Annotated in this window: 45 protein-coding genes, 2 pseudogenes and 1 riboswitch (1 of these 48 cut by a window edge); of the genes and pseudogenes, 31 read left to right on the top strand and 16 right to left on the bottom strand. The window is 67.5% G+C overall.

The window, feature by feature from the left end; all coding sequences use genetic code 11:
• The 13 genes and pseudogenes from ftsL to lpxC form a co-directional block, all read left to right on the top strand.
• Positions 1-28: the final stretch of a cell division protein FtsL gene (gene ftsL, locus AC5P60_RS15670; protein ID WP_005412242.1), read on the top strand. 236 nt of this gene lie to the left of the window's left edge; 28 of the gene's 264 nt are visible here — the last part of the coding sequence; its start codon lies beyond the left edge, outside the window; it ends in the stop codon at positions 26-28.
• Positions 25-1,869: a peptidoglycan D,D-transpeptidase FtsI family protein gene (locus AC5P60_RS15675; protein WP_005412243.1), complete on the top strand. Its 1,845-nt coding sequence runs from the start codon at positions 25-27 to the stop codon at positions 1,867-1,869. Before ftsL ends, AC5P60_RS15675 begins: the two co-directional genes overlap by 4 nt.
• Complete coding sequence (locus tag AC5P60_RS15680) at positions 1,866-3,374, top strand: UDP-N-acetylmuramoyl-L-alanyl-D-glutamate--2,6-diaminopimelate ligase (protein ID WP_033834433.1); 1,509 nt, start codon at positions 1,866-1,868, stop codon at positions 3,372-3,374. The genes AC5P60_RS15675 and AC5P60_RS15680 overlap by 4 nt, the downstream gene beginning before the upstream one ends.
• Positions 3,371-4,765: a UDP-N-acetylmuramoyl-tripeptide--D-alanyl-D-alanine ligase gene (locus AC5P60_RS15685; protein WP_483693491.1), complete on the top strand. Its 1,395-nt coding sequence runs from the start codon at positions 3,371-3,373 to the stop codon at positions 4,763-4,765. Before AC5P60_RS15680 ends, AC5P60_RS15685 begins: the two co-directional genes overlap by 4 nt.
• Positions 4,755-5,840, top strand: a complete 1,086-nt coding sequence (mraY, locus tag AC5P60_RS15690; RefSeq protein WP_033834434.1) for a phospho-N-acetylmuramoyl-pentapeptide-transferase — start codon at positions 4,755-4,757, stop codon at positions 5,838-5,840. Before AC5P60_RS15685 ends, mraY begins: the two co-directional genes overlap by 11 nt.
• A gap of 1 nt (position 5,841) precedes the next feature.
• The gene (gene ftsW, locus AC5P60_RS15695) at positions 5,842-7,161 is read left to right on the top strand and encodes a putative lipid II flippase FtsW (RefSeq protein ID WP_495201771.1); all 1,320 of its coding nucleotides are present in this window, start codon (positions 5,842-5,844) and stop codon (positions 7,159-7,161) included.
• Positions 7,158-8,246 (top strand): undecaprenyldiphospho-muramoylpentapeptide beta-N-acetylglucosaminyltransferase, encoded by a 1,089-nt coding sequence (murG, locus tag AC5P60_RS15700; RefSeq protein ID WP_033834435.1) that lies wholly within the window; start codon positions 7,158-7,160, stop codon positions 8,244-8,246. Before ftsW ends, murG begins: the two co-directional genes overlap by 4 nt.
• 40 nt (positions 8,247-8,286) lie before the next feature.
• Positions 8,287-9,723 carry a UDP-N-acetylmuramate--L-alanine ligase gene (gene murC / locus AC5P60_RS15705; RefSeq protein ID WP_049402366.1) on the top strand — a complete coding sequence of 479 codons (1,437 nt, stop codon included), beginning with the start codon at positions 8,287-8,289 and terminating at the stop codon, positions 9,721-9,723.
• Complete coding sequence (locus AC5P60_RS15710; RefSeq protein ID WP_164208139.1) at positions 9,720-10,682, top strand: D-alanine--D-alanine ligase; 963 nt, start codon at positions 9,720-9,722, stop codon at positions 10,680-10,682. The genes murC and AC5P60_RS15710 overlap by 4 nt, the downstream gene beginning before the upstream one ends.
• Positions 10,679-11,356 (top strand): annotated as a pseudogene (locus tag AC5P60_RS15715) (cell division protein FtsQ/DivIB); the annotation flags it as partial. The gene AC5P60_RS15710 and the pseudogene AC5P60_RS15715, both read left to right, overlap by 4 nt.
• Before the next feature lie 68 nt (positions 11,357-11,424).
• Entirely contained in the window at positions 11,425-12,660 is a 1,236-nt protein-coding gene (gene ftsA / locus AC5P60_RS15720; RefSeq protein ID WP_005408083.1) for a cell division protein FtsA, read from the top strand.
• Between the two features lie 169 nt (positions 12,661-12,829).
• Entirely contained in the window at positions 12,830-14,065 is a 1,236-nt protein-coding gene (ftsZ, locus tag AC5P60_RS15725) for a cell division protein FtsZ (protein WP_005408084.1), read from the top strand.
• A 192-nt stretch (positions 14,066-14,257) separates the two neighbouring features.
• Positions 14,258-15,169 (top strand): UDP-3-O-acyl-N-acetylglucosamine deacetylase, encoded by a 912-nt coding sequence (gene lpxC / locus AC5P60_RS15730; protein WP_005408085.1) that lies wholly within the window; start codon positions 14,258-14,260, stop codon positions 15,167-15,169.
• A 282-nt stretch (positions 15,170-15,451) separates the two neighbouring features.
• Here lpxC and AC5P60_RS15735 read toward each other — a convergent pair whose 3' ends face one another.
• A complete protein-coding gene (locus AC5P60_RS15735) occupies positions 15,452-15,901 on the bottom strand; it encodes a DciA family protein (protein ID WP_005408086.1) in 450 nt (149 codons plus the stop codon).
• A gap of 12 nt (positions 15,902-15,913) precedes the next feature.
• Here AC5P60_RS15735 and AC5P60_RS15740 point away from each other — a divergent pair, with 12 nt between their 5' ends.
• The 3 genes from AC5P60_RS15740 to AC5P60_RS15750 all read left to right on the top strand — a co-directional run bounded on the left by AC5P60_RS15740 (position 15,914) and on the right by AC5P60_RS15750 (position 20,940).
• Positions 15,914-16,870 carry a M23 family metallopeptidase gene (locus AC5P60_RS15740; protein ID WP_033834438.1) on the top strand — a complete coding sequence of 319 codons (957 nt, stop codon included), beginning with the start codon at positions 15,914-15,916 and terminating at the stop codon, positions 16,868-16,870.
• Positions 16,871-17,148: 278 nt separating this feature from the next.
• The gene (gene secA, locus AC5P60_RS15745) at positions 17,149-19,881 is read left to right on the top strand and encodes a preprotein translocase subunit SecA (protein WP_033834439.1); all 2,733 of its coding nucleotides are present in this window, start codon (positions 17,149-17,151) and stop codon (positions 19,879-19,881) included.
• A gap of 102 nt (positions 19,882-19,983) precedes the next feature.
• On the top strand, positions 19,984-20,940 hold the full coding sequence (locus AC5P60_RS15750) for a Nudix family hydrolase (RefSeq protein ID WP_059036320.1): 957 nt from the start codon (positions 19,984-19,986) through the stop codon (positions 20,938-20,940).
• Positions 20,941-20,991: 51 nt separating this feature from the next.
• Here AC5P60_RS15750 and AC5P60_RS15755 read toward each other — a convergent pair whose 3' ends face one another.
• Both AC5P60_RS15755 and metF read right to left on the bottom strand, forming a co-directional pair.
• Complete coding sequence (locus AC5P60_RS15755) at positions 20,992-21,576, bottom strand: DUF4124 domain-containing protein (protein WP_049397434.1); 585 nt, start codon at positions 21,574-21,576, stop codon at positions 20,992-20,994.
• A 40-nt stretch (positions 21,577-21,616) separates the two neighbouring features.
• Positions 21,617-22,444 carry a methylenetetrahydrofolate reductase [NAD(P)H] gene (gene metF, locus AC5P60_RS15760; RefSeq protein WP_012479162.1) on the bottom strand — a complete coding sequence of 276 codons (828 nt, stop codon included), beginning with the start codon at positions 22,442-22,444 and terminating at the stop codon, positions 21,617-21,619.
• 203 nt (positions 22,445-22,647) lie between these two features.
• Here metF and AC5P60_RS15765 point away from each other — a divergent pair, with 203 nt between their 5' ends.
• The 3 genes from AC5P60_RS15765 to AC5P60_RS15775 are packed head-to-tail and all read left to right on the top strand — an operon-like array spanning position 22,648 to position 25,373.
• A complete protein-coding gene (locus tag AC5P60_RS15765) occupies positions 22,648-23,574 on the top strand; it encodes an alpha/beta fold hydrolase (protein ID WP_483693492.1) in 927 nt (308 codons plus the stop codon).
• A gap of 24 nt (positions 23,575-23,598) precedes the next feature.
• Positions 23,599-24,645, top strand: a complete 1,047-nt coding sequence (locus AC5P60_RS15770) for a sensor histidine kinase (protein ID WP_262247472.1) — start codon at positions 23,599-23,601, stop codon at positions 24,643-24,645.
• Positions 24,642-25,373 carry a LytR/AlgR family response regulator transcription factor gene (locus AC5P60_RS15775; protein WP_111173357.1) on the top strand — a complete coding sequence of 244 codons (732 nt, stop codon included), beginning with the start codon at positions 24,642-24,644 and terminating at the stop codon, positions 25,371-25,373. Before AC5P60_RS15770 ends, AC5P60_RS15775 begins: the two co-directional genes overlap by 4 nt.
• A gap of 6 nt (positions 25,374-25,379) precedes the next feature.
• Here AC5P60_RS15775 and AC5P60_RS15780 read toward each other — a convergent pair whose 3' ends face one another.
• The gene (locus AC5P60_RS15780; RefSeq protein ID WP_483693493.1) at positions 25,380-26,897 is read right to left on the bottom strand and encodes an amidohydrolase family protein; all 1,518 of its coding nucleotides are present in this window, start codon (positions 26,895-26,897) and stop codon (positions 25,380-25,382) included.
• 137 nt (positions 26,898-27,034) lie between these two features.
• On the opposite strand from AC5P60_RS15780, the gene AC5P60_RS15785 reads away from it, so the two are divergent.
• The gene (locus AC5P60_RS15785) at positions 27,035-27,592 is read left to right on the top strand and encodes a DUF3228 family protein (protein ID WP_049433190.1); all 558 of its coding nucleotides are present in this window, start codon (positions 27,035-27,037) and stop codon (positions 27,590-27,592) included.
• 75 nt (positions 27,593-27,667) lie between these two features.
• Here AC5P60_RS15785 and AC5P60_RS15790 read toward each other — a convergent pair whose 3' ends face one another.
• The 3 genes from AC5P60_RS15790 to ahcY all read right to left on the bottom strand — a co-directional run bounded on the left by AC5P60_RS15790 (position 27,668) and on the right by ahcY (position 30,319).
• Positions 27,668-28,153: a hypothetical protein gene (locus AC5P60_RS15790; protein WP_353949677.1), complete on the bottom strand. Its 486-nt coding sequence runs from the start codon at positions 28,151-28,153 to the stop codon at positions 27,668-27,670.
• Positions 28,153-28,626 (bottom strand): Cys-tRNA(Pro) deacylase, encoded by a 474-nt coding sequence (gene ybaK / locus AC5P60_RS15795; protein WP_049433188.1) that lies wholly within the window; start codon positions 28,624-28,626, stop codon positions 28,153-28,155. The genes AC5P60_RS15790 and ybaK overlap by 1 nt, the downstream gene beginning before the upstream one ends.
• A gap of 247 nt (positions 28,627-28,873) precedes the next feature.
• Complete coding sequence (ahcY, locus tag AC5P60_RS15800; RefSeq protein WP_004154241.1) at positions 28,874-30,319, bottom strand: adenosylhomocysteinase; 1,446 nt, start codon at positions 30,317-30,319, stop codon at positions 28,874-28,876.
• A gap of 36 nt (positions 30,320-30,355) precedes the next feature.
• Positions 30,356-30,439, bottom strand: a riboswitch (S-adenosyl-L-homocysteine riboswitch).
• A gap of 120 nt (positions 30,440-30,559) precedes the next feature.
• Between ahcY and AC5P60_RS15805 the strand changes: the two genes are divergently transcribed.
• Complete coding sequence (locus AC5P60_RS15805; protein WP_483693494.1) at positions 30,560-33,076, top strand: S9 family peptidase; 2,517 nt, start codon at positions 30,560-30,562, stop codon at positions 33,074-33,076.
• Between the two features lie 172 nt (positions 33,077-33,248).
• Entirely contained in the window at positions 33,249-35,960 is a 2,712-nt protein-coding gene (gene ppc, locus AC5P60_RS15810; RefSeq protein ID WP_483693495.1) for a phosphoenolpyruvate carboxylase, read from the top strand.
• An 87-nt stretch (positions 35,961-36,047) separates the two neighbouring features.
• Here ppc and AC5P60_RS15815 read toward each other — a convergent pair whose 3' ends face one another.
• The gene (locus AC5P60_RS15815) at positions 36,048-36,554 is read right to left on the bottom strand and encodes an acyl-CoA thioesterase (RefSeq protein ID WP_005412266.1); all 507 of its coding nucleotides are present in this window, start codon (positions 36,552-36,554) and stop codon (positions 36,048-36,050) included.
• A gap of 160 nt (positions 36,555-36,714) precedes the next feature.
• Positions 36,715-37,926, bottom strand: a complete 1,212-nt coding sequence (gene metK / locus AC5P60_RS15820; protein WP_005408103.1) for a methionine adenosyltransferase — start codon at positions 37,924-37,926, stop codon at positions 36,715-36,717.
• 324 nt (positions 37,927-38,250) lie between these two features.
• Between metK and olsF the strand changes: the two genes are divergently transcribed.
• The 3 genes from olsF (at position 38,251) to AC5P60_RS15835 (ending at position 41,960) form a co-directional block, all read left to right on the top strand.
• Complete coding sequence (olsF, locus tag AC5P60_RS15825) at positions 38,251-39,966, top strand: bifunctional ornithine lipid synthase OlsF (RefSeq protein ID WP_033834452.1); 1,716 nt, start codon at positions 38,251-38,253, stop codon at positions 39,964-39,966.
• Positions 39,963-40,763 (top strand): UDP-2,3-diacylglucosamine diphosphatase, encoded by an 801-nt coding sequence (locus tag AC5P60_RS15830; protein ID WP_059036347.1) that lies wholly within the window; start codon positions 39,963-39,965, stop codon positions 40,761-40,763. Before olsF ends, AC5P60_RS15830 begins: the two co-directional genes overlap by 4 nt.
• Before the next feature lie 138 nt (positions 40,764-40,901).
• A complete protein-coding gene (locus AC5P60_RS15835; RefSeq protein ID WP_483693496.1) occupies positions 40,902-41,960 on the top strand; it encodes a metal-dependent hydrolase in 1,059 nt (352 codons plus the stop codon).
• 48 nt (positions 41,961-42,008) lie between these two features.
• Here AC5P60_RS15835 and AC5P60_RS15840 read toward each other — a convergent pair whose 3' ends face one another.
• The 4 genes from AC5P60_RS15840 to AC5P60_RS15855 all read right to left on the bottom strand — a co-directional run bounded on the left by AC5P60_RS15840 (position 42,009) and on the right by AC5P60_RS15855 (position 45,495).
• Positions 42,009-42,836: a class I SAM-dependent methyltransferase gene (locus tag AC5P60_RS15840; RefSeq protein WP_005408109.1), complete on the bottom strand. Its 828-nt coding sequence runs from the start codon at positions 42,834-42,836 to the stop codon at positions 42,009-42,011.
• A gap of 57 nt (positions 42,837-42,893) precedes the next feature.
• Entirely contained in the window at positions 42,894-43,889 is a 996-nt protein-coding gene (gene dusB, locus AC5P60_RS15845) for a tRNA dihydrouridine synthase DusB (protein WP_483693497.1), read from the bottom strand.
• Between the two features lie 147 nt (positions 43,890-44,036).
• Positions 44,037-44,468, bottom strand: a complete 432-nt coding sequence (locus tag AC5P60_RS15850; protein WP_483693498.1) for a hypothetical protein — start codon at positions 44,466-44,468, stop codon at positions 44,037-44,039.
• A gap of 109 nt (positions 44,469-44,577) precedes the next feature.
• Complete coding sequence (locus tag AC5P60_RS15855; RefSeq protein WP_005408112.1) at positions 44,578-45,495, bottom strand: LysR family transcriptional regulator; 918 nt, start codon at positions 45,493-45,495, stop codon at positions 44,578-44,580.
• Between the two features lie 92 nt (positions 45,496-45,587).
• On the opposite strand from AC5P60_RS15855, the gene AC5P60_RS15860 reads away from it, so the two are divergent.
• Positions 45,588-46,808, top strand: coding sequence for an MFS transporter (locus tag AC5P60_RS15860; protein ID WP_483693499.1), 1,221 nt, complete (start codon positions 45,588-45,590; stop codon positions 46,806-46,808).
• Positions 46,809-46,872: 64 nt separating this feature from the next.
• Here the strand turns inward: AC5P60_RS15860 and AC5P60_RS15865 are convergent, their stop codons facing one another.
• Complete coding sequence (locus AC5P60_RS15865; protein WP_005408114.1) at positions 46,873-47,838, bottom strand: ribokinase; 966 nt, start codon at positions 47,836-47,838, stop codon at positions 46,873-46,875.
• 25 nt (positions 47,839-47,863) lie between these two features.
• Positions 47,864-49,162, bottom strand: coding sequence for a NupC/NupG family nucleoside CNT transporter (locus AC5P60_RS15870; protein ID WP_005408115.1), 1,299 nt, complete (start codon positions 49,160-49,162; stop codon positions 47,864-47,866).
• Between the two features lie 192 nt (positions 49,163-49,354).
• Between AC5P60_RS15870 and AC5P60_RS15875 the strand changes: the two genes are divergently transcribed.
• The 5 genes from AC5P60_RS15875 to AC5P60_RS15895 all read left to right on the top strand — a co-directional run bounded on the left by AC5P60_RS15875 (position 49,355) and on the right by AC5P60_RS15895 (position 54,826).
• Positions 49,355-50,326, top strand: a complete 972-nt coding sequence (locus AC5P60_RS15875) for an aldo/keto reductase (protein WP_483693500.1) — start codon at positions 49,355-49,357, stop codon at positions 50,324-50,326.
• A gap of 304 nt (positions 50,327-50,630) precedes the next feature.
• The gene (hemP, locus tag AC5P60_RS15880) at positions 50,631-50,825 is read left to right on the top strand and encodes a hemin uptake protein HemP (RefSeq protein ID WP_005412278.1); all 195 of its coding nucleotides are present in this window, start codon (positions 50,631-50,633) and stop codon (positions 50,823-50,825) included.
• 153 nt (positions 50,826-50,978) lie between these two features.
• Positions 50,979-53,222, top strand: a complete 2,244-nt coding sequence (locus AC5P60_RS15885) for a TonB-dependent hemoglobin/transferrin/lactoferrin family receptor (RefSeq protein ID WP_483693501.1) — start codon at positions 50,979-50,981, stop codon at positions 53,220-53,222.
• A 4-nt stretch (positions 53,223-53,226) separates the two neighbouring features.
• On the top strand, positions 53,227-53,826 hold the full coding sequence (locus tag AC5P60_RS15890; RefSeq protein WP_483693502.1) for a Hemin transport protein: 600 nt from the start codon (positions 53,227-53,229) through the stop codon (positions 53,824-53,826).
• Between the two features lie 73 nt (positions 53,827-53,899).
• Complete coding sequence (locus AC5P60_RS15895) at positions 53,900-54,826, top strand: DUF6607 family protein (RefSeq protein ID WP_049402348.1); 927 nt, start codon at positions 53,900-53,902, stop codon at positions 54,824-54,826.
• A gap of 11 nt (positions 54,827-54,837) precedes the next feature.
• Here the strand turns inward: AC5P60_RS15895 and AC5P60_RS15900 are convergent.
• Positions 54,838-54,957: pseudogene (locus tag AC5P60_RS15900) on the bottom strand (IS110 family transposase); the annotation flags it as partial.

Genomic DNA, 54,957 nt, shown 5'->3' on the forward strand with positions numbered 1-54,957 from the left:
CGCCGACATCGTGGTGGTGCGCCCATGAGCAAGGCCGGCCGCAACCGCCCGCGCAATGCCTTCAACCTGCGCCAGCGCCTGCGCTGGGTCGCGCTGGCGCTCGGCCTGTGCTCGGTGTCGCTGGTCGGCCGCGCGGCCTACGTGCAGATCATCAACAGCGACTTCTACCAGCGCCAGGGCGAGGCCCGCTACCTGCGCGAGCTGCCGATCAAGACCTCGCGCGGCATGATCACCGACCGCAACGGCGAGCCGCTGGCGGTGTCCACCCCGGTCGCCTCGATCTGGGTCAATCCGCAGGACCTGCTGCGTTCGCCCGAGCGCATCCCGGAGCTGGCCCAGGCGGTCGGCATGTCGGTGGATGAGCTGAGCAGCCGCCTGTCGCAGAAGTCGGACAAGGAATTCATGTACCTGCGCCGCCGGATCAATCCGGACGAGGCAGAGAAGGTGGTCGCGCTGAAGATTCCGGGCGTGGCCGCGCAACGCGAGTTCCGCCGCTTCTACCCGCAGGGTGAAGCGATGGCGCACGTGCTGGGCTTCACCAACATCGACGACCGCGGCCAGGAAGGCCTGGAGCTGGCGTTCGACGAATGGTTGCGCGGCAAGGCCGGTGCGAAGCGGGTGATCCGCAACCGCAAGGGCGAGACCGTCGAGAGCGATCTGCTGCGCGCCGCTGAGCCGGGCAAGGACCTGACCCTCAGCATCGACCGCCGCATCCAGTACCTGGCGTTCAAGGAACTGCGCAACGCGCTGGTGGCCAACAAGGCAGCGGGCGGTTCGATGGTGATCATGGACGTGACCACCGGCGAGATCCTGGCCATGGTCAACCTGCCGACCTACAACCCGAATTCGCTGACCGGCGCGCTGCCCGATGCGCGCCGCAACCGTGCGGTGACCGATCTGGTCGAGCCGGGTTCGACGATGAAGCCGTTGACCATCGCTACCGCGCTGCAGGCCGGTGCGGTGACCAAGGACACCATCATCGATACCAATCCGGGTTACATGACCCTGGGCCGCTTCACCATCCGTGACGTGCCGCGCAACAACGGCGTGCTGAACGTGACCGGCGTGATCACCCGCAGTTCGAACGTGGGTGCGGCCAAGGTCGCGGCGAAGATGCCGGACCAGGTGTTCTACGACGGCGTGCGCCGCTTTGGTTATGGCTCGGTACCGCACAGCGGTTTCCCCGGTGAATCCGGCGGCGTGGTGCTGCGCCCGGCGCGCTGGTCGGGTACCACCAAGACCACGATGTCCTACGGCTACGGCCTGAACGTGACGCCGCTGCAGATCGCTACCGCCTATTCGGCACTGGCCAACGGCGGTCGTCTGATCGCGCCGACCTTCGTCAAGGGCCAGCGCAATGAAGGCCAGCAGATCATCGACGAAAACGTCGCCAGGCAGGTGGTGGCGATGATGGAAACCGTGGTCACCCAGGGCGGCGCCAAGCAGGCGGCGGTGCTCGGCTATCGCGTGGCCGGCAAGACCGGTACTGCGCGCAAGGCCGGCCCGGGTGGTTACGAGCGTGGCCATTACAACGCGCTGTTCGCTGGCGTGGTACCGGCCACCAACCCGCGCTTCGCCACCGTCATCGTCATCAACGATCCGCAGGCCGGCAAGTTCTACGGCGGCCTGGTGTCGGCGCCGGTCTACCACAACGTGATGGAAGGCACCCTGCGCCTGATGGACGTGCCACTGGACGACCTGCAGTCGTGGCTGGCCGCACAGCAGTCCGGCAAGGTCGGCCACTCGGCCTCGATCCTGCCTGCGCCGCCGGCCGAGACCGCGCTGCCAGTGGATGCCGCCGCTGAATTCGATGCTGCGCTGCCGAGCGCGCACGCCCAGACGCCGCCCACTACGGGAGGCACGCAATGAGTCCTTCGATGTTGCTTTCGCAGTTGCTTCCGGACGTTGCCCTTGCAGGGCACGACCCCGTTCTGACCGGCCTGGTGCTGGACAGCCGCGCCGTGCGTCCCGGCAATGCCTTCGTCGCCATCGCCGGTTTCGGCGCGCATGGCCTGGGCTTCGTCGAGCAGGCCCGCGCCGCCGGTGCCAGCGTCATCCTGTTTGAACCGCCGGCGCCCGCCGAACTGCCGGCACCGGCCGATGCGATCGCCGTGCCGGGCCTGCGCGCACGCATGGGTGCGATGGCCGACCAGTTCCATGGCGCGCCGTCGCGGGCGATGGCGATGGTCGGTGTCACCGGCACCAACGGCAAGACCTCCACCGTGCAGCTGCTGGCCCAGGCCTGGCACCTGCTCGGTACGCCCAGTGGCAGTATCGGCACGCTGGGTGCCGGACTTTATGGCGCGGTCGAGCCGACCGGCTTCACCACGCCGCTGGTGCTGCAGATGCATGCGCTGCTGGCGCAGCTGCGCGACGCCGGTGCGCGCGCGGTGGCGATGGAAGTCAGCTCGCATGCGCTGGACCAGGGGCGCGTGGATGCCGTGCACTACGACGTGGCGGTGTTCACCAATCTCACCCGCGACCATCTGGACTACCACGGCGACATGGCCAGCTACGGCGCGGCCAAGGCGCGGCTGTTCCACCGTCCGGGCCTGAAGGCCGCGGTGATCAATCTGGACGACGCGTTCGGCCGCCAGCTGTTCGCCGGCCTGCCTGCGGGCGTGCAGCCGATCGGCCTGAGCTCGCGCGGTGCCACCGACGCCAGCGTGCGCGCCGAGGCGCTGCAGCTGGATGGCCGTGGCATTGCCTTCGAACTGGTCATCGACGGCCAGCGCGCGGCGGTGCAGTCGCCGCTGCTGGGCCGCTTCAACGTGGACAACCTGCTGGCCGTGGCCGGCACCCTGCACGCGCAGGGCCAGCCGCTGCCGCGCATCGCCGAAGTACTGTCGGCGCTGCAGCCGATCCGTGGCCGCATGAACCGCCTGGGCGGCGAAGGTGGCCTGCCGACCGTGGTGGTCGACTACGCACACACCCCGGACGCGCTGGAACAGGCGCTGGACAGCCTGCATGGCCACCTGCAGGGCACGCTGTTCTGCGTGTTCGGCTGCGGCGGCGAGCGTGATACCGGCAAGCGCCCGCAGATGGCGGCCATTGCCGAGCGTCTGGCCAACCAGGTCATCGTCACCGACGACAACCCGCGTGGCGAGGATGGCGACGTGATCGTGGCCGACATCCTGGCCGGCTTCACCGATGCCTCCGCCGTGACCGTGCAGCGCAGCCGCGCGCGTGCGATCGGCCTGGCGGTGAAGCGTGCCGGTGCCGGTGACATCATCCTGATCGCTGGCAAGGGCCACGAGCCGTACCAGGAAGTGAATGGCGTGCGCCATGACTTCGACGACACCGAAGTGGCCGCCGCTGCACTGGCGGCCAAGGCCGGTGTACTAGAGGCGCAGGCCGGGGAGGGCACCGCATGAAGCGCACCCTGCTTTCGCTGATCGCACACTGGGCCGGCGGCGAGATCCACGGCGACGACGTGGCCATCGATGCGGTCAGCAATGACACCCGCAGCCTCGGCCCGGGCAGCCTGTATGTGGCGCTGCGCGGCGAGCGGTTCGACGGCCATGACTTTGCCGCCGACGCGCAGGCGCGCGGTGCCAGTGCGCTGCTGGTCGAGCGCCTGCTGCCGATCGAACTGCCACAGGTGCTGGTGGCCGACAGCGAACTGGCACTGGCGAAGATCGCCACCGGCATGCAGCGCGACCGCGGCACCGAGGTGTTCGCGATCACCGGCAGCAACGGCAAGACCAGCGTGAAGAGCCTGCTGCTGTCGATCCTGCAGCAGGTGGCACAGCACGCCCACAAGGTGGTCTACGCCAACCCGGGCAACCGCAACAACGAGATCGGCCTGCCGCTGGCGGTGATCGATGCGCCGGAAGATGCCGACTACGCCGTCTACGAGATGGGCGCCGGCAAGCCGGGCGATATCGCCTACCTGACCGACATCGCCCGCCCGCGCTATGCGCTGGTCAACAACATTGCCCCGGCGCACCTGGAACGCATGGGCAGCCTGCTCGGCGTGGCGGTGACCAAGGGTGCGATCTATGCCGCGCTGCCGGCCGATGGCGTGGCGGTGATCAATGTGGACGATGCCTACGGCCGCTGGTTCGAACAGCACTTCGTCGGCACCCCGCCGCGTTGCCGCGTGCTGCGCTACGGCCTGGAACATACCGCCGAGGTGACCGCGCGCGACATCCGCGCCGGCGCGCAGGGCAGCCAGTTCACCCTGGTCGCACCGAGCGGCGAAGCCCGCGTGGTGCTCGGCCTGCCCGGTCGCCACAACGTCAGCAATGCGCTGGCCGCCGCCAGCCTGGCGCTGGCCGCCGGTGTCGACCTGGCGCTGATCGCGACCGGCCTGGCCGAAGCGCAGCCGGTGCCGGGCCGCCAGATTGCCCATCAGCTGCGCAATGGCGCGGTGCTGGTGGACGACAGCTACAACGCCAACCCCGGTTCGCTGGCTGCGGCCATCGACGCCCTGGCCGCCGCGCCGGAAGAGGGCTGGCTGGTGCTGGGCGACATGCGTGAGCTGGGTCCGGACAGCGAGGCGCTGCATGCGCAGGCCGGCATCCGTGCACGCGCCGCCGGCCTGAAGCGGTTGTATGCACTGGGTCCGCTCAGTGCCGCCGCTGCGGCCGCCTTCGGTGAAGGCGGACGCCATTTCGATACCCATGGTGCGCTGTCACAGGCGCTGCAGGACGAGTTGCACGCTGGTGTGCGCTGCCTGGTCAAGGGTTCCCGTGGCAGTGCCATGGACCTGATCGTCAAAGCGCTGCTGGCGCAAGGAGAGGAATCCCCGCATGTTGTATGAACTGGCTCGATGGTTGCAGCAGTTGGAGAGCCTGTTCGGGCTGTTCAACTACCAGACGTTCCGCGCCATCCTTGCCGCGCTGACGGCCCTGTTCCTGTCGCTGTGGCTTGGCCCGGCGATGATCCGCAAGCTTGCCCAGTTCAAGGGCGGCCAGCCGATCCGCAAGGACGGTCCGCAGACCCATTTCTCCAAGGCCGGCACGCCGACCATGGGCGGTTCGCTGATCCTGCTCACCGTCACCCTGTCGGTGCTGATGTGGGCCGACCTGCGCAACCGCTACGTGTGGCTGGTGCTGGCGGTGATGCTGTGCTTCGGCGCCATCGGCTGGTATGACGACTGGATCAAGATCGTCCGCCGCGACCCGAACGGCCTGAAGTCGCGCTGGAAATACCTGCTGCAGTCGATCTTCGGGCTGGCCGCGGGCCTGTTCCTGTTCTATACGGCCGACGTGCCGGCGGCGCTGACCTTCTACATCCCGATGTTCAAGTCGGTGGCGCTGCCGTTGGCCGGCATCGGCTTCGTGGCCATCGCCTACTTCTGGATCGTCGGCTTCTCCAACGCGGTGAACCTGACCGACGGCCTGGACGGCCTGGCGATCATGCCAACCGTGCTGGTGGCCTGCGCGCTGGGCGTGTTCGCGTATGCCTCGGGCAACGTGGTATTCGCCAACTACCTGCAGATTCCGCAGATTCCAGGCGCCGGCGAGCTGGTCATCATCTGCGCGGCCATCGCCGGTGCGGGCCTCGGCTTCCTGTGGTTCAACACCTATCCGGCCATGGTCTTCATGGGCGACATCGGCGCGCTGGCGCTGGGCGCGGTGCTGGGCACGATCGCGGTGATCACCCGCCAGGAACTGGTGCTGGTGATCATGGGCGGCGTGTTCGTCATCGAAACACTGTCGGTGATGATCCAGGTGGCCTCGTTCAAGCTGACCGGCAAGCGCGTGTTCCGCATGGCTCCGATCCACCACCATTTCGAACTGAAGGGCTGGCCCGAGCCGCGCGTGATCGTGCGCTTCTGGATCATCTCCGTCGTGCTCGTGCTGATCGGCCTGGCCACGTTGAAGGTGCGCTGAGATGAACGACCTGTCCCGCCAGGCAACACGCCTTGAAGCCATCGAAGGCAGCTACGACAAGTGGCTGCTGGGCGCGATCATCGCGCTCACCGGCGTGGGCGTGGTGATGGTGGCGTCCAGCTCGATCGCCTTGATGAGCAGTCCGTTCTACTACCTCAACCGCCACCTGATCTTCCTGGCGGTGGGTATCGTGCTGGCGGTCATCGCCGCCCGCACTGAACTGAAGTCCATCGAGCAGTACAACCAGATGCTGCTGCTGGGCTGCTTCGTGCTGCTGCTGGCGGTGTTCGCACCGGGCCTGGGCAGCACCGTCAACGGTGCGCGCCGCTGGATCAACCTGGGCATCTCCAAGTTCCAGACGGTCGAAGCAGTGAAAGTGCTCTACATCGTCTGGCTGTCCAGCTACCTGGTGCGTTTCCGCGACGAGGTCAACGCGACCTGGCCGGCGATGCTCAAGCCGCTGGGCGTGGCCGGGACGCTGGTGGTGCTGCTGCTGCTGCAGCCGGACTTCGGCTCGTCCACCCTGCTGCTGGCGATCACCGCCGGCATGCTGGTGCTGGGCGGGGTGAACATGCCGCGCATGTCGATGCCGGTGATCATCGGCCTGGTCGGCATGAGCGCACTGGCGATCATCGAGCCGTACCGCATGCGCCGCATCACGTCCTTCCTGGACCCATGGGCCGACCAGCAGGGCGACGGCTACCAGCTGTCCAACGCGCTGATGGCGGTGGGCCGTGGCGAGTGGACCGGCGTCGGCCTGGGCAACTCGGTGCAGAAGCTGTACTACCTGCCCGAAGCGCATACCGACTTCATTTTCTCGGTCACTGCCGAGGAATTCGGCTTCCTGGGCACCTGCGTGATCGTGGCCCTGTACGCGCTGCTGGTCGGCCGGACCTTCTGGCTGGGCATGCGCTGCGTGGAGATGAAGCGGCACTTCTCCGGCTACATCGCCTTCGGCATCGGCCTGTGGATCAGCATGCAGACCTTCGTTTCGATCGGCGTGAACCTGGGCATCCTGCCGACCAAGGGCCTGACCCTGCCGCTGATCTCTTCCGGCGGCTCGTCGGTGCTGATGACCTGCGTGGCGATGGGCCTGCTGCTGCGCGTGTCCTATGAACTCAAGCGCGCCGAGCGCCGCCAGGCCGTGCGCATCGGCGGCAGCGAAGACGCCGCTGCCGAGCCGAGCGACGAGCCGGCCGCGCCGGTGGCCGCCAGCGTACCGATGAGCTCCGAGCCGGTGGCTGCCGCTGCAGCGAACGCTGCGCGTGGCACCAGCCGCCTGCAGTCGCGCATCGAACCGACCTTCGGGAGGCTGTCATGAGCACAGCCACCGACAACGTGCGCCCGGTGATGATCCTGGCCGGTGGTACCGGCGGTCACATCTTCCCCGGCCTGGCCGTGGCCCGCGTGCTGCGCGCGCGCGGCGTGCCGGTCACCTGGATGGGCGCCGACGGTGCGATGGAAACCCGTCTGGTGCCGCAGCACGACATTCCGATCGACACGCTGGCCATCACCGGCCTGCGCGGCAAGGGCAAGCTGGCCCTGCTGGGCGCGCCGTGGCGGCTGATGCGCGCGCTGCGCGCGGCCGGCATGATCATCCGCAAGCGCCAGCCGCGTGCGGTGGTGGCCTTCGGTGGATTCGCCTCCGGTCCCGGCGGCATGGCCACGCGCCTGCATGGCCTGCCGCTGATCGTGCATGAGCAGAACCGCGCACCGGGCCTGACCAATCGCATCCTGTCGCGCTATGCACGCCGTCTGCTGACCGGCTTCCCGGGCACCTTCGCCAAGGGCGAGGAGTTTGTCGGCAACCCGGTGCGTGCGGAGATCGCCGCCATCGCACCGCCGGAACAGCGCTTCGCCGACCGCCAGGGTCCGCTGCGCGTGCTGGTGGTGGGCGGCAGCCAGGGTGCACGCGCGCTCAATACCGGCGTGCCGCAGGCCATCGCTGCGCTGGGCGCCACAGTGCCGGTGCAGGTGCGTCACCAGAGCGGCGAGAAGATGCATGCCGAAGCGGTCGAGGCGTATGCCAAGGCTGGTGTGCAGGCGGAGATCACCCCGTTCATCGCCGACATGGCCGAGGCATTTGCCTGGGCCGATCTGGTCGTATGCCGCTCCGGCGCGTCCACGCTGGCCGAGCTGTGCGCGGTCGGTGTCGGCAGTGTGCTGGTGCCATTCCCCGCTGCCGTCGACGATCACCAGACCCGCAATGCGGAGTACCTGGTCGAGCGCGGCGCGGCGGTTTTGCTGAAGCAGGACGGAACGCTGGCCGAAGGCATTGCCTCACTGCTGCGCGATCTGTCCGAAAATCCCGCCCGCCGCATGCAGATGGCGCAAGCCGCGCGTGCCTTGGCCAAGGTCGATGCCGCCGAGCGCATCGCCGATATCATTCTTGAGGAAGCTGTATGAAGAAGGCATGCCAGCGCGCCTGCCCTGCGCGAGGCCGCGCATGATCCGCCGCCTGCACGACACCAACGACCTGGTGCGCGCATTCCCGCGCGTGCATTTCGTCGGCATCGGCGGCACCGGCATGAGCGGTATCGCCGAAGTGATGCTGACGCTGGGCTATGAAGTGTCAGGTTCGGACAACGCCGACAACGTGGCGACCCGCCGCCTGGCCAGCCTGGGTGCGCGCATCATGCGTGGCCACTCGGCGGCCAACGTGCTGGGCACCGACTGCGTGGTGGTCTCCAGCGCCATCCGCGAAGACAACCCGGAACTGATGGAAGCGCGCAGCCAGCGCATTCCGATCATGCCGCGCGCAGCGATGCTGGCCGAACTGATGCGTTTCCGCCGTGGCATCGCCGTGGCCGGCACCCATGGCAAGACCACCACCACCAGCCTCACCGCTGCGGTGCTGAGCGAAGGTGGCCTGGACCCGACGTTCGTGATTGGTGGCCAGCTGCTGGCCGCCGGCGCCAACGCCAAGCTGGGTGGTGGCCAGTGGCTGGTGGCCGAGGCCGACGAAAGCGATGGCAGCTTCCTGCGCCTGAATCCGTTGATGTCGATCATCACCAACATCGATGCCGATCATCTGGAGAACTACGGCAACGACTTTGCCCGCGTGCAGGCGGCGTTTGCCGAGTTCCTGCAGCGCCTGCCGTTCTATGGCCTGGCGGTGCTGTGCATCGACGACCCGGAGGTGGCTGCGCTGGCCGCCAGGACCCCGCGCCACGTGATGAGCTACGGCATGAGCCCGCAGGCCGACGTGCGCGCCGAGAACGTGGTGCAGGATGGGTCGCGCATGCGCTTCACCCTGCGCCTGCCGCAGGGCACCAGCCAGGAAGTGGTACTGGCACTGCCAGGCAGGCACAACGTGCTCAACGCGCTGGCCGCCGCCGCAGTGGGCTGGCAGCTGGGCGTGGCCCCGGACGCCATCGCGCGTGCGCTGGAAGGCTTCGCCGGTGTCGGCCGTCGCTTCAACGATCTGGGCGAAGTGACCACCGCCAGTGGTGCCAAGGTTCGCATCATCGATGACTACGGTCATCACCCGAGCGAGCTGGAAGCCGTGTTCGCCGCCGCCCGTGGTGGCTGGGCCGACAAGCGCCTGGTGGTGGCCTTCCAGCCGCACCGCTACAGCCGAACCCGCGACCAGTTCGACAAGTTCGCCGCGGTGCTGTCAAGCGTCGATGCGCTGGTGCTGAGCGAGGTCTACCCGGCTGGCGAGGAACCGATTGCCGGTGCCGACTCGCATGCGCTGGCCCGCGCCATCCGCGCGCGCGGCCGCAGCGAACCGGTGGTGGTTGGCAAGGCCGCCGAGCTGGCCAGCGTGCTGCCGGACGTGCTGCAGGACGGTGACTTGCTGCTGATGATGGGGGCGGGCGACATCGGCGCCGTGGCTACCCACATCGCGGTGGAAGGCTTCAAGGGGGAGGGCGAGGCGTGAGCGCGCTGACCTTCCCGCCGCTGCGCGTGACCGACCCGGCTGTATTCGGTCGCGTCGCCGTGCTGATCGGTGGCACTTCCAGCGAACGCGAGGTGTCGCTGGATTCCGGCCGCAACGTACTGGAAGCACTGCAGTCGCGCGGTGTCGATGCGTTCGCGGTGGATGGCATTCCGGCGCTGGCCAAGGCGCTGGCTGCCGGCGGCATCGACCGTGTGTTCAACATCCTGCACGGCCACAACGGTGGTGGTGAGGATGGCATCGTGCAGGGCCTGATGGACGCTTTCGGCGTGCCGTACACCGGCTCGGACGTGCTGGGCTCTGCGCTGAGCATGGACAAGATCCGTACCAAGCAGGTGTGGTTGTCGCTGGGCCTGCCGACCCCGCAATACCGCAAGGTCGACGCATCGAACGTGCATGCACTGGCGGCCGAGCTGGGCCTGCCGGTGGTGGTGAAGCCGGCCAACGAAGGCTCCAGCGTGGGCATCAGCCGGGTCACCGACGACGCCGGCCTGGATGAGGCCGTGGCCCTGGCTGCGCGCTACGACGGCCAGCTGCTGATGGAGCAGATGGTGGTCGGCGACGAACTGACCGTGGCCATTCTCGGCGACGTCGCGCTGCCGTCGATCCGCATCGTGCCCAAGGGCCAGTGGTACGACTACAACGCCAAGTACATCGCCGAGGACACCCAGTACCTGTGCCCGGGCCTGGACGGTGGCGACGAAGAGGAAATCCGCCGCATCGCGCTGGCCGCGTTCCGCGCCGCCGGTTGCCGTGGTTGGGGCCGCGTGGACGTGATGCGCGACCGCAGCAGCGGCCGCTTCTTCCTGCTGGAAGTGAACACCGCGCCGGGCATGACCAGCCATTCGCTGGTGCCCAAGGCCGCAGGCCAGGCCGGCATCAGCTTCGAAGAGCTGGTGTGGCGCGTGCTGGAACAGACCCTGGAGGCCTCGCACGCATGAACGCGGTGCTGCGCATCTTCGTCTGGCTGTTGGCGCTGTCGGTGGTTGCACTGCCGGTGGTGGCCGTGGTCAATGGCTGGGTCGGCGCCGAGCGCTGGCCGCTGGCGAAGCTGCGCGTGCATGGTGAGTTCAAGCGGGTGCCGGCCGAACAGCTGCAGCAGGTGCTGTTGCCGTATGCGCGCGCCGGCTTCTTTGCGGTCAAGCTGCAGGACGCGCAGGACGCGCTGGAACAGCTGCCGTGGGTGGAAAGCGCGCAGGTGCGCAAGCAGTGGCCGGACGTGCTGGAGGTGACTCTGGTCGAGCACAAGCCGTTCGCGCGCTGGGGCAGTGACCGCCTGGTTTCCGAGCAGGGCAAGTTGTTCCCCACGCCGAAGAAGCTGGCCGACCTGGCGCTGCCCGAACTGGATGGCCCGGACAGCCAGACAGCGGAAGTGATGAAGCTGTACAGCGACTCGCGTGCATTGTTCGCACCGGCCGGCGTCGACGTGCGCCGGGTGACGATGGATGCACGCGGCAGCTGGTCGCTGGTGCTGAGCAACGGCACCGAAGTGGTGGTGGGCCGTGACGACGCGCGCTCGCGCATGCAGCGCTTCGTCAAGGTGCTGCCGCAGCTGAACCGTCAGGACGCGCCGATCGAGCGCGCCGACCTCCGTTACACCAATGGTTTCACGCTGAGCTGGGGTACCCCGGCCACGCCGGCGAAAACGCCGGCGACCCCGGCCAGAAGCACGCAGGAAAGGACATGAATCGCAAGGGTGACAAATCGCTGATCGTTGGCCTGGACATCGGCACCTCCAAGGTGGTGGCGCTGGTGGGCGAGTATTCGCCGGGCAACCCGATCGAAGTGATCGGCATCGGCTCGCACGAGTCGCGCGGTTTGAAGCGCGGCGTGGTGGTGGACATCGAATCGACCGTGCAGTCGATCCAGCGCGCGGTGGAAGAAGCCGAGCTGATGGCCGGCTGCGAGATCCGCTCGGTGTACGCCTCGATCTCCGGCAACCACGTGCAGTGCAAGAACTCGCCGGGCATCGTGCCGATCCGCGACGGGGAAGTGACCTGGGGCGACCTGGATCGCGTGCTCGATGCGGCCAAGGCGGTGGCCATTCCGGCCGACCAGAAGATCCTGCACGCGATCCCGCGCGAGTACGTGCTGGACGATTCGCAGGAAGGCATCCGCAACCCGGTCGGCATGACCGGCGTGCGCCTGGAGGTGCATGCGCACCTGGTGGTGTGCGCGCAGTCGGCCGCGGCCAACATCAGCAAGTGCGTGCAGCGCTGCGGCCTTCAGGTGGATGACCTGGTGCTGTCCTCGCTGGCCTCCAGCGTTGCGGTGCTGACCGCCGACGAACGCGAGCTGGGCGTGGTGCTGGTCGACATGGGCGCCGGCACCACCGACATCGCGGTGTTCGTGCAGGGCGCGATCTGCCACACAGCTTCGCTGCCGATCGCCGGCGACCACGTCACCAATGACATCGCGCACATGCTGCGCACGCCCACCCCGGAAGCCGAGCAGATCAAGGTGCGCTACGCCTGCGCCCTGGCCCAGCTGGCCACCGCCGAGGAAAGCATCCAGGTGCCGTCGGTGGGCGACCGTCCGCCGCGCCGCATGCCGCGCCATTCGCTGGCGCAGGCGGTGCAGGGCCGTTACGAGGAAATCTTCGAGATGGTGCAGGCCGAACTGCGCCGCTCCGGCTTCGAGGAACTGGTGCGCGCCGGCATGGTGCTGACCGGTGGTGCCTCGAAGATGGAAGGCGTGGTCGAGCTGGCCGAGGAAATGCTGCAGATGCCGGTGCGCGTGGGCATCCCGCAGCACGTCACCGGCCTGGGCGAAGTGGTGGGCAACCCGGTGCATGCCACCGGCGTGGGCCTGTTGCTGATGGGCAGCCAGATCGAGCACCCGCGGCGGCCGTCGCTGCCGACCGGGCGTGCCGGAAGCATGTTCAAGAAACTCAAGACCTGGTTCCGCGGCGAGTTCTGACGCGGAACCCGTAACACCGGGGTCACCCCGGCGCAGCACCTGCAGTACCCGCATCACAACGCAGCAACGCAATACACAACCCACACAGCCGCAACGGCAACATGACACGCGAAGGCAGGAGGCCCGACCGTCCATGCCACCGACAAGCGGATACAACGAGGACACGGACATGGCGCATTTTGAACTGATCGAAAAGATGGCACCCAATGCGGTGATCAAGGTGGTTGGCGTGGGCGGCGGCGGCGGCAATGCCGTGGCGCACATGGTCAACTCGGCGGTGGACGGCGTGGAATTCATCACTGCCAACACCGACTCCCAGGCCATCAAGAATTGCGGTGCCAAGCTGCAGCTGCAGCTGGGTACCAACGTGACCAAGGGCCTGGGCGCAGGCGCGAACCCGGAAGTCGGCCGCCAGGCCGCGCTGGAAGACCGTGAGCGCATCATGGACGCCCTGCAGGGCGCGGACATGGTGTTCATCACCGCCGGCATGGGCGGCGGCACCGGCACCGGCGCTGCACCGGTGGTGGCGCAGCTGGCCAAGGAGATGGGCATCCTGACCGTGGCCGTGGTCACCAAGCCGTTCCCGTTCGAAGGCCGTCGCCGCATGCAGGTGGCGCTGAAGGGCATCGAGGAACTGAGCCAGCACTGCGACTCGCTGATCACCATCCCGAACGAGAAGCTGATCACCGTGCTGGGCCGCAACGCGACCATGATCCAGGCATTCCGCGCCGCCAACGACGTGCTGCAGGGCGCCGTGCAGGGCATCGCCGACCTGATCGTGCGTCCGGGCCTGATCAACGTCGACTTCGCCGACGTGCGCACCGTCATGTCCGAAATGGGCCTGGCGATGATGGGTACCGGCACCGCCCGTGGCGATGACCGCGCCCAGGCCGCTGCCGAATCGGCCATCCAGAACCCGCTGCTGGACGACGTGAACCTGGCCGGTGCCAACGGCATCCTGGTCAACATCACCGCCGGTGCGGACTTCACCATGGCCGAGTTCGACGAGATCGGCCGCACCATCGACGGCTTCGCTTCGGAAGACGCCACCGTGGTGGTCGGCACCGTGCTCGACCCGGACATGCAGGACGAAGTGCGCGTGACCGTGGTTGCCACCGGCCTGAACCGCGTGTCGGCCAGCAAGGCCCAGCGTCCGGGCGAGCGCGCGCCGATCAAGCTGGTCCGCAACGCCACCACCGGCCAGCCGGAGTTCGGCGACTTCGACAACGGCGGCGACGCCGTGTCCAAGGCCGTCGGCGGCATGGGCCTGGGCCTGCGTCGCGCCAGCAGCGATACCGCGGCGGCTTCGGCCCCGTCGGCGCCCTCCTCTTCGGCCCCGGCCGCGGCAGAACTGCCGAACGACTACCTGGACATCCCGGCGTTCCTGCGCCGCCAGGCGGACTGAGCGGGCCGGCCCGGGGTTGTCCTCCCCGGGTTGCGCCACCATGTCCTGAAAACGCGGGCGCCGGGCCAGGATGGGCCCGGCCGCCCTGCTTCATGTGCGTCCCATTGGCGCGCCGGTGTGTCCTGCTTGCCTTTCAGCCGGGGTAGGGGACCGTGCGTGTTAATCTAATGTGTCACTTCCGGTCCATCCCCCATGATCCAGCAACGCACCCTCAAGAACACGATCCGCGCCACCGGCGTTGGCCTGCACAGCGGCGACAAGGTCTACATGACCCTGCGCCCGGCACCGGTCAACCATGGCATCGTGTTCCGCCGCGTGGACCTGGACCCGGTGGTGGAAGTGCCGGCCAAGGCCGAGCTGGTCACCGAAGTGACGCTGTGCACCGGCCTGACCTGCAACGACGCCAAGATCCAGACCGTCGAACACCTGATGTCGGCGCTGGCCGGCCTGGGCGTGGACAACATCATTGTCGAACTGTCCTCGGCCGAGCTGCCGATCATGGACGGTTCGGCCGGCCCGTTCGTGTTCCTGCTGCAGTCGGCGGGCATCGTGGAACAGGATGCGCCCAAGCGCTTCATCCGCGTGCTGAAGACCGTGGAAGTGACCGAAGGCGACAAGGTGGCCCGCTTCAGCCCGTACGAGGGCTACAAGCTGGGCTTCACCATCCAGTTCGACCACCCGATGATTCCGGCCAAGCAGTCGCGCCAGGAAATCGAGTTCTCGACGCTGGCCTACACCAAGGAAATCTCCCGCGCGCGCACCTTCGGCTTCATGCGCGACCTGGAATACATGCGCGAGCGCAATCTGGGCCTTGGCGGTTCGATGGACAACGCCATCGTGCTGGACGAGTTCCGCGTGCTCAACGAAGACGGCCTGCGCTACGCCGACGAATTCGTGCGCCACAAGATCCTCGATGCGATCGGCGACCTCTACCTGGCCGGTGGCCAGGTGCTGGGTGCCTACGAAGGCTTCAAGTCCGGTCACGCCCTCAACAACAAGCTGGTGCGGGCGCTGATGGCCGACGCCACTGCCTGGGAATGGGTCAGTTTCGACTCGCCGGCGACGCCGGATCCGGTCGAATATGCCACTCCGGCCTACGCCTGATTTATGTAGGTTGTTGAATTAAAAGGCAAAAACGCCGCCTTTCAGGGCGGCGTTGTCGTTTCAGGCGTGGTCGGCGCATTCAGCATGCTTGACACGCGTCAAGGCTGGTTCGAGGTCACGGTTTTGTGAACCTGTTGGATCGGAAGCCTGAATTTAACGCAGTTTTAACAACAATCTAACGACAGGCCCCCGGATGGCAGCTAGGATGCGATCCGGCCCCCGAAATGTTTCACGCCGTGGTGACACGCGCGACGGGGAGCGGAGCCGGATGCTCCGTTGTCGTCAGGACCGCTTCTTCGGCTTCGAAGGAACGTCCTGCAGGCAAGCCAAGGCGTCGCGTAGCCCTTTGTGCGTGGCGGCTGAAACTGCGTGGGGTCCATTCCGGTTGTCGAGCGCTGGGGAGCGCGTGGGAGTGGGAGACGCAGTCTTGATGGTCACCCTGGTGGCCTTCAGCCCGATGGAACGGGCCGCGTCGAGCAACTGGGCTTCGGCAAGCCGCAACTTGGCATGCCAGACCGGGGACTCGACGAGAAAAACGAGGTGTTCCCCGTCCACATTGGCCAGCCGGCAACGGCTGCGCAGAGGTGGCGGCAACTGGGGGCGCAACTGACGGTCCAGCGCGTCGAGCCACAAGGCACGCCGCAGCGGGTTCCCGCTTTTGTCCGCCATCACCGCATCCAGCGCCGGCTTCGGCACTGACGCGGGGCGAACGCTGGATTTCGGCTCAGACATGAAAACTCACTGATGGCATTCAAAAAGATCGTAATCAAAACGCGTGAAGGACAGGCCAAGTCGTCGCCGATCGCGCGTTTGCGGTTCTATTTCGAGGACCGCCCCCGCGCCCTGCTGGGCAGCGTGCTCGGGGTAGGCTGCATTATCGGCCTTGCTGGCGGCATTGGCGCCAGCGCGCTGAATGATTCCCGGCTGCAGGCCAAGGTCGAGCGCCAGGATGCGGAACTGGCCAAGGTCAAGCGCGATGCGCAGACCCAGGTCAACGCGCTGGCGGCACGCCTCGGCGAGCTGCAGGCGCAGGCTACCCGCCTGAACGCCCTTGGCGAACGGCTGACCCAGATGGGCAAGCTGGAAGATGGCGAATTCGACTTCAACGAGACCCCTGGCCTCGGTGATGGCGATGCCGGCGGCCCGACCAGCGACATCCCGGTCAAGGACGTCAACGCCGACTTACAGGTGCTGGAGCAGCGTTTCGCTGCTTCAGGCCGCCAGTTGTCGGTGATGGAATCGCTGATGTTCGACCACCAGCTGCAGCAGAACGCCGTGCCGTCGCGCATGCCGATCCGCAACAGCTACGTGACCTCCGGCTTCGGCACCCGTGCCGACCCGTTCGGCCGCGGTGCCGCGACCCACAAGGGCATGGACTTCCACGCCAAGGTCGGCGACCCGGTGATGGCCGTGGCCGAAGGCGTGGTCAGCTTCGCCGGCGTGAAGGGCGGTTACGGCAACGTGGTCGACGTCGACCACGGTAATGGCTACGTCACCCGCTACGCGCACAATTCGCGCCTGGTGGTGAAGGCCGGTGACCTGGTCCGTGCCGGGCAGGAAGTGGCCAAGGCCGGTTCCACCGGTCGTTCGACCGGCGCCCACGTGCACTTCGAGGTGTGGGAGAACGGCAACGTGGTCAACCCGCGCAAGTTCCTCGGCGACGGCGGCAACACGCCGGTCGGCCGCGTCAGCCGCGGCTGATGCCCGGGGCGGATCCCTTCCGCGCCGCGGGAGGGCTCTGACCCGATGCGGTTGATCTGGTAGTGCCGGCCGCTGGCCGGCAACCTCATGATCTTCGGCAGCATCGCGGATCACCGGGCAGCGGCCGGCACTACCCCTCGGGGTTGAAACCTCAGCCGCCCGTCCCAAGCTACAATGAGTGTTGCCATCGACAGGGCGCCAGGCGCCCTGTTTCGTTTGCGGCGGACGGATCCCAAGGGGGAGGCCGGGCGTCGTGTCCATCCAACCCGGTTCCTTCAATGATCAACAGCCTGCTTACCCGCGTATTTGGCAGTCGTAACGAACGACAGCTGCGCCAGCTCAACCGCATCGTCGCCAAGATCAATGCGCTGGAGCCGGAGATCGAGAAGCTTTCCGACGAGCAGCTTCAGGCCAAGACGCCGGAGTTCAAGCAGCGCATCGCTGACGGTGAAGCCCTGGACAAGGTGCTGCCGGAAGCCTTCGCGGTCTGCCGCGAAGCCGGCCGCCGCGTGCTGGGCATGCGCCACTACGACGTGCAGCTGATCGGCGGCATGGTGCTTCACCTGGGCAAGATCGCAGAAATGCGCACCGGTGAAGGCAAGACCCTGGTGGCGACCCTGCCGGTGTATCTCAACGCGCTGGAAGGCAAGGGCGTGCACGTGGTCACCGTGAACGACTACCTGGCCCGCCGCGACGCCGCGCAGATGGGCAAGCTGTACAACTGGCTGGGCCTGAGCGTGGGCGTGGTCTACCCGGGCATGCCGCACAGCGACAAGCGCGAAGCCTATGCTGCGGACATCACCTACGGCACCAACAACGAATTCGGCTTCGACTACCTGCGCGACAACATGGCGCTGTCCAAGGCCGACCGCTACCAGCGCGGCCTGCACTACGCCATCGTCGACGAAGTCGACTCCATCCTGATCGACGAGGCGCGTACCCCGCTGATCATCTCCGGCCCGGCCGACGATTCCCCGGAGCTGTACATCCGTGTCAACCGCGTCGTGCCGCACCTGATCAAGCAGGAAGCGGAAGACGGCGAGGGCGACTTCTGGGTCGACGAGAAGGGCAAGCAGGTGCACCTGTCCGAAGCGGGCATGGAGCACGCCGAGCAGCTGCTGGTTGAAGCCGGCATCCTCAACGGCGAAACCGAAGGCCTGTACGCGGCGCAGAACCTGACCGTGGTCCACCATCTCAACGCCGCCCTGCGCGCGCACGCGATCTACCAGCGTGACGTTGACTACATCGTGCGCGACGGCGAAGTGGTCATCGTCGACGAGTTCACCGGCCGTACCCTGGCCGGCCGCCGCTGGTCCGATGGCCTGCACCAGGCGGTGGAAGCGAAGGAAGGCGTGCCGGTACAGCGCGAGAACCAGACGCTGGCGAGCATCACCTTCCAGAACCTGTTCCGCATGTACAAGAAGCTGTCCGGCATGACCGGCACGGCCGATACCGAAGCCTTCGAGTTCCAGAGCATCTACGGCCTGGAAGTGGTGGTGATCCCGACCAACCGCCCGACCATCCGCAAGGACAGCCCGGACCAGGTGTTCCTCAACCGCAAGGGCAAGTTCAATGCGGTGCTGGCCGACATCGAAGAGTGCGCCAAGCGCGGCCAGCCGGTGCTGGTCGGTACCACCTCGATTGAAACTTCGGAAATGCTGTCCGAGCACCTGAGCAAGGCCGGTGTGAAGCACGAAGTGCTCAATGCCAAGCAGCACGACCGCGAAGCGACCATCGTCGCCAACGCCGGCCGTCCGGGCGCGGTGACCATCGCCACCAACATGGCCGGCCGTGGTACCGACATCGTGCTGGGCGGTTCGTTGGAAGCAGAGCTCCACGCGCTGGGCGAGGACGCGACCGACGAGCAGAAGGCCGCGGTCAAGGCCGACTGGCAGAAGCGCCACGAGGCAGTGAAGGCGGCGGGCGGCCTGCACATCGTCGGCACCGAGCGCCATGAGTCGCGCCGTATCGACAACCAGTTGCGTGGCCGTTCGGGCCGCCAGGGTGACCCGGGTTCGTCCCGCTTCTACCTGTCGCTGGAAGACAACCTGATGCGCATCTTCGCCTCCGACTGGGTGCAGAAGGCCATGCGCATGATGGGCATGAAGGAAGACGACGTCATCGAAGACCGCCTGGTCAGCCGCCAGATCGAGAAGGCGCAGCGCAAGGTCGAGGCCCACAACTTCGACATCCGCAAGAACCTGCTGGACTTCGACGACGTCAACAACGACCAGCGCAAGGTGATCTACGCCCAGCGCGACGAACTGCTGGACGCCGAGTCGGTGAAGGATAACGTCGACGGCATCCGCGACGATGTGATCTTCGACGTGGTGGCCCGCTTCGTGCCGCCGAACTCGATCGACGAGCAGTGGGACCTGCGTGGCCTGGAAGCGACCCTGGAGTCGGACTTCGGCCTGCAGATGTCGCTGACTGACCTGGTCAAGGAGCACGAGGAGCTGGATGCCGAGGCGATTGCCGCCAAGGTGCAGGAACGCGTCAACCAGCACTTCGCCGAGAAGGAAGCCGGCGTGGGCGAAGAGACCATGCGCGCACTGGAGAAGCACGTGATGCTGACCGTGCTGGACCAGAGCTGGAAGGAGCACCTGGCGCGCATGGATTACCTGCGCCAGGGCATCTACCTGCGTGGTTACGCGCAGAAGCAGCCCAAGCAGGAATACAAGAAGGAAGCCTTCGAGCTGTTCTCGGACATGCTGGAGAACGTCAAGCGCGAAGTGGTGACCCTGCTGTCGCGCGTGCGTATCCGCAGCGACGAGGAAGTGCAGGCGCTGGAAGCGGCCGAACGCCAGCAGGCCGAAGCCCGCCTGAGCCAGTCGCAGTTCCAGCACCAGGACGTGGGCGGCTACAGCGCCGACGAGGAAGCCGCGCAGGTGCAGGCTGCCCAGCAGGGCGTGGCGCAGACGCAGCGCGACGAGCCGAAGATCGGCCGCAACGATCCGTGCCCGTGCGGCAGTGGCAAGAAGTACAAGCACTGCCACGGCCAGCTGAGCTGATGCCGAAGAGCCCCGCGAAAGCGGGGCTTTTCGTTTGTGGCAGGGGAGTCGCAGCGGATCCGTGATTGCGCCGGCCGCCCTGTTCTGGGCATGCTTCCCCCCATGCCTTCCCCCACCCGATCGATCCATGTCGTGGCCGCCGTCATCACCGACGCCCGTGGCCGCGTGCTGCTCAACCGCCGTACCGAGAACCGCGACATGGCCGGCCTGTGGGAGTTTCCCGGCGGCAAACGCGAATCCGGCGAGACCTCCGAACAGGCGCTGGTGCGCGAGCTGCGCGAGGAACTGGGCATCGAGGCCGATGTCGGCGAGTGGCTGATGGATGTGCCGCAGCGCTATCCGGACAAGCACCTGACCCTGGAGGTGCGCCACGTGCGCAGCTGGAAGGGGACACCGCGTGGGCGGGAGGGCCAGGCAATCACCTGGGTGGCGCCGGACAAGCTGGGCCGCTATTCGATGCCACCGGCCGATCTGCCGGTGGTGGCCGCGCTGCGCCAGCCCGACAGCTACCTGATCACCCCGGCGCCGGCCGATGATGAGGGCGGCGTGCAGCATTGGCATGAACAGCTGCAGCGCGTGGTGGCCGCGGGCCAGCAGCGCATCCAGCTGCGGTTGCCGACGGCGCATCCGCAGCGGCAGGCGATGGTCGAACAGGCCGTGCGCGCGCATCGTCGCAGCGGGGTGCAGTGGCTGCTCAATCGCGATATCGAACTGGCGCGTGCGTTGGGCGTGGGCGTACACCTGGGCAGCGAGCAGTTGCAGGAACTGTCGCAGCGTCCACTTCCCGAAGGCCAGCTGGTGGCCGCATCCTGCCACGACCTGCAGCAGCTGCAGGCCGCACAGCAGCTGGGCTGCGACTTCGCCGTGCTGGGCCCGGTGCAGGCCACGGCCAGCCATCCGGACGCGGTGCCGCTGGGCTGGGACGCGTTCGCCGAGCTGCGCGCGCAGGTGTCACTGCCGATCTATGCGCTGGGCGGCATGGGCCGCGGTCACGTCGCCGAAGCGCGTCGCCATGGCGGGCAGGGCATCGCCGCCATTCGCGGGCTGTGGCCGGAGTGAGCCGGCATGCGGGGTCAGATCCCTGCGCAGCAGGGCTCTGACCCCGCCCGATCACAACGTGATCCAGAAACACCCGTACTGCCGCCGCAATCCCAGCACCGTCGAGGCGCGCGCCACGCTGCCCGGCAACGTCTGCTCCAGGCGCAGGCCGACCGGATGGCGCACGGCCGGCGGCTCAGGGTCGGACCCCTGCGCAGCAGGGCTCTGACCTTCATCCTGCGATAGCGGCAGCGCCTGCGAGGGATACACCGGCACCACGTCCACCAATGGCCGCCGCGCCAACGATTCCAGTTGGCCGAGAATGCGCTGCGCGCCCGCGTCGGACACCGAGCCCCACAGGTACAGCGAGGACAGCCGATTGACGTCGTTGCTGAGGATGCCGTTGCGCAATGCGTCCACGAGCTCGCTCAGCCGGCGCGGGCAGCGTGCACCCAGCGTGTCGCGCGCTGCGGTATTGCCGGTCGGGGAGGGCGGCGGCAGCCGTGACCGTGCACCCACGCTGTCGCAGGGCCGGTCGGTATACACGCTCTGGCCCTGCGCATCGGTGCAGCGGTTCAGGCGCGTGGACTGTGCGTGGGCGACGCTCGACAGCACGCATAGCGGCAGCAGCAACAGCAGGAAGGAAAGCCGGATCATCCTCGCAGGGTAGCGCCGATCCGGTCCGCATGGCGTGCTTTCAGCCCCGCAGCAGTTTCAGCACTGAAGTGGTCGGCTTGGCCAGGTTCAAGGTGTAGAAGTGCAGGCCGGGCGCGCCGCCTTCGATCAGGCGCTGGCACAGCCGGGCCACCACTTCCGTGCCGAATGCACGTACCGACTCGGCGTCATCGCCGTAGGCCTGCATCTTGCGGCCGATCCAGCGCGGAATCTCCGCACCACACTGCTCGGAGAAGCGGCGCAGCTGGCTGAAGTTGGCGATCGGCATGATGCCGGGCGTGATCGGCACCTGCACGCCGAGCCGGCGCACTTCATCGACGAAGTGGAAGTAGGCATCCGGGTTGAAGAAGTACTGGGTGATCGCCGCATCGGCACCAGCATCGATCTTGGCCTTGAAGTGCTTCAGGTCAGCCAGCGCATCGGTCGCCTGCGGATGCGTTTCCGGATACGCGCCCACTTCGATGTGGAACGCATCGCCATGCTCGGTGCGGATGAAGTCGATCAGCTCGGCGGCGTAGCGCATGTCGCCGGGGAAGCCCATGCCCGAGGGAAGGTCACCGCGCAGCGCGACCAGGCGACGGCAGCCGATGGCGCGGTACAGCTTGAGCAGCTCGCGGATCTCCTGGCGGGTGCCGCCCACGCACGACAGGTGCGGCGCGGCATCGAAGCCATGGTGCTGGTTGAGGTGGCGCACGGTCTCGGAGGTGTAGCTCAGGGTCGAGCCACCGGCGCCGAAGGTACACGACACGTATTCGGGGGCGTAGTCCTTCAGCTTGGCCGCGGCACGGTCCAGCTGGCTGCGCTGTTCGTCGGTCTTGGGCGGATAGAACTCGAAGCTGATGGCGGTCATGGCGCGGATGGCGGCGTTCGGTGCGAAGCAGTATATCTCTTCATCAAGATGGATGCTTGAAGATTGCGTGAGAGCCCGCCGTCCCCGGCCCGCGACCGTTCGCCCCGCCGTGCGGCCGCTGCTCCGAAATCGCAACCGGGGTGCCTCCGCCAGGCCCACGCTGCTCCCATCCCGGCACCACCCACCCAATGAAGGAGCAGACGATGGAGATCTTCCTGGCACTCTGGTACGCAATGAAGGCCCTGGCCCGGCTGGCGATGATCGGCATGGCGATGGCCGTGCTCGGTTCCGGCTCGGCGCATGCGGCGGCCGCCACCGGCACCGGCAAGGTGCAGGTCGAGGTGGTCGGCAAGGGCCGTCCACTGCTGATGATCCCCGGTCTTAACAGCAGCGCCGAGGTCTGGCGCGAGACCTGCCTGGAGCTGAAGGACGTGCAGTGCCATCTGGTGCAGCTGCCGGGCTTTGCCGGCGCTGCGCCCGCCGACCCGCGCCCGGCCGAATTCCTGCCGGCCATGCGCGGGCAGCTGCTGGCCTACCTGCATGACCAACAGCTGGGCCCGGTGGTGGTGATCGGCCACAGTCTTGGCGGCCTGCTGGGGCTGCAGATGGCGCAGGCCGAGCCGAAGGCAGTCAGTGCGCTGGTGGTGGTCGACGCATTGCCGTTCCTGCCGGCGGCGCGTGACCCGAACGCCACCGCAGACAGCGTGCGGCCAATGGCTGACCAGCTGCGCAAGGGCATGCTCGCCGCCGATGCCGCGCAGTGGCAGGCGCAGCTGAAGGCCGGCCTGCCGGGCATGACCCGCGATCCGCAGCGGCAGGCCGAGCTGGGGCGCTGGGGCGAAGCCAGCGACCGCCAGACCACCGCTGATGCCATGCATGCGGTAATGACCACCGACCTGCGTGACAGCATCGCCTCGATCACCGCACCGACGCTGGTGCTGGGCAGCTGGGCCGGCTACCAGCCGATGGGCGGCACCGAGGACAGCACGCGCGCGGTGTTCCAGGCGCAGTACGCGAAACTGCGGGGCGTGCAGATCGCGATGAGCGCGCAGGGTTTCCACTTCCTGATGTGGGATGATCCGCGCTGGCTGCGCGGTCAGGTGCAGGCCTTCCTCGACCACCACCACTGAGTTTCAACACGCCTCGGAATGGACATGCCGGATTCCTCCTCGACGGTACGCTTCTGGCTGCTCAATGCGCTGGTGTGGGTGCTCTATGGCGTTGCCGGAATCGGCCTGCGCCAGGCCTATTTCAGCGATGCCGGAAGCGCAGGCGTGTTGATCACGCTGGGTCTGGCGTTGGCCCTGTTCGGGTGCAGCGGTGCCATCCGCGCGCTGGCGCTGCGTGCCGACTGGTGGGCGCGCGGCACGGCCGGGCTGTTGCTGCGGCTGGCGCTGTCGGTGGCATTGGGCGCGGCAGTGGCGCAGCTGCTGGTGAACATCGCGCTGCACTCGGCGCTGGCCTGGAACTGGGTGAGCCTGGGACGGCAGACGGCCGACTTCAGCCCCAAGGCGCTGCTGCTCTACTGGTACACCACTGCGGTGATGCTGGCCCTGTGGGCAGCGCTCTGGGCAGGCCTGCACAGCCTGCGCCGGATACGCAGTGCGGAACTGGCGCGCCTGCGTGCCGAGGCCGAGCGCAGCGCGCTGGAGCGCGATGCACTGCGTGCACGGCTCAACCCGCATTTCATGTTCAATGCGCTGAACAACCTGCGCGCGCTGATCCTGGAAGACCCGGAGCGTGCGCGCGATATGGTCACCCGCCTGTCGCGCACGCTGCGCCAGGCGCTGGCGCACAACCGCAGCGAGCAGGTCACCCTGGCCGAGGAACTGGTGGTCGTGGACGACTACCTGGCCATCGAGGCAGTCCACTTCGAACAGCGCCTGCAGGTAAGCCAGCACATTGATGCCGATGCCATGCAGGCACAGCTGCCGGCGATGGCGCTGCAGCTGCTGGTGGAGAATGCGATCAAGCATGGCATCGCCAGCCGCCCGGGCGGCGGTGAGGTGCAGATCCGTGCCACGCTGGACAATGACGTGCTGCGCCTGCAGGTGGACAATCCGCTGGGCAGCGCCAACGAGCCCACCCATGGCCATGGGGTTGGCCTTGCCTACCTGCGTGCGCAGCTCGGCACGCAGGGGAGTTTCATGCTGCAGCCGGTCGGCGACCGCATGCAGGCCCTGCTGGAGATTCCGCAATGAGTGGCGTGCTGCGTGTGTTGATCGTTGATGATGCACGGCTGGCGCGGCAGGAGCTGCGCACGCTGTTGTCGGCGCTGCCATGGGTGCAGTGCGTGGGCGAGGCCGACGATGTGCCCGCTGCACGCGAGGCGATCGCCACACTGGCGCCGGACCTGGTGCTGCTGGATGTGCAGATGCCCTCCGGCAGCGGCTTCGATGTGCTGGATGGGCTGGAGACGGTGCCGGCGGTGGTCTTCGTTACTGCCTACGACACCTATGCGGTGCGCGCCTTCCAGGCCAATGCGCTGGACTATCTGGTGAAGCCGGTCGAGGCGCCGCGCTTGCTGGAAGCGTTGCAGCGGGCGCGCCGGCGCGAGGTGGTGGCGGGCGAAACGCCGGAGCCGCGCAGCACGCTGGGCGCGCAGGACCAGGTGTTCGTGCGCGAGGGCGAACGCTGCTGGTTCGTCGCGGTCTCGGAGATCCGTCGGCTGGTGGTGGATGGCAACTACACACGGCTATGGTTCCGCGACCAGAACGCCCTGCTGACCCGCAGCCTGAGCGCGCTGGAAGCACGCCTGCCGCCGGAGTTGTTCTTCCGCGCCAACCGCAACACGCTGGTCAACCTGCGCCGCATTCGTGGCGTGACGCCCAGCATTGCAGATGGCTACGATCTGGCGCTGGACGACGGCAGCGAGGTGGAGGTATCGCGGCGGCAGGCACGTGAACTGCGCGAGCGGATGGCGTTGTAGCTGCCGCTACAGCTCGGCACTGACCGGGCTGGTGATGAATCCCCACAGCAGGCGTGCCATCACTGCGGGCGAGCGTGCCTGCCTGCGCGCATAAGTCTGTAGCGCATCCAGCCGCGGGCGGTCATAGAGGTGGCCGGCCAGCAGCACGGCATGCACGCGGCGGGTATTGGCGATGTCGTGCAGCGGGTTGCCATCAAGCAGCACCAGGTCTGCGGCTTTGCCGACCTCGACGCTTCCATGCGATGCCTGCCGTTGCAGATGACGTGCGGCCTGCAGCGTAGCTGCGCGCAGCACGTCGGCCTGGCTCAGGCCGGCCTGTCGCAGCCACTGCAGTTCATCGTGGTAGCGGAAGCCGCCCAATCCGGTGTCGGTGCCGACCAGCACGGTGACGCCGGCACGATGGGCCGCACCGGTGAGAGCCAGGCCATGCTCGAAGTAGGTCTTCAGTGCGTCTTGGCCGCGTCGGCCGGGATAGCGCGCTGCGGTGGCCTGCAGGTCATCACGCCACGCCCAGCGTGAAAGCGGGTCCAGATAGGCCAGACGCGGATCGTCGACGAAGGCGGGGTCGCTTGCGCGTGCATCTTCTTCGCGGGTGACATGGGTCGGTACGAACGCGGCACCGCTGGCCTGCATCAAAGCGAACGCCTTGTTGCAGAGCGTGGGCTGATAGCTGGCAACCATGCGTTCGGCCAGTACGATCGGGTCTTCGCCGTCGAGCGCGCCACCGCGCCATGCCGCCGCGTTGTCGAAGCAGTGGCGCACGAACAGATGGGCGTGCTCGAAGCTGCGCTGGCCCGCCTGCACCGCGTCGTCCAGAGGCACCGCCTTGGGCAGGTGGCCGACCAACGGACGGCGCAGCTGCTGCGCCTCGGTGGCCAGCCGCTGATAGGTGTCCGCACGCAGCCGGTTGTAGACCTTCAACGCGTCGACCCCGCGCGCGCTGTACGTCCGTGCACGCGCAGCGGCGGCCTCCGGCGTGAGTGACGGATCTTCGAAGTAGAAACTGGCGATTTGTACGAAGCGCGGTGCAACCTGCTGCCCGGCAATGGCCTGTGCGGTCCAGCGGCGCTTGTCGGCCACGCAGGCGATCAGCGGATCGGTGGTCTGCGGGCAGTCCATCATGTCGCGGGTGCCGGTGATGCCGTTGGCCAGCATCAGCGGGAACTGCAGCTGCGGCGACAATTGCAGTGCATGGGTGTGCATGTCCCAGAAACCGGGCAGCAGCCAGCGGCCGCCGGCGTCGAGCACGGGAAGCCGCGCGTCCTGCGGATCTTCCCCAATGGCAGTGATGGTGCCGTGGCGCACTGTCACGGTGGTGGGTTCGCTGACCTGGCCGCGCGCCACGTCCACCACCCGCGCGTTGACGATCACGCGGCTGTTGCCCGGCTCGGGCAACGGCGGAGCCGACAGCGGCCAGAGCAGAGCGGCGGCGAATAGCAATGGCGGCGCCAGCAGGAGGATGACCAGTACAATCGGCCACTGCCGACGGTGGGCGGAACGGGGCAATGCGCATGCTGCATCCATGAGCCGGCGATCCTTGTAGTGGGTCGCCCGCAGGGTGCTGCAAGCGGGACGCTGGCGCCAGTGACCATCGGCATCCGGCCCTGTCTGCCTCCGGGGCGGTTACCCTGTGCAGCAGAACTCCTGATCACACCCGCGCCATGTCCATCGTCCTCACCGATTTCGCCCGTCCCCGCCTGTTCCCGCGCGTGCCGCGTGGCAACACCATCCAGGACTGCACTGCCGAGCAGTTCGAGGCACACCTCAATGCGCATGCGCCGCTGAAGGTGCTGGATGGCTACGCGCCGTTCTGCAAGCTGTTCGTCTACGAGAACTGGACCAGCACGCGCTGCCTGACCGTACCGATCACCGAGGCCAACCGCCACCTGCTGCGCAGTGGTTACGAAGCGCGCAACCGCGAGGAACTACCGGTGCTGGTGCGCTGGTTCGAGGGCGTGGAATCACCGCGTGCGAGCTACCTGGTGGTGATCCTGTACAGCGCCGGGCAGCTGGCCCGGGAAGGCTCGCCGATCGAGGCCGACTGGGGCATCGTCGGCTGCATCTACACCGCCGAACCGGAAGAGGTGCCGATGGCGCCGATCACGATGATGCGCAATGCGCTGGGCGTGGACGAGGGCGGATCCGGCGTGCCGCTGGACCGCGAAGCCTACCGGCGTTCCGTCGAGTTCTGGGAGAACAACGCGAACTGGCGGCCGTGAGCAACATTTGTCATCCACGCATCGCGTGAATGTGCGGACCGCAGTAGAGCCACGCCATGCGTGGCCGCTTGGCCTTCAGGCAGCTTTCCATTCCCACCACGGGTAATGGTACTCGCGGTCGATGGCCTGCCAATGCTGGCCGCATTGCGTGCAGGCAACGGTGTGGCAGTCGCCCCAGCAGCCCTCAGCCTCTTCCACCGAGAGCAGCTGCATCTGTCCTTGTTCAATCAGGCGACGGGGATCGAAGAACGGGTAGCCGGGGTTGAGCGCGCACAGGCAACCCTCGCGTGCACGCCAGTAACGCAGCCGACGCAGGGCGGCCTTCAGATACGCCTGGTTGCTGATCAGCATGCCGCCAAGCGCGATGCCCTGGCAGCGTTGTTCGATCAGATCCACATGTGCGCTCAACGCGTCCAACGATGAGGCACTGAACAGTCGTGCGACGACGCGGGCGGCATCGGTGATGCGCGTTGCGTCGCGCGACAGCAGGTCCTGCAACAGCACATCGGCCTGTGCATCGTCGAGACGGGGTATCCGCGCTGCAGACCACGGCCAGCGCATCAGCGTGACTTGCCGATGGCAGCGTAGTGGCCGGCGGTGAGGCGTAGCAGGTCAGCCGGCGCCAGTTCCACTTCCACGCCGCGGCGACCGGCGCTGACATGCAGCCTGGGCAGCGCTTCGGCGCTGGCGTCCAGGAAGGTGCGCAGGCGCTTCTTCTGCCCGAGCGGGCTGATGCCACCCACCAGGTAACCGGTTGCGCGCTGCGCGGCGTCAGCAGCAGCCATCTCGCACTTCTTGCAGCCGGCGGCTTCGGCCAGTGCCTTCAGGTCCAGCTGGCCGGCCACCGGCACGATTGCCACCAGCAGTTCGTGTGCCTCGGTGCTGGCCAGCAGGGTCTTGAACACCTGGGCCGGATCGAGGCCGAGCTTGTCGACAGCTTCGCCGCCATACGATTCGGCGTGGGCGTCATGCACGTAGCTGCGCACGGTGTGGGCGATCTTCTCGCGCTTGAGCAGGTTGATGGCCGGGGTCATGTAGGCATCGTAGCGCGCGCTGGGCGCGTTGCCTTGACCGAAGCTACTGCCGGAACATCCACGCATGGCGTGGATCTACCGTGGGGACTGGATCCGGGGTGTACGACCACACGCAAACGCAGAACGGACGCCCGAAGGCGCCCGTTCTGTCTGCATCTGTTGCCGGGGTCAGAGCCCTTTCCTGCGGAAAGGGATCTGACCCCGTTTACGCCGGTGGTGCCCGCCGCTGGCCGGCACCCCGCAGGCATCAGTAGCGGTAGTGGTCCGGCTTGAACGGGCCTTCCACCGGCACGCCGATGTAGTCGGCCTGTTCCTGGCTCAGGGTGGTCAGCTTCACGCCGATCTTCTCCAGGTGCAGACGCGCCACTTCTTCGTCCAGCTTCTTCGGCAGCAGGTAGACCTTCTTCTCGTAGCTGTCCTTGTTCGCCCACAGGTCGATCTGTGCCAGGGTCTGGTTGGCGAAGCTGTTGGACATCACGAAGCTCGGGTGGCCGGTGGCGCAGCCCAGGTTCACCAGGCGGCCTTCGGCCAGCAGGAAGATCGCGTTGCCGTTCGGGAAGATGTACTTGTCCACCTGCGGCTTGATGTTGACGTGCTTGATGCCGGCGAACGACACCAGCGCATCGACCTGGATCTCGTTGTCGAAGTGGCCGATGTTGCAGACGATGGCCTGGTCCTTCATCGCGCTCAGGTGCTCGATGCGGATGATGTCCTTGTTGCCGGTGGTGGTGACGTACAGGTCGGCACGGCCCAGGGTCGATTCGATGGTGTTGACTTCATAGCCTTCCATCGCCGCCTGCAGGGCGCAGATCGGGTCGATCTCGGTGACGATCACGCGCGCGCCGTAGGCACGCAGCGAGGCGGCGCAGCCCTTGCCGACGTCGCCGTAACCGCAGACCACGGCCACCTTGCCGGCCAGCATCACGTCCATCGCGCGCTTCAGGCCGTCGGCCAGCGACTCGCGGCAGCCGTACAGGTTGTCGAACTTGCTCTTGGTGACCGAGTCGTTGACGTTGATCGCCGGGATCAGCAGGGTGCCGGCCTGGGCCAGCTGGTACAGGCGGTGCACGCCGGTGGTGGTCTCTTCGGAGACGCCCTTCCAGTCCTTGACCACGCGGCCCCAGTAACCCGGGCGCTCCTTGGCGACGCGCTTGAGCAGGTTCTTGATGACCTGTTCTTCGTGCGAGGAGGAGGCGGTGTTGACCCAGTCGCTGCCGTTTTCCAGCTCGTAGCCCTTGTGGATCAGCAGGGTCACGTCACCGCCGTCGTCCACCACCAGCTCCGGGCCGGTCAGGGTGCCGTCGGCCAGGGTGAAGGTCAGCGCGTCCAGGGTGCAGTCCCAGTACTCTTCCAGGGTCTCGCCCTTCCAGGCAAACACCGGGGTGCCGGTGGCGGCAATGGCGGCGGCCGCGTGGTCCTGGGTCGAGAAGATGTTGCACGAGGCCCAGCGCACGTCGGCGCCGATGTCCTTCAGGGTCTCGATCAGCACCGCGGTCTGGATGGTCATGTGCAGCGAGCCGGTCACGCGCACGCCCTTCAGCGGCAGCTCGGCCTGGTACTTGCGGCGGATCGACATCAGGCCCGGCATTTCGTGCTCGGCGATGTCCAGTTCCTTGCGGCCCCAGTCGGCCAGCGTGATATCGCGGATCTTGTAGTCACCTTCGGTGGAGAAGGTCTTGGCAACAGCGTTCATTCGTGTGCTCCGGTTGTGGACGAGCGGATGCTCGCATCTAGCCGGGCGCCGTTGTTACAAAGCCACCTTACCGAGCCTGGCCGGGCCTCGTGGGATCCGGTCGCAGCGCCCCTCGGCAGGGGAGAACCCCCATTATATCGCGGCCCCGGCGTGACATCCGGATGACCCAACCATCGGCAGATGGGGCCGCGTGCACGGCCTGTTAAGGTCGGTGTTTTCACGCATCACACAGGTGGAACGATGAGCATGCACGCGCGCCGTACACGGCGCTGGACCGGCCTGGTCCTGTCGATGGGACTGCTGGCGGTGGCCCCGCTGGCCTGGGCCGCAGCGCCGCAGCCGGTGGCCGCACAGGCCCAGGGCGTCAACGGCTACGAACTGCCGTCGGCCGCGCTGCAGGCGGTGGTGGACGCGCCGCGTGCACCCTCGTTGTACCTGTCGCCGCGACGCGACGTGGCCGCGATGATGCAGATGCCGTCGCTGCCTTCGATCCAGGTGGTGGCGCAGCCGGAACTGAAGCTGGCCGGCCTGCGCATCAACCCGCGCACGTTCTCCGACAGCCGCTTCAGCTTCGGCGAGAAGCTGTGGCTGATGAACGTGGCCGACGGCAAGGAGCGGCAGATCAGCGGCCTGCCTGCCAAGCTGTCGATCGCCAGTGTGACGTGGTCGCCGGACCAGAAGTGGCTGGCCTTCAACCAGGTCGACGCCGGCAGTGGCGCCAATGAACTGTGGCTGGTGGACGTGGCCGGCGGCAGTGCCCGCCGCCTGGTTGCCGGCCTGAACACGGTGATCGGCAGCGGCTACCAGTGGCTGCCGGACAGCCGCGGCCTGGTGGTGTTCACCCGCCCGGCCAACCTCGGTGCGGCCCCGGCCGCCGACGGCATTCCGACCGGCCCGGCCGTGCAGCAGACCAGCCAGGGCGGCGGCGTGGTGTCGATCCGTACCTACCAGGACCTGCTGAAGAACGAGGCCGACGCGCGCCAGTTCGATTATTACGCGACCACCCAGCCGATGGAAGTCAGCCTGGATGGCAGTACCCGCGCGATCGGCGCGGCCGGCATCTTCATGGGCTTCTCGGTATCGCCCGATGGCCGCTTCGTGCTGCGCCAGCCGGTGCAGCGCCCGTATTCGTACGTGGTGCCGGTGGACAGCTTCCCGCGCCGCATTGAAGTGATCGACCGTGCCAGCGGCAAGCTGGTGCACACGGTGGCCGTGCGTCCGCTGGTGGAAGGTCTGCCGACCGGCAACGACGCCGAAGTGACCGGCGTGCGCGACATCCGCTGGCGTGGTGATGCCGACGCCACCCTGGTCTGGGCCGAAGCGCAGGACGGCGGCGACCCGAACAGGGACGCCAAGGTGCGCGATGCGGTGCTGATGCAGGCCGCGCCGTTCGACAAACCGCCGGTCACCCTGGCCCAGCTTGGCAGCCGCCTGGCCGGCATCAGCTGGGGACGCGGTGACCTGGCCCTGCTGACCGAATCGTGGTGGAAGACCCGCAGGACCAAGACCTGGTTGATCGCCCCGGACAACGCCGGTGCCGAGCCGCGCCTGCTGTGGGACCGCGATGCGCAGGACCGCTATGCCGATCCGGGCCGACCGCTGTTGTCCAGCGACGACCGCGGGCGCTCGCTGCTGCAGACCAGCGCCGATGGCAACAGCCTGTATCTGGCCGGTGCCGGTGCATCGCCGGAAGGCGATCGTCCGTTCGTGGACCGCTTCGACATCGCCACGGGCAAGGCAACCCGCCTGTTCCACTCGCAGGCGCCGAGCTATTCGCTGCCGGTGGCATTGCTGGATAACCAGGGCAGCTCGCTGCTGCTGAGCCGCGAGAGCCCGGACGAGCCGGCCAACTTCTACGTGCAGTCGGCGGCCGATGCCGGTGCTGCGCCGCGTGCGCTGACCCACTTCGCCCATCCGCTGCCGCAGCTGAAGGGCGTGCAGAAGGAGCAGATCCGCTACAAGCGCAAGGACGGCGTCGACCTGACCGCGACCCTGCTGCTGCCGCCGGGCTATGACCCGAAGCGCGACGGCCCGCGCCCGCTGCTGATGTGGGCCTACCCGGGTGAGTTCAAGAGCGCAGCCGCAGCCAGCCAGGTGACCGATTCGCCGTACCGCTTCAACGCGGTCAGCTACTGGGGCCCGCAGGCGTTCCTGGCCAAGGGCTATGTGGTGCTGGCCAGCCCGTCGATGCCGATCATCGGCGAGGGCGACAACGAGCCGAACGACACCTACATCGAACAGCTGGTGGCCAACGCGCAGGCAGCCGTGGATGAAGTGGTGCGCCGTGGCGTGACCGATCGCGATCACATCGCCATCGGCGGCCATTCCTACGGTGCGTTCATGACCGCCAACCTGCTGGCGCATACGCGCCTGTTCAAGGCGGGTATCGCGCGCAGCGGCGCCTACAACCGTACGCTCACGCCGTTCGGCTTCCAGGCCGAGGAGCGCAACTACTGGCAGGCGCAGGACGTCTACCAGAAGATGGCGCCGTTCAACTACGCCGACAGGATCAAGGATCCGATCCTCTTCATCCACGGCGTGGACGACAACAACTCCGGCACCTTCCCGATCCAGAGCGAGCGCATGTTTGCTGCGGTGAAGGGCCTGGGTGGCACCGCGCGGCTGGTGATGCTGCCGAACGAATCGCACGCCTACCGCGCACGCGAATCGATCATGACCATGCTGGCCGAGAGCGAGCGCTGGCTGGAGCAGACCATCGGCCCGGCCGAGCAGGGCAAGGCGAAGAAGAAGCGCTGACCGGGCCTGGTAGTGCCGGCCGCTGGCCGGCAACCTCATGGAGACATGCAACCTGAGGTTGCCGGCCAGCGGCCGGCACTACCAGATGAAACCAATTTTGCATCGCAGCACGACGCCCGATCTGGGATAGGCTTGGGGCCTGGATCCGTTGACCGAGGCCTGTGCGTCGCCGATGAACGAGTACCGCAGCAGCATCGAGTTTGCTTCTCCCGATCTTCCGCTTCGCGATGATGTGCGCCGGCTTGGCGCACTGGTCGGCGACCTGCTGGTCGAACAGGTGTCGGCCGCGTTTCTTGATGACGTCGAGGACGTGCGTACCCGCGCCATCGCCCGTCGCGAAAACCAGGCGCCGCTGTCGGAGCTGGCCGATGGCCTGGCCGGGCGCACGCCGCAGCAGGCCGAGACCATGGTGCGGGCCTTCAGCACCTACTTCCAGGTGGTCAACATCGCCGAGCGCGTGCATCGCATCCGCCGCCGCCGTGACTACCAGCGCGCCGGTACCGCGGGTGCGCAGCCGGATGGCCTGCAGGATGCACTGCAGCACTTGAGGGCGCAGGGCGTGGGCCTGGACGAACTGGCGCAGTGGCTGCCGCGCATCGACATCGAACCGGTGTTCACCGCGCATCCGACCGAAGCCCTGCGCCGCGCGCTGCTGGAGAAGGAGCAGCTGATGGTGGCCAGCCTGGTCGACAACCTCGACGGCCAGCGCACGCCGGGTGAGGCTGCCGCCGATGCCGCGCGCTTCCGCATGGCGCTCACCGCGTCGTGGCAGACCACCGATTCTTCACCGGTGCGGCCGACCGTCGATGACGAGCGCGAGCATGTGGGCTTCTATCTGGTGCAGGTGCTGTACCGGGTGATCCCGGTGCTGTACGAATCGCTGCAGCAGGCGCTGCGCGATACCTATGGCGAAGAATTGCCGCTGCCGCGGCTGCTGCGCTTTGGTACGTGGGTGGGCGGCGACATGGACGGCAATCCGAACGTGGATGCCCACACCATCCGCAATACGCTGGATGCGCAGCGGCAGGCGGTGCTCGGGCGCTACCAGAAGGAACTGCTGCAGCTGGCCAGCCTGCTCAGCCAGTCCACCGAGCGGGTAGGGGTGAGCGATGCGCTGCAGGCGCGCGTGGCGCAGTACCAGCAGCTGCTGCCGCAGGTGCAGTCGCGCCCGCGCCATGCCGACATGCCGTACCGCCTGCTCAATGACCGCATGCGCGCGCGCCTGCAGGCGACGCTGGACAATGGCGAGGGCGCCTACGCCGGCCCCGCCGAACTGATCGACGACCTGCAGCTGATCCTCGACAGCCTGCTTGCGAACCGTGGCGAGCACGCTGGTGGTTTTGCCGTGCAGCGTCTGCTGTGGCGGGTGAAGACCTTCGGCTTCCATCTGGCGCGGCTGGATGTGCGCCAGGAGTCGAGCGTGCATGCGCGCGCGCTGGCCGCCGTGCTGGGTGGCGAAGAGGCCTGGCAGGCGCTGGATGTGGCGGGCCGAGCGCGGCTGCTGAGCCCGCATGCCAGCGGTGAAACGGCATTGCCCAACGGCGACGACGAGGGCAACCAGCGGCTGGATGCGGTGTTCGCCGCGCTGGCCGATGCGCGTGCGCGGCATGGCAGCGATGCGCTGGGCAGCTACATCATCTCGATGGCGCACGACCGCAGCGACGTGCTCGCGGTGCTGGCGCTGGCACGCCGTGGCGGCCTGGTGGAAGAGAACGGATCAGTACCGCTGGATATCGCACCGCTGTTCGAGACGGTGGATGATCTCAAGCGCGGCACCGCGACCCTGCGTGACCTGCTGGCCGACCCGATCTATCGCGCGCACCTGCAAGCACGCGACGACGTGCAGATGGTGATGCTGGGCTACTCGGACAGCAGCAAGGACGGTGGGATCGCCGCCTCGCGCTGGGGCCTGCAGCGCGCGCAGGTGGAACTGCTGGAGGTGGCGGCCGAGGCGGGCATCCGGCTGACCTTCTTCCATGGCCGTGGCGGCTCGATCAGCCGTGGCGGTGGCAAGACCACGCACGCGGTGGATGCTTCACCACGCGGCAGCATCGATGGCCGCCTGCGAGTGACCGAGCAGGGCGAGGTGATCCATCGCAAGTACGGCATCCGCGCGCTGGCCCTGCGTTCGCTGGAACAGGCCACCGGTGCGGTGCTGCGCGCCAGCCTGCGCCCGCGTGCCGCCGAGCCGCGCGAGGATGAGTGGCGACCGGTGATGGATGCGGTGGCTGCGGCCAGCAGCGAGGTGTATCGCGGGTTCGTTGGCCAGGCCGGCTTCATGGATTACTTCCGTACCGCCACGCCGATCGATGTGATCGAACGGATGACCCTGGGCTCGCGTCCGTCGCGCCGGCTCGGCCAGGACGCAGCACTGGGCAACCTGCGTGCGATTCCCTGGGTGTTCGCCTGGAGCCAGGCCCGGGCGGTGATCCCCGGCTGGTACGGCGTGGGCAGCGGCCTGCAGGCGGCGGTGGATGCCGGCCATGAAGAGACGCTGCGCGATATGGCGCGAGACTGGCCGTTCTTCCGCACCTTCCTGGACGACATCGCGATGGTGCTGTCCAAGGGCGATATCATCATCGCCGAGCAGTTCTCGCTGTTGTCGGGCGGCCTGCACGACCGCTTCTTCCCGCAGGTGCAGCGCGAACTGGAACTCACCCGGCACTGGCTGCTGGCGTTGATGGACCAGCAGACGCTGCTGGACCACGATGCGCGACTGGCGCTGTCGATCCGCCTGCGCAATCCCTATGTCGATCCGATCAGCGTGCTGCAGGTGGACCTGCTGCAGCGCTGGCGGGCCAGCGGACGCGAGGATGACGATCTGCTGCGCGCGCTGGTGGCCTGCGTGAACGGTGTTTCGCAGGGCGTGCAGAACACCGGGTGAGGTGTAGCGGTAGTGCCGGCCGCTGGCCGGCAACCTCATGATGTCTGGCGGCACGCACGAGGTTGCCGGCCAGCGCCCGGCACTACCTCATTCCTCCGGCGACGGCGGGTTCGACGCCAGCAGTTCCAGATGGCGCTGTTCCATTTCCTGGCGCAGCTGGCGGCGGATCAGCGCGGCCGCCTGGCGGCGCTTTTCGTCCGAGGTGACCGGCTGCAAGGGTGGCACCGGCGTCGGCCGGCCTTCCTCATCCACCGCCACCATGGTGAAGAAGCAGCTGTTGGCGTGGCGCACGCTGCGCTTGAGGATGTCCTCGGCCACCACCTTGATGCCGATCTCCATCGACGAGGTGCCGGTGTAGTTCACCGAGGCCAGGAAGGTGACCAGTTCGCCCACCGCGATGGGCTGGCGGAACATCACCTGGTCCACCGACAGGGTGACCACGTAGCTGCCGGCATAGCGGCTGGCACAGGCGTAGGCCACCTGGTCGAGCAGGCGCAGGATCGCACCACCGTGGACCTTGCCGGAGAAATTGGCCATTTCCGGCGACATCAGCACGGTCATGGACAGCTGGTGGGTTTTCAGTTCGGTCGACATGCGGCGGATTGTATCGGCAACCGCGCGATTGTTTCCGGAGGCCATGAAAAAGCCGGCCAGCGGCCGGCTCTACCAGAAAGCAGAAGGGCCGCTTGCGCGGCCCTTCCTCAACGTCAGCCGACTAACAGTCGGCTCTACCGGTCGGCTCTACCCGCCGGCTTTACTTCAGCTTCGCATCGGCGCGCAGGGCGGCGGCGCGGTCGGTCTTCTCCCAGGAGAAGGCCGTGGCGTTGACGGTCTCGCCTTCGCCGTTGAGGTAGCTGAACTCCTTCGGCTTGCGGCCGAAGTGGCCGTAGGCCGCGGTCTGCTGGTACATCGGGTGGATCAGGTCCAGCATCTTGATGATGCCGTACGGGCGCAGGTCGAAGTGCTTGCGGATCAGCTTCTCGATCTTGTCGTCGCTGATCTTGCCGGTGCCGAAGGTGGTGACCGAGATCGAGGTCGGCTCAGCCACGCCGATGGCGTAGGAGACCTGCACTTCGCAACGGTCGGCCAGGCCGGCGGCAACCACGTTCTTGGCGACGTAGCGGGCCGCGTAGGCCGCCGAACGATCGACCTTGGACGGGTCCTTGCCGGAGAAGGCGCCACCACCGTGACGGGCCCAGCCGCCGTAGGTGTCGACGATGATCTTGCGGCCGGTCAGGCCGCAGTCGCCCACCGGGCCGCCGATCTCGAACTTGCCGGTCGGGTTGATGTGGAACTTGGTGCCCTTGTGCAGCCACTTGGCCGGCAGCACCGGCTTGATGATCTCTTCGCGGACGGCCTCGATGAGGTCCTTCTGCTTGATGCCCGGGGCATGCTGGGTCGACAGCACCACGGCGTCGATGGCCGAGACCACGCCGTTCTCATAGCGCAGGGTGACCTGGCTCTTGGCGTCCGGACGCAGCCACGACAGCGGCGAGTTCTTCTTCTTGCGGATCTTGGCCTGCTGCTCGACCAGGCGGTGCGACAGGTGGATCGCGGCCGGCATGTAGCTGTCGGTCTCGTTGGTGGCGTAGCCGAACATCAGGCCCTGGTCGCCCGCGCCCATTTCTTCCGGCTTCTTGCGGTCCACGCCCTGGGCGATGTGCGGCGACTGCTTGCCGATCAGGTTCAGCACGCCGCAGGTGGCGCCGTCGAAGCCGACGTCGGAGCTGTCGTAGCCGATGTCCGTGATGACCTTACGGGTCAGGGCTTCCAGGTCGATCCAGGCGCTGGTGGTGATTTCACCGGCCACGATGGCAACGCCGGTCTTGACCATGGTCTCGCAGGCCACGCGGGCGCGCTGGTCCTGGGTCAGGATCGCGTCCAGCACCGCATCGGAGATCTGGTCGGCAACCTTGTCCGGATGGCCTTCGGAGACCGACTCGGAGGTGAAGAGATAGCTGGACATCAGGCGTAATATCCCTTGATTCGGATGGAAAGATGGGCGCGCATGATACACGGGGTGCGCCGCCTGTGCATTGTGAACCTGTACCGGTTGCCGGTGGTTAAGCCCGCGTAGGCCCGGCGAGGGCCGTCCTGACGGGATTGGGCCCCGGCTTCGAGGCCCAGTGTTCCACCAGCGTGACAGCGGGCCGGGTGGCGAGGTGGGGCGGTTGCGGCCCCTCCGGCCGGGGGCGACCGTCATCGTTCTGCCCCGAAACCGCCATCTGGCTGCCGCCTGCCGGGCGCAGGCTGTCGGCCAATCCGGCCGCCGGGCATGAGTGGATCCGCCATGCAGGAACTTGAACAGCGTCTCCAGCAACGCTTTCCCGATTGGTTCCATGGCCGCCGTGGCCAACTGGCGCGGCCATTGCTTCGCAGCGTCGGGCGCTGGTCGCGGTTGGACCAAATCGAAGCGTTCCTGCAGCGCAGTGCAGGATTGCGCGGATTCGGCTTCGTCGCCGCCGGGCTGGAGTTCATCGATGGCCAGTACCAGGTGGATCCGGCCGCGTTGGCGAAGATCCCGGCCACCGGTCGCTTGCTGATCGTCGCCAACCACCCGTCCGGCGCACTGGACGCGCTGGCCCTGCTGGACGCGGTCGGCCGCATCCGCCGCGATGTGCGGATCGTGGCCAACGACCTGCTGGGGGCGATCGCGCCACTGCAGGACCTGCTGTTGCCGGTGCGCATCCTCGGTGGCAAGGCCCAGCGTGGCAGCCTGCACGCTGTGGAGGAGGCGCTGGCCGCCGAGCAGTGCGTGATCGTGTTCCCGGCCGGCGAGGTCTCGCGCCTCTCGCTGCGAGGCATCCGCGATGGTCGCTGGCAGCGCGGGTTCGTCCGCTTTGCCCGTGCCGCCGGGGCGCCGGTGCTGCCGGTACGGGTGGAAGCGCGCAATTCGGCGCTGTTCTACGGCGCCTCGACCCTGTTCAAGCCGGCCGGCACCGCGCTGCTGGCGCGCGAGATGTTCACCCGCCGCGGCCGCCCGCTGCGCCTGAGCATCGGTGAGCCGATGCAGCTGGGCAAGGGCGGTGACCCGGGCGCGCAGCTGCTGTCGGTACGCCGCGCGCTGTATGCGCTGGGCCGCAATGGCGCGGCCGGCAATGCCGCTGCCTTCGCAGGCCCCGAGCCGCTGGCGGCCCCGGTGCCACCCTCGCAGGTCGCCGCTGGGATTGCCGCAGCCACCCAGCTGGGCCAGACCGCCGACGGCAAGCAGATTCTGCTGGCCACTTGTACTGCCGATTCGCCGCTACTACTGGAGCTGGGCCGCCTGCGCGAACTGACCTTCCGCCAGGTGGGCGAGGGCACTGGGCGCAGCCGCGACCTGGACGATTACGACCCGCAGTACGAGCACATCGTGATCTGGGACGCGGCCGCGCAGCGCATCGCCGGCGCGTACCGGATCATGCGCGGCGCCCATGCGCTGGCCCGGCACGGACTGTCCGGGCTCTACAGCGCGTCGCTGTTCCGCTATTCCGACGATGCCATCACCCACATCGCCGAAGGCCTGGAACTGGGCCGCAGCTTCGTGGTGCCCGACTACTGGGGCAGCCGCAGCCTGGACTACCTGTGGCAGGGCATCGGTGCCTACCTGCAATGCAGGCCGGGCATCCGCTACCTGTTCGGCGCCGTGTCGATCAGCGCGGCGCTGCCACGCGATGCGCGCGAGCAGCTGGTGGCGTACTACCAGCGCTATTACAGCGGTACCGCTGGCCTGGCCGAATCGAACCGGCCGTTCCAGTACTTCGCCGCACCGCCGAGTTTCGGTGAGCTGGATGCAGGCGCCGCGTTCGACGTGCTCAAGGCCAACCTGGCCGCACTCGGCACCGGCGTGCCGACGCTGTATCGCCAGTACACCGATCTGTGCGAACCCGGTGGCGCGCGCTTCCTCGCCTTCGGTGTGGACCCGGACTTCAGCGATTCGATCGACGGCCTGATCGAAGTGGACCTGTGCGCGATCCGGCCGAACAAGCGCAAACGCTACCTGCGCGATGCGGGGACGCCGGCATGAGCGTGCTGGCGAACCTGTCGCCGCACCGGCGCGCAGTGTTCGTCTCCGACGTGCACCTGGGTTCACGTCATTGCCATGCCACCGAACTGGCACGTTTTCTCTCGCAGCTGCGCTGTGAGCGTCTGTACCTGGTCGGCGACATCATCGACCTGTGGTGGATGGCCCATCGCCGTGCCAACTGGCGGCAGTCGCACAGCGAGGTCATCCAGGCCCTGCACGCGCTGCGCCGTGCCGGCACCGAGATCATCTACATTCCCGGCAACCACGATGCCTCGCTGCGCCAGGTGTGCGGGCTGATGCTGCCAGCGATGCAGGTGCGCCGCCGCGCCATCCACGTGACCGCCGATGGCCGTCGCCTGCTGGTCGCGCACGGCGACGAGTACGACGGCGTGACCCACTTCGGTGGCCTGCAGGAGAGATTCGGCGACTGGCTGTACTACCGCATCCTGACCGGCAACCAGGCCTTGAATGCAGTGCGGCGCCGGCTGGGCATGCGCTACTGGTCGCTGTCGGAATTCCTGAAGAAGCGCAGTGGTGCCGCCGAACGCTACATCGAGCGTTTTGTGCAGGCCGGGCTGGATGACGTGCGCCGGCGCGGACTGGATGGCATCGTCTGTGGTCACATCCATCGCGCTGCGTTGATCGAACGCGATGGCCTGGTCTACGCCAACGACGGCGACTGGGTGGAGAGCCTGACCGCGCTGGCCGAAGACCACGATGGCGCGCTGCGCCTGCTGGACCACAATGGCCAGACTCTGGTGGAACTGCCGGGCGCGCGCTTGTCGCAGGCGGCGTAACCCGTTCCGTAGAGTCGACTGTCGCGTGTAGCGCGTGGTGTCCGCAGCCTGATGGGAGAGCAGTCGACCAGCAGTCGACTCTACAGACGCGGTGTCCGGGAGTGAGACGGCGCGCCCGCAAGCCGCTAGCATCGGCCCATGGATTCCCTGACCCAGATCGTGCTCGGCGGCGCCGTCGCTGCTGCCATCGCTCCGCCCGGCCATCGCCGCGCGGCCCTGCTGGCCGGTGCCGCGCTCGGCACCCTGCCGGACCTCGATGCCCTGTGGTTGGGCTTCACCGCCGCCGACCCGGTGGCGAACATGATCGAGCACCGCAGCTTCAGCCATTCGCTGCTGGTGCTGCCCTGGGTGGCGGCACTGATCTGGTGGTTGTTCAGGCGCTTCGGCAACGGCCGCGTCGCGCAGTCACCGGTGCGCTGGTTCTGGGCGATCCAGCTGGCGCTGGTCACCCATCCCGTGCTGGATGCGTTCACCGTCTACGGCACCCAGTTGTGGTGGCCGCTGCGCCCCCACCCGACCATGGGTTCCAGTGTCTTCATCATCGATCTTGGCTACACGGTGTGGCTGCTGCTGGGTTGCGTGCTGGCCTGGTTTGGCCGCGCCCGCCCCTGGGCTGGCAAGGTGCTGGGCGTGGCGTTGCTGGTCAGCAGCACCTACCTGGGCTGGGGCCTGATCGCAAAGGCCCAGGTCGACCGTGCTGCCCAGCAGAGCCTGGCGGCGATGGGTCTGGGCGATGCACCGCGCTTCTCGGTGCCGATGCCGTTCAACACCCTGCTGTGGCGCGTGGTGGCGATGACGCCGAACGGCTACGTGGTGGGCGACCGCTCGCTGGTGGCCGACCATGGACCGATGCAGTTCGAAGGCCATGCGTCCAAGGTGCAGGCGTTGCGCGAAGCAGGGAGCATCCCGGCAGTGCAGCAGCTGACGTGGTTCAACCGTGGCTTCATGCGTGCACAGGTGGTGGATGGGCGGCTGGTCCTGAGTGACCTGCGCATGGGGCTGGAGCCTGACTACACCTTCAACTTCGCCGTGGCCGAGCAGGTCGACGGGCAGTGGCGACCGATCACACCCGAGCAGGTGCGGACGGATTACAGCAGCCCGGCCGCGCGCGCGGATGCCGGGCGCCGGCTGGCGGCGATATGGCAGCGGATCTGGCACGAGCCTGCAGCCTCCGGGACTGGTGCGGCACACCCGTAGATCCACGCCATGCGTGGATGGCGGGACCATCGGCAGTGCTGCGTTGGCTCAATACACCGTCGCGCGGCCCTGCACGAACGAGTAGAAGAACACCGCGTTCGGGTCGTTCTGCACCAGGCGGAACTCGCGGCGCATGCCTTCCACGGTTTCCTCGTCCACCGAGCCGGCCTGCAGCAGCTGGTCGGCGGCCGACAGCAGCAGCTGTTCCCAGAACGCGATCATCGTCTTGCGACGCGCCGGCTCGCGGTTGTCCAGGTGGATGGTCTTGATCTCGGTGTGCACGTCGCGGAAGCCGCCGGCCAGCAGCAGGTTGCCCAGCTTGGCGCCGACGAACGGGTCGCCCCCGTGGTCGTACTGGAAATCGTTGAAGGCCATCCAGTAGCGCCAGATGTGCGGCGAATACGGATCGAGCAGGAACGAGGCATTCATCACTTCGGTGATGTACACCGGCGAACCCGGTGCCAGCACCCGGCGCACTTCGCTCAGCACACGTGCGGGTGACGGCACGTGCTCCAGCACCCAGCACAGGAACGCCGCGTCGAAGCTGCGTGCCTCGAACGGCAGCTCACCGGCATCGGCCTGCTGCAGGGTGTAGCGGTCGCTGCACCACGGCGTGCGCGCCAGGTTCTCGCGCGCGGTGGCCAGCTGCGTTTCGCTCAGGTCCACGCCGGTCACGTGCAGCTCGGGGAAGCGGCGCAGCAGGATCTCGGTCTGTGCGCCCACGCCGCTGCCGACTTCCAGCAGGCGCCGCGCGCCGCTGTAGTCGATCTGGCCGAAGATGCTCGATTCCAGCAGCCGGGCCTGGGTCATCAGGCGCTGCTGCTCGGTGCCGGAAAACCCGTGCAGATAGGTCGGGGAGGAAATCGGCGGGGTCATGGTGGGCTCTTGTAGCGTCGAGCTGGCTCGACTGTTCGCAAACGCGGGGCTGGTGGCTCAGGCCGCCGAAGGCAGCGCCGGTTCCCCGGCGATCAGGCGGTCGAAGTATTCGGTGGTCAATGCGATCTGGCTGGTCGGATCCTCGGCACGGTTGACCACCGCGCGGAAAGCGGCATTCTCCGGCCGGTCCTTGGCATACCAGCCCAGGTGCTTGCGCGCGATGCGCACGCCCTGCGGCTCGCCATAGAACGCATGCAGCGCGTGCAGGTGGCCAAGCAGGATGTCGCGCACTTCCGCCAGTGATGGCGGTGGCAGTTCCTCGCCGGTGGCCAGGTAGTGCGCCACTTCGCGGAAGATCCACGGCCGGCCCTGCGCCGAGCGACCGATCATCACCGCATCCACGCCGGTTTCCTTCAGGACGTAGGCGGCCTTCTGCGGCGAATCGATATCGCCGTTGGCGATCACCGGAATGCGCAGCGCGGCCTTGATCTCGCCGATCGTGGCGTACTCCGCCTGGCCGGTGTAGTGCTGGTCGCGGGTACGGCCGTGCACCGCCAGGGCCGCGATGCCGCTGTCCTCGGCAATGCGTGCGATCAGCGGGCCATTGCGATGGTCACAGTCCCAACCGGTGCGGATCTTCAGCGTGACTGGCACGTCCACCGCGTTGACCACGGCCTCGAGGATGCGCGCCACCAGTTGCTCGTCGCGCATCAGTGCCGAACCGGCCCAGGCGTTGCACACCTTCTTGGCCGGGCAGCCCATGTTGATGTCGATGATCTGCGCGCCGTGGTCGACGTTGTAGCGCGCGGCCTCGGCCAGCTGCTGCGGCTCGGTGCCGGCGATCTGCACGCTGATCGGGGCCGGTTCGCCGTCATGGTCCATGCGGTGGATCGACTTGCGCGTGTTCCAGAAACGCGGATCACTGATGGTCATTTCCGAGGCGGCCAGACCCGCGCCCAGCCGTTTGCACAGCAGGCGGAAGGGCTTGTCGGTGACGCCGGCCATGGGCGCCAGCACGACGTTGGGGGCAATGGTGTACGGGCCGATCTGCATCCGCCCATTGTAGGGCGCGCGCGGCGGTACGGCCGCGTCGGGCGCGGTCCGGTTCAGGCCTATCGGCACCGACCTCATGCCGTACCGGCATCAGCAGATGCTTGACGGTTGCTTCCGCCGCCCCCACGGGCGGGCGATGGTGGGCGGCTACCCCAGGCTCTGCCAGGCCTGGCCGGTACCCAGCGCGAAGGCCAGCCCCAGGCTGAGGCAGACCACTGAACTGACCACCCAGAAGCGCCGGCCGTTGTAGCCGGGCCGGAGCAGGGCCAGCCCGAAGCCCATCGCCGCGCGCAGCAGCAACAGCAGGGCGATGCCCGACAGGACCAGACGGCTGGCCGGCAGCGGCGAATGCCAGCCCGCGGCTGCCAGCGCATACAGGGTCCAGGCCACCAGCACGGCAGTGATGCCGGCGGTCATCAGCGGCGGCCACCAATGCCCGGCGCGTGCCAGCCGGACCACGCGCTGGCCGGCACCGAAGTACCTGTACCACGCGGCGCCGAAGGCGATGCAGCCGATATGCAGCAAGGCTGCGATGGCACTACCGGCGGCGGCAACCAGCAACCAGGGGAATCCGTCCATGTCCTGCCCACGCTGAAACGCTGCGCGGATGGTGGGTGAGGGGCGGGATGCGGGCAATGCGACCGGCAGTCGCAGCTGTTCGATGCGACCGCCGCCGATGGCGCTTCGCTCAGCGCGGCGGATCGATCTGCAACCCGGCGCCGAGACGGTCCAGGGCCACGTCCACGCGTGGCAGCCGTTGCCGGCCCTGCGGCCACAGCAGGCGCAGCGGCAGGCCGCGGCAGTCCAGCGATGGCAGGATCGAGACCAGGCTGCCGCGCGCCAGCGCGTCATCGACCAGCCAGGTGGCCAGCTGCGCGATGCCGAAGCCGGCCTCGACCGCCGCCACCTGGGCCTCGGCGCTGCCAACCACCAGGCGCGCGCGGGCCTGCAGCGGTGTACTGCGCTGCCTGCCATCGGCCACCTGCCACGGCCCGATGCTGCCGTCCGCGCGTCCGAACAGCACACCGTCATGCCCGGCCAGCTCGGCGGCCGAGCGGGGCTGGCCATGCCGAAGCAGATAGGCCGGGGAGGCGCAGAAGCGCAGGCATTCGTAACCGAGCAGGCGGCTGCCCAGCGTGGCGGGCAGCGGCTCGGGACCGCCGATGCGTACGGCGAGGTCGACGCCGTCCTCGGCGAGGTCGCTGAAGCGGTCGCTGAAGGTCACCTGCGGATGCAACTGTGGAAACTCGGCGGCCAGCTGCAGCAGCAACGGCCAGACTTTGAGGCGCCCGAAGGTGGCCGGCGCATCCACCCGCAGGCGGCCCACGGGCGCGTCTGCGTGCGAGACCAGCACCGACTCGGCATCGGCCAGCTCGCCCAGCACCCGCACGCAGGTGCGGTAGAAGCCCTCACCAGCCTCGGTCAGGCGAAGGCGGCGCGTGCTGCGTTCGAACAACCGCGCGCCCAGGCGTGCCTCCAGCCGTGCGATGGTCTTGCCCACTGCCGAACTGGTCAGGTGCAGGCGTTCAGCGGCGGCAGTGAAGCTGCCGGCATCGGCGGTGGCGACGAAGGCCTCGATGCCGCGCAGGCGCTCGGTGGGAAGCATGGGGAATTTCTGTCCGGAATCGATGGAAAACATAGCAGCAATCGGAATCCGGGGAGGAAATAGGCTGGCGGCCCCTGTTCTGATGCCTGCCCATGTCCTCCCTCGATTCCGCCGCGGCCGCTGTCCACGCAAACGGCCGCGCACGCCTTTCGGTTGTCCTGCTGGCGGTGTCCGCCTTCGTCATCGTCACCACCGAGTTCCTGATCGTCGGCCTGTTGCCGGCGCTGGCGCGCGACCTTGGCCTGGGCATCGCCCGCGCCGGGCAGCTGGTTACCTTGTTCGCGTTCATCGTGATGCTGGCCGGGCCACCGTTGACCGCGCTGCTGTCACACGTCGGCCGGCGCCGCCTGTTCGTGGCCATCCTGCTGTTGTTCGCGGGTTCCAACGCGCTGGCCGCGATGGCCACGCAGCCGTGGCTGCTGGCGCTGGCGCGGGTGCTGCCGGCACTGGCCCTGCCGGTGTTCTGGGGCACCGCCAGTGAGACTGCTGCGCAGCTGGCCCCTGCAGGGCAGGGCGGTCGTGCGGTCGCGCGGGTCTACCTGGGTATCACCGCCGCAATGCTGTTCGGTATCCCACTGGGTACGTTGGCGGCCGATGCCCTCGGTTGGCGCGGCAGCTTCTGGCTGTTGGCGGCCCTGTCGCTGTTGATGGCGGGCGCGCTGGCGTTGTGGATGCCGGACACCGTGGCCGGACCGCGGCGCGCGCTGGGCGAACAGGCACGAGTACTGCGCCAGCCGCAGTTGCTGGGCGATGTGCTGCTGTCGGTGCTGGTGTTCACCGCGATGTTTGCTGCCTATACCTACCTGGCCGATGTGCTGGAGCGGCTGATGCAGGTACCGGCGGCACAGGTGGGCTGGTGGCTGATGGGCTTCGGGGCTGTCGGGTTGATCGGCAATGCACTGGGTGGGCGCTGGGTCGATCGTGCGCCGCTGGGCGCGACCCTGGTGTTCTGCGCGGTGCTGGCGCTGGGCATGCTGGCCAGTGTCGGCCTGGCCGGCCACGGCACGTTCGTGCTGATCGCACTGACCCTGTGGGGTGTGGCGCATACCGCATTGTTCCCGCTGTGCCAGGTGCGGGTGATGCGTGCGGCGCCGCAGGCGCAGGCGCTGGCGGGAACCTTGAATGTGTCCGCGGCCAACGCCGGAATCGGCCTGGGCGCGCTGCTGGGAGGTGGCGCCATCGAACGCTTCGGGCTTGCCTCGCTGGGCGTGGTGGCTGCTGCCGTGGCGCTGCTGGCAATCGTCGCGGGCCTGCTGCTGCGGCGGCTTGCCCGGTCCCGTTCAACCACGCATGGCGTGGATCTGCCTCATTGAAAGGCAAACAGAAAAGCCCGGGTGTCTGCACACCCGGGCTTCTTCATCCACGCGTGGCGCGGATCTACTTTGCTTCGGCGTCGGCCGGGGTGAAGCGCGGCATCGCCGCTGCAGCGCCTTCCTTCTCGGTCGAGCGACCGGCGAACTGGTTGGCGAAGCGCACGTGGCGGGCGAACGGGGCGTCGGCCACCTGCGCCAGCGACGCGGCCAGCGCACCGTTGAAGGCGTCGCCGGCGCCGGTGGTGTCGATGGCCTGCACCTGTTCGGCACCCACGCGGTAGTACGGCTGGGTATCGCCGCGCAGGTTCTCGTCGGCATGCGACACGAACACGCCCACCGAACCCAGGGTCACCACCACCGTGCCGTTGCCGACCAGCTTGCGGCACAGCGCGTGCAAGCTGGCGCCATCCAGCGCGGCGACGTCGTTTGCATCCACGCGCTCACCGACATGACGGCCGAGCAGGGCGGCGAACTCGGTCTCGTTCGGGGTGATCACGTCGGCCAGCTTGAGCAGGCCGATGGTGGAGGGGGCATCGGCCGGTGCGGTGTTGAGCACGGTGGTGACGCCGGCCTCGCGGGCCGTGGCCAGTGCCGCTTCGATGGTCTGCACCGGCGATTCCAGCTGCACCAGAACCACCCTGGCGCCGGTCAGCAGGGCCTGCTGCTGTTGCAGGAAGTCGGTGCTCAGCGCAGCGTTGGCACCCGGGCCGATCACGATGGTGTTGCGGCCACGGGCATCGACGTAGATGCCGGCGGTGCCGGTCGGTTCGCTGCTGGCTTCGGCGATGAGGCCGAAACCATCCTGCGCCGCCAGTTCGCGCGCGGTGGCGCCACCGGCGTCGTCGCCCAGCGCGCACACGAAGTGCGTCTCGGCACCGGCGCGGCAGGCCGCCACAGCCTGGTTGAAGCCCTTGCCACCGGGGCCGGTGCTGTAGCGGCCGGCAATGGTCGCGCCCGGTGCCGGCAGCGACTCGCACCGCCACACGTGATCGACATTGAAGGAACCGACGACAACGACACTGCTGCTCATAGGGAATCTTTTCTCAACCAAGGGTTCAACTGAAGTGCGTCAGCACGCCGGCGATGGTCGCCGTCATGAAGGTGGCAATGGTACCGCCCAGCACCGCGCGCAGGCCGAACTTGGCCAGGTCGTGGCGACGTTCCGGGGCCAGGCCACCGATGCCGCCGATCTGGATCGCGATCGAGCTGAAGTTGGCGAAGCCGCACAGCGCGTAGGTCGCGATCAGGCGACCTTCGCTGGACAGGCTGACGCCAGCCACCTGGCCGTTCACGATCTGCGACAGCTCGGTGTAGGCCACGAACTCGTTGATCACGACCTTCTGGCCGATCAGCGAACCGACGGTGGTGGCATCGGCCCACGGCGTACCGATCACCCAGGCGATCGGGGCCAGCAGGTAGCCGAAGATGGTCGAGAGGTTGGTCGGCTTGCCGATCTGCGCAGCCAGGCCGGTCACTTCACCGATCCAGGTCAGCGGGGCGTTCAGCAGCGCGATCAGGGCGATGAAGGCCAGCAGCATCGCGCCGATGTTCAGCGCCAGCTTCAGGCCGTCGCCGGCGCCGGCGGCGGCCGCGTCGATGATGTTGCTGGAGGTCTTTTCGACTTCCATCTTCACCGTGCCGCGGGTCAGCGGGGTGCCGGTTTCCGGGATCAGCAGCTTGGCCACGACCAGGGTGGCGGGGGCGGCCATGATGCTGGCGGCCAGCAGGTGCTTGGCGTAGAACGCCTGCTGCGCTGGGTCGCCGCCGCCAAGCATGCCCACGTAGGCCGCCAGCACGCCGCCGGCGATGTGTGCCATGCCGCCGATCATCATGGTCAGCAGCTCGGACTGGGTCATCCTGGCGATGTACGGGCGCACGGTCAGCGGCGCCTCGGTCTGGCCGATGAAGACGCTGGCGCAGACACTGGTGGTTTCCGCACCGGACACGCGCATCACCTTGGTGATCGCCCACGCCATCACGCGCACGATCGCCTGCATGATGTTCAGGTGGTACATCACGCCCATCAGCGCCGAGAAGAAGATGATGGTCGGCAGCACCTGGAAGGCGAAGATGAAGCCGTAGTTCTTGGTGTCCATCAACGAGCCGAAGATGAAACCGGAACCCTCATTGACGAAGCTCAGCACCTTGACGAAGCCGTGGCCCAGCGCGTCGAACACGTCGCGCCCGCCCGGCACCAGGATCACCAGCGCCGCGAAGGCGATCTGCAGGGTGATACCGGTGGCAACCAGCTTCCAGTCAACCGCACGCTTGTTATTGGAAAACAACCAGGTGATGCCGATCAGCACCGCCAACCCGAACAGGCCGAAGCCGATCCTGCCCAAACCTTCGACCATGTGAGTGACTCCCCTGGGGCGTCGCGAAAAACGGGAAGCCTAGTGCAGGGCAGGGGCCGGGGCAAGAAAAAGCAGCGTGCGCGCGGCAACGGTACCGATCAGGCCAGCAACGGCAAGGGCTTGCGGCTGGCGGCGGCAGGTAGAATGGGGGTCGATCCCGGCCCGGATGCGGGCCCGCAGCAGGAGATTCGCATGCAATACCGTCGCCTGGGCTCCACCGGCCTGCCGGTTTCCGCCCTTTCCTTCGGCGCCTGGGTGACCTTCGGTGACCAGATCCCGCGTGATGAGGCCCGCAACCTGGTGGCCGCCGCCTGGGATCATGGTGTCAACTTCTTCGACAACGCCGAGGGCTATGCCAACGGCCGTGCCGAACAGGTCATGGGTGACGTGATCGCCGACCTGCGCCTGCCGCGCGACGGTTTCTGCGTGTCCAGCAAGGCGTTTTTCGGCAGCGCCAAGGACCCGCGGCCGACCCAGCGCGGGCTGTCGCGCAAGCACGTGACCGACGCTTGCCACGCTGCACTCAAGCGCCTGCGGGTGGACTACCTGGACCTTTACTACTGCCACCGGCCGGATCCGGACGCGCCGATCGCCGAGACCGTGCACGCCATGGACACCCTGGTGCGGCAGGGCAAGATCCTTTACTGGGGCACCTCGGAGTGGTCGGCGGTGCAGATCCAGCAGGCGCTGGACATCGCCGAGGCGCGCAACCTGCAGGGCCCGTCGATGGAGCAGCCGCAGTACAACCTGCTGCACCGCGAGCGGGTCGAGGTCGAGTACGCGCCGCTGTATGCCGGTGCCGGCCTGGGTACCACCATCTTCTCGCCGCTGGCGTCGGGCCTGCTCACCGGCAAGTACGACCAGGGCATTCCGGCCGATGCACGGCTGGGGCGGGAAGGCATGGAGTGGTTGCAGGACCTGGTGCTGGGGGCCGACGCCGGGGCCCGCCTGGGACAGGTGCGGCGCTTCAGCGAGGTGGCACGCGCGCTGGGCCACGCCCCGGCCACGCTGGCCATCGCCTGGTGCCTGCGCAACCCGAACGTTTCCAGCGTGATCCTCGGCGCCAGCCGGGTCAGCCAGCTGCTGCAGAACCTGCAGGCCCTGGACGTGCTGGAGCAGGTCGACGCGGCCGGCTGGGCGCAGGTCGAAGCCGTCTTCGCCTGAACCCCGGGGCCGACCGGGCCTCGGGGGCCTCGCTCGGGCCGGTTCGGCCGAGGGAACGGGACGGGAACGCGAACGGGAACGGTAGAGTCGCCTGTCAGTCGACTGCTTCGAATAACCGACTGCTTCGAGCAACAGCAGTCGACCAACAGTCGACTCTACACACCTGCGTCGCCATTTAATTGATGCGATCTATCGAATTACGGAACTCGATCATTAATCCCATCAATGAAATTGAGAATGGTTGTTGATTGTCAACTGAGAATCATTATCATTTAACTCGTCCCTCGCACGAGTCCAGATGCTCATGAATGCTCAACCTGTACTGCTGCGCCCCGAAACGCTGACCCTCCGCGATCGACCGGTCCGCGTCGTTCCGCCGGAAGAGGTCATCGACAGCGAGGCCCTGCTCAAGGGCCGTCGTGAAATCCTGATCCAGCACGGCGACCGCTTCTATCGCCTGCGGCACACCAGCAACGACAAGCTGATCCTGACCAAGTAATCGCGGTCTGGTCGCCCGCCTCCCTCCCTCCTGCCGGCAGCGCCGACAGGGTGGGCGACCCGTCCGCTCCCGCTCTCTCCCCCTCGGTCTACCGCGTGCACCTTCCGGGTGTGCCGGTAACCGGGGGTTCCCCTGCCTGACCGAACGAACCCGATGACCCGCCATACCGCCCTTTGCCTTGCTGTCTGGATGGCGCTGCCGCTGTCCGCCCACGCTGCTGCCACTGCTGCCCCCGATGCGCGCGAATTCGATCGGGTGCAGGTCACCGCCACCCGCACCGAGCGGGCGGTGAGCGACGTGGCGGCCACGGTGGATGTCATCGACCGTGAGCAGATGGACCGGCACCTGGTGCAGGACATCAAGGATCTGGTGCGCTACGAGCCGGGCCTGTCGGTCACCCGCAGCGCGACCCGCTTCGGCCTGGATGGTTTCCGCATCCGTGGCCTGGACGGCAACCGCGTGCGCATCCAGACCGACGGCATCGTCATGCCGACCCGGTTCGACATCGGTTCGTTCGCCAGTTCCAACCGCAACTTCACCGACCTCGATACGCTCAAGCGCGTCGAGATCGTGCGTGGCCCGGCCAGCTCGCTGTACGGCTCCGATGCACTCGGTGGCGTGGTCGCGTTCGTGACCAAGGACCCGGCCGACTACCTCAAGGACGGCAAGAACAGCTACTTCGGCCTGAAGTTCGGCTACGACGGTGAGTGGAAGGGCCTGCTCGGCGGTGCCACGGCCGCCTTTGGTGGCGACCACTGGAGCGGCCTGGTCAACGTCAACCACCATCAGGGCCAGGAAACGGACAACAAGGGCACGGTACGCAGCGACAACGACACCCGCACCGCGGCCAATCCGCAGGATCGCGACGGCCGCAGCATGCTCAGCAAGCTGGTCTATGCACCCAGCGAGGACCAGCGCTTCCGCCTGACCGTGGAAGGCAACGAAGACACCACCGATACCAATGTGCTGTCGGCGATCGCCAGCGTTGCACCGCGCCCCGGCGCGATGGCTGCGGCCACTGGCATGACGTCCCACGACACCCAGAAGCGCAACCGCGTGTCCTTCGCCCACGAGATGGATGCGCTGGACCAGCCGTTCGCCGACAGCCTGCATTGGCAGGTGTACGCGCAGAACAGCGAAACCCGGCAGCAGACCGACGAGACCCGCACCGACGGCACCCGCCGCCACCGCGTGTTCTCCTTCGACCAGCATGCCTATGGCCTGCAGGCGCAGTTCAACAAGGCGTTCACCACCGGCAGCGTCGAGCACGCATTGACCTACGGTTTCGAAGGCACCCGTACCGAGATCCGCCAGAAGCGCGACGGCTATCAGGTCAGCAAGGCTGGCGTGGTCAGCAACGCGGTGCTGCCGGACACCTTCCCGGTGCGTGACTTCCCGATCAGCAAGACCACCGAGCTGGGCCTGTATGCACAGGATGAGATGCGCTTTGCCGATGGCAGGCTGTCGCTGGTGCCGGGCGTGCGCGTGGACCGCTACGAGCTGAAGCCGGAAGTGGACGGTATCTTTGCCGAAGACAACCCGACCACGGCCGTGGCGCAGCTGAAGAAGACCAGCGTGTCGCCGAAGCTGGGCATGGTCTGGCGCTTCACCGACGAATGGTCGCTGTTCGCCGGTTATGCGCGTGGCTTCCGTTCGCCGCCGTACAACGACGTCAACATCGGCCTGACCAACGTCGCCTTCCGCTATACCGCCATCGCCAACCCGGATCTGAAGCCGGAAACCAGCGACGGTTACGAACTGGGTCTGCGCTTCATCGCGCCGGCGGCGTACGTCAGCGTCAGCGGCTACTACAACGACTACAAGGATTTCATCCAGTCCAACGTCGATACCGGTCGCAACGCACAGGGTTTGACCGTGTTCCAGTCGCAGAACATCGCCGACGCGCGCATCTATGGCGCGGAAATGAAGGCCGGCATCGAGTTCGGCGAACTCAGCCCGGCGCTGAAGGGCTGGGCGCTGCGCAGTGCGTTGGCATGGTCGCGTGGTGACAACCGGACCGATGACGAACCGCTGGCCTCGGTCGATCCGCTGCGTGGCACGCTGGGACTGATGTACGACACCGATACCTGGGGCGTCGAACTGGCCGGTACCTTCGTGCAGCGCAAGAAGCGCCTGCCGCCGCCTGCGGCGCAGACCAATCCGAACGCACCGGCGCCGTTCGTCTACCAGCCGGCCGGCTACGGCGTGCTGGACCTGATGGCGCACTGGAACTTCGCGCCGGGTGCCACCTTCAATGTCGGCGTGTTCAACCTGGCCGACAAGCGCTACATCGAATGGTCGTCGATCACCCCGAGCCTGATCACCGATCGCGCACTGAGCGATCGTTTCAGCAGCCCGGGCCGCACCTTCTCCGCCAGCCTTGCCGTTTCCTGGTGACCTCATGAGCCGAGCACTGTCCGCACGCAGGAATGACTCCATCGCCGCGCCGAACAGCGCGGCCTGGCCGACCCCGGCACAGCTGGCCACGCTCGGCACCGTGTTGTGCCTGTACCACGCCGACGGCAACGAGCTGGGCGGCTGGCGCCAGGCCGTACGCGTACACGCCTGCCAGGGCGTGGACAGCGAGGGCCTGCGCGAAAGCCTGTGCTTCCTTGATGGCCGCCGCCGCTGCGTGTGGCGCCTGTACCTGCTGCCCGACAGCGATTTCCTGGCCTGGGACCGTCTGGTCGCGGCGCTGCCGCCGGGACCGGAACACGACAGCGAGGCGAGCGTTGGCGAACGCCTGTGGCGGCGCCTGGCCGGCCATCTCGGTGGCCAGCGCTGGCGGCTGTGTGCGCTGCGCCTGCATGCCGCCGACGACGGCCGCACGCTGGCGGCCAGCCTGTCGACGCTGTCGTCGCTGGGCGCGACCGCCGCGCGACGTATTGCACGCCTGGAAGGTGCTGAAGGCGAGCTGGCGATCGACGACTGCTGCTGTGCCGACGCCGCCCGGCGTCCGGCTCCCCGGATTCCCGGCGACCTGCCGCTGATCCGCCTGTGACCCTCTCCTGATGGAACGCCCGTTGGCCACGGATGGCCCCTCAATGAATCTGCAACCCCGAAGGAAGACCCCGATGAAGCTCCAGACAGCCAGCGCCATGCTGCTGCTCGCCGCCAGCGGCGTGGCCAGCGCGCAGCCCTCCGATATCGCCCGCGACCACGACAGCATCCTCGCCATGCAGGGTGAGTACACCGTGGACTTCGCCTTCGACGAGACCGTGCTGCTGAAGCCGGGCTACGAGCGTGCACCGGCGATGCGCAGCGGCGGCAGCGAAGTGGTCATCGTGGTCGAGGACACGCCGAAGCGCATCGTGCTGCAGCACCTGCTGCTGGATGAAAAGAGCGGCCACATCACCAAGCACTGGCGCCAGGACTGGGTGTACGAAGCACCGAACCGTTTCGAGTTCAGCGCCGACCAGACCTGGAAGGTGCGCAGTATTCCGTCGGCGGTGAACCAGGGCGCCTGGACCCAGTGCGTGTACGAAGTGAGCGACGCACCGCGCTACTGCGGCACCGGCACCTGGACCTACACCAACAACGTGCCGAGCTGGACCAGCGATCTGAGCTGGCGCCCGCTGCCGCGCCGTGAGTACACCAAACGCAGCGACTACAACGCGCTGGCCGTGGTCAACCGCCACACGCTCACGCCCAATGGCTGGACCCACGAACAGTTCAACACCAAGGTGCAGCGCAACGCCGATGGCAGCCAGGTGGAGATCGCACGCGAGTTCGGCTTCAACGACTACGTGAAGACCACCGAGGTCGACTTCACCCCGGCGCGCAACTACTGGAAGGCCACCGCCGGTTACTGGGCCAAGGTGCGCCAGCGCTGGGACGGTTTCCTGACCCAGGCCCCGGGCGTGCACCTGAAGACCAGGATCGACGGCATGGCGATGATCATTCCGCTGTTCACCCAGGCCGAAGCGATCCAGGCCGGCAAGAAGGTGAAGGACACGCAGATCGACGACGTGTTCGCCAAGTACGTGGAAAAGGCCCAGTAGCAACTGTCTTGTCAGGGGCAGCCGAGGGCCACCTCGGCGTCTCGCTTACGGGCGTTGAGGATCACCAGCATTTTGCGCATGACCGCCACGAGCGCCACCTTGCTCGCTTTGCCCTTGGCCTTCAGGCCAGC

This window comes from Stenotrophomonas sp. YJH_SMC_120 (assembly GCF_059368675.1).

What these genes read in the sequence shown, in the direction of transcription:
- AC5P60_RS15675 (WP_005412243.1), top strand. Translation starts at nt 25, where the DNA reads ATGAGCAAGGCCGGCCGCAACCGCCCGCGCAATGCCTTCAACCTGCGC.
- AC5P60_RS15680 (WP_033834433.1), top strand. Translation starts at nt 1,866, where the DNA reads ATGAGTCCTTCGATGTTGCTTTCGCAGTTGCTTCCGGACGTTGCCCTT.
- AC5P60_RS15685 (WP_483693491.1), top strand. Translation starts at nt 3,371, where the DNA reads ATGAAGCGCACCCTGCTTTCGCTGATCGCACACTGGGCCGGCGGCGAG.
- mraY (WP_033834434.1), top strand. Translation starts at nt 4,755, where the DNA reads ATGTTGTATGAACTGGCTCGATGGTTGCAGCAGTTGGAGAGCCTGTTC.
- ftsW (WP_495201771.1), top strand. Translation starts at nt 5,842, where the DNA reads ATGAACGACCTGTCCCGCCAGGCAACACGCCTTGAAGCCATCGAAGGC.
- murG (WP_033834435.1), top strand. Translation starts at nt 7,158, where the DNA reads ATGAGCACAGCCACCGACAACGTGCGCCCGGTGATGATCCTGGCCGGT.
- murC (WP_049402366.1), top strand. Translation starts at nt 8,287, where the DNA reads ATGATCCGCCGCCTGCACGACACCAACGACCTGGTGCGCGCATTCCCG.
- ftsA (WP_005408083.1), top strand. Translation starts at nt 11,425, where the DNA reads ATGAATCGCAAGGGTGACAAATCGCTGATCGTTGGCCTGGACATCGGC.
- ftsZ (WP_005408084.1), top strand. Translation starts at nt 12,830, where the DNA reads ATGGCGCATTTTGAACTGATCGAAAAGATGGCACCCAATGCGGTGATC.
- lpxC (WP_005408085.1), top strand. Translation starts at nt 14,258, where the DNA reads ATGATCCAGCAACGCACCCTCAAGAACACGATCCGCGCCACCGGCGTT.
- AC5P60_RS15735 (WP_005408086.1), bottom strand. Translation starts at nt 15,901, where the DNA reads ATGTCTGAGCCGAAATCCAGCGTTCGCCCCGCGTCAGTGCCGAAGCCG.
- AC5P60_RS15740 (WP_033834438.1), top strand. Translation starts at nt 15,914, where the DNA reads ATGGCATTCAAAAAGATCGTAATCAAAACGCGTGAAGGACAGGCCAAG.
- secA (WP_033834439.1), top strand. Translation starts at nt 17,149, where the DNA reads ATGATCAACAGCCTGCTTACCCGCGTATTTGGCAGTCGTAACGAACGA.
- AC5P60_RS15750 (WP_059036320.1), top strand. Translation starts at nt 19,984, where the DNA reads ATGCCTTCCCCCACCCGATCGATCCATGTCGTGGCCGCCGTCATCACC.
- AC5P60_RS15755 (WP_049397434.1), bottom strand. Translation starts at nt 21,576, where the DNA reads ATGATCCGGCTTTCCTTCCTGCTGTTGCTGCTGCCGCTATGCGTGCTG.
- metF (WP_012479162.1), bottom strand. Translation starts at nt 22,444, where the DNA reads ATGACCGCCATCAGCTTCGAGTTCTATCCGCCCAAGACCGACGAACAG.
- AC5P60_RS15765 (WP_483693492.1), top strand. Translation starts at nt 22,648, where the DNA reads ATGGAGATCTTCCTGGCACTCTGGTACGCAATGAAGGCCCTGGCCCGG.
- AC5P60_RS15770 (WP_262247472.1), top strand. Translation starts at nt 23,599, where the DNA reads ATGCCGGATTCCTCCTCGACGGTACGCTTCTGGCTGCTCAATGCGCTG.
- AC5P60_RS15775 (WP_111173357.1), top strand. Translation starts at nt 24,642, where the DNA reads ATGAGTGGCGTGCTGCGTGTGTTGATCGTTGATGATGCACGGCTGGCG.
- AC5P60_RS15780 (WP_483693493.1), bottom strand. Translation starts at nt 26,897, where the DNA reads ATGGATGCAGCATGCGCATTGCCCCGTTCCGCCCACCGTCGGCAGTGG.
- AC5P60_RS15785 (WP_049433190.1), top strand. Translation starts at nt 27,035, where the DNA reads ATGTCCATCGTCCTCACCGATTTCGCCCGTCCCCGCCTGTTCCCGCGC.
- AC5P60_RS15790 (WP_353949677.1), bottom strand. Translation starts at nt 28,153, where the DNA reads ATGCGCTGGCCGTGGTCTGCAGCGCGGATACCCCGTCTCGACGATGCA.
- ybaK (WP_049433188.1), bottom strand. Translation starts at nt 28,626, where the DNA reads ATGACCCCGGCCATCAACCTGCTCAAGCGCGAGAAGATCGCCCACACC.
- ahcY (WP_004154241.1), bottom strand. Translation starts at nt 30,319, where the DNA reads ATGAACGCTGTTGCCAAGACCTTCTCCACCGAAGGTGACTACAAGATC.
- AC5P60_RS15805 (WP_483693494.1), top strand. Translation starts at nt 30,560, where the DNA reads ATGAGCATGCACGCGCGCCGTACACGGCGCTGGACCGGCCTGGTCCTG.
- ppc (WP_483693495.1), top strand. Translation starts at nt 33,249, where the DNA reads ATGAACGAGTACCGCAGCAGCATCGAGTTTGCTTCTCCCGATCTTCCG.
- AC5P60_RS15815 (WP_005412266.1), bottom strand. Translation starts at nt 36,554, where the DNA reads ATGTCGACCGAACTGAAAACCCACCAGCTGTCCATGACCGTGCTGATG.
- metK (WP_005408103.1), bottom strand. Translation starts at nt 37,926, where the DNA reads ATGTCCAGCTATCTCTTCACCTCCGAGTCGGTCTCCGAAGGCCATCCG.
- olsF (WP_033834452.1), top strand. Translation starts at nt 38,251, where the DNA reads ATGCAGGAACTTGAACAGCGTCTCCAGCAACGCTTTCCCGATTGGTTC.
- AC5P60_RS15830 (WP_059036347.1), top strand. Translation starts at nt 39,963, where the DNA reads ATGAGCGTGCTGGCGAACCTGTCGCCGCACCGGCGCGCAGTGTTCGTC.
- AC5P60_RS15835 (WP_483693496.1), top strand. Translation starts at nt 40,902, where the DNA reads ATGGATTCCCTGACCCAGATCGTGCTCGGCGGCGCCGTCGCTGCTGCC.
- AC5P60_RS15840 (WP_005408109.1), bottom strand. Translation starts at nt 42,836, where the DNA reads ATGACCCCGCCGATTTCCTCCCCGACCTATCTGCACGGGTTTTCCGGC.
- dusB (WP_483693497.1), bottom strand. Translation starts at nt 43,889, where the DNA reads ATGCAGATCGGCCCGTACACCATTGCCCCCAACGTCGTGCTGGCGCCC.
- AC5P60_RS15850 (WP_483693498.1), bottom strand. Translation starts at nt 44,468, where the DNA reads ATGGACGGATTCCCCTGGTTGCTGGTTGCCGCCGCCGGTAGTGCCATC.
- AC5P60_RS15855 (WP_005408112.1), bottom strand. Translation starts at nt 45,495, where the DNA reads ATGCTTCCCACCGAGCGCCTGCGCGGCATCGAGGCCTTCGTCGCCACC.
- AC5P60_RS15860 (WP_483693499.1), top strand. Translation starts at nt 45,588, where the DNA reads ATGTCCTCCCTCGATTCCGCCGCGGCCGCTGTCCACGCAAACGGCCGC.
- AC5P60_RS15865 (WP_005408114.1), bottom strand. Translation starts at nt 47,838, where the DNA reads ATGAGCAGCAGTGTCGTTGTCGTCGGTTCCTTCAATGTCGATCACGTG.
- AC5P60_RS15870 (WP_005408115.1), bottom strand. Translation starts at nt 49,162, where the DNA reads ATGGTCGAAGGTTTGGGCAGGATCGGCTTCGGCCTGTTCGGGTTGGCG.
- AC5P60_RS15875 (WP_483693500.1), top strand. Translation starts at nt 49,355, where the DNA reads ATGCAATACCGTCGCCTGGGCTCCACCGGCCTGCCGGTTTCCGCCCTT.
- hemP (WP_005412278.1), top strand. Translation starts at nt 50,631, where the DNA reads ATGAATGCTCAACCTGTACTGCTGCGCCCCGAAACGCTGACCCTCCGC.
- AC5P60_RS15885 (WP_483693501.1), top strand. Translation starts at nt 50,979, where the DNA reads ATGACCCGCCATACCGCCCTTTGCCTTGCTGTCTGGATGGCGCTGCCG.
- AC5P60_RS15890 (WP_483693502.1), top strand. Translation starts at nt 53,227, where the DNA reads ATGAGCCGAGCACTGTCCGCACGCAGGAATGACTCCATCGCCGCGCCG.
- AC5P60_RS15895 (WP_049402348.1), top strand. Translation starts at nt 53,900, where the DNA reads ATGAAGCTCCAGACAGCCAGCGCCATGCTGCTGCTCGCCGCCAGCGGC.